The sequence below is a fragment of the Blastococcus litoris genome, from assembly GCF_003075095.1.
In the GTDB taxonomy this organism is placed as follows: Bacteria; Actinomycetota; Actinomycetes; order Mycobacteriales; family Geodermatophilaceae; genus Blastococcus_B; species Blastococcus_B litoris.
Genome location: NZ_QCZF01000011.1, coordinates 55,911 through 111,742 on the forward strand (window position 1 = coordinate 55,911; position 55,832 = coordinate 111,742).

Consider the following 55,832-nt stretch of genomic DNA (forward strand, 5'->3'; position numbering starts at 1 on the left):
CGGCGCGCGGCCCACCGACAAGCTGACCCGCGCGCAGGTCGCCGATCTCCTCGACGGCGTCCGCGACGTGCTGGGGGAGGCGCTGGCCCAGGGCGGGACGTCGTTCGACTCGCTGTACGTGGACGTCAACGGGCAGAGCGGCTACTTCTCCCGCTTCCTCGCCGTGTACGGCCAGGCCGACCGGCCCTGCCCGCGCTGCGGCACGCCGATCCGGCGCGAGTCGTTCATGAACCGGTCCAGCTACAGCTGCCCGACGTGCCAGCCCCGCCCGCGCGCCCGCCGGTCGTGACGCGGCGGGTCGTGGCTCTGGTCTCCGGGCACGTGCAGGGCGTCGGCTACCGCTGGTTCGTGCGCGGCCTGGCGGAGGCCGCCGGCCTGGCCGGCCGCGCGCGCAACCTGGGCGACGGCCGGGTGGAGGTCGTGCTCGAAGGTGACGACGGCGCCGTGGCCGACGTGCTGGCCGCCCTCGACGGGCCGCGCGCGCCGGGCGCCGTGACCGCTGTCGACTCCCGCGACGAGCCCGCGCGAGGTGGGTCGACGTTCACCACAGAGTGACGAACGCGACATCACCCCGACACGGGGAGTAGGCATTCTTCGCGTTGACCTGCGTGACCCGGCCTGTCACCCTGGGGTTACCACACGCTCGCGCCGACCGGTATCCGGGGCGCCGGGCTCACCTCCTCGCTCGGAAAGGCCGTTGCAGTCATGGCCAAGGCCCTGTTCGGTCACGTCGTAGCCCCCTCGGAACTCCGAGTAGCCGAGGAGAACGCCGTCCTGCGGGCCAAGGTGCGCCGGCTGGAGGCCGAGCTCGCCGAGCTGCGCCACCAGCGTGACGCCGCGATCGCCCACGAGCTGCTGTCGATGGCCGGCGAGAACGCCGAGCCCGCGCTCGCCTGACCGAGCGGGCCGAACCCCTCCGTCACACCTGCACCAATACCCCGGAGATCCGGGATCCCGGGCCTTCCCTGGACTAGGGTCCCCGTTCTGTGCACCTCTCCAGCCTGACGCTCAAGGGCTTCAAGTCCTTCGCGTCCGCGACGACGCTCCGGCTGGAGCCCGGCATCACCGCCGTCGTCGGCCCCAACGGGTCGGGCAAGTCCAACGTCGTCGACGCGATCGCCTGGGTCCTGGGCGAGCAGGGCGCGAAGAGCCTGCGCGGCGGCAAGATGGAGGACGTCATCTTCGCCGGCACCGCCGGCCGCCCGGCCCTCGGCCGGGCCGAGGTGACCCTCACGATCGACAACTCCGACGGCGCGCTGCCGATCGAGTACACCGAGGTGTCGATCACCCGCCGCATGTACCGCTCCGGTGAGAGCGAGTACGAGATCAACGGCGACAAGGTCCGGCTGCTCGACGTCCAGGAGCTGCTGAGCGACTCGGGCATCGGCCGCGAGATGCACGTCATCGTCGGCCAGGGCCAGCTCGACGCCGTCCTCTCCGGTCGCCCCGAGGACCGCCGCGCGTTCATCGAGGAGGCCGCCGGCGTCCTCAAGCACCGCAAGCGCAAGGAGAAGGCGCTGCGGAAGCTCGAGGGGATGCAGCACAACCTCGACCGCCTGGCCGACCTCACCGTCGAGCTGCGCCGGCAGCTCAAGCCGCTGGGCCGCCAGGCCGAGGTGGCCCGCCGGGCGGCCGGTGTGCAGGCCGACCTCCGCGACGCCCGCCTCCGGCTGCTCGCCGACGACCTGGTCCAGCTCCGCGACTCCCTCGACAAGGACGTCGCCGACGAGACCGCCGCCCGCGAGCGGCGCGCCGTCGTCGAGCGCGACCTGTCCGTCGTCGCCCGGCGCGAGGCCGAGCTCGAGTCGGACCTGGCCGCCGGCGCTCCGCGGCTGCAGGCCGCGTCGGAGACCTGGTACCGGCTCTCGGCGCTCGGCGAGCGCTTCCGGGGCGTCGCCTCGCTCGCCGCCGAACGCCACCGCCACCTGTCCGCCGCGGCACCCGCCGCGGGCGCCGGGCGCGACCCCGACCAGCTCGACGCCGAGGCCGACCGCGTGGCGGCGACCGAGGCCGAGCTCGCCGCCGGGCTCGAGACCGAGCGCGGCCGGCTGGCCGCCGTCGTCGCGCAGCGCGCCGAGCTCGAGACCGCCCTGGCAGCGGAGGAGCGCGCATGGGTCGCCGCCGCCCGCGCGCTCGCCGACCGTCGCGAGGGGCTGGCCCGCCTCTCCGGCGAGGTCGCCGCCGCGCGCTCCCGCGTGGCGGCCGGCCAGGCCGAGATCGAGCGGCTCGCCCTCGCCGCCGGCGAGGCCGCCGACCGCGCCGAGGTGGCGGCCGAGCGGCTGGCCGAACGCCGCGAGACCGTCGCCGACCAGGAGGACGGCGACGTCGCCCTCGTCACCGCGCACCAGGACGCCGTCGCCGCCCACGCCGAGGCGGCCCGCCTGGTCGCGGAACTGATCGACGCCGAGCGCGCCGCCGAGCGCGACCGCGCCTCGTGGCAGGCCCGCCGTGACGCGCTGGCCCAGGGCCTCACCCCGGTCGACGGGGCCGCCGCCGTCCTGGCTGCCGGGCTGGCCGGTGTGCTCGGCCCGGTGGCCGACCGGCTGACCGTCCGGGCCGGTGACGAGGTCGCGGTGGCCGCCGCGCTGGGCGGGATGGCCGACGCGGTCGTCGTGGCCGGCGTGGCCGAGGCCGCCGCCGCGCTGGCGCACCTCAAGGGCGCCGACGGCGGTCGCGCGGGTCTGCTGGTCACCGGCGGCCTGCCGCCCGTCCCACGCGACGGCTGGCCCGTCCTGCCGGCCGGCGCGCGCTGGGCCCTCGACGCGGTCGGCGCTCCCGACGAGCTGCAGCCCGCCCTCGCCCGTGCGCTCGAGCGGGTCGCGCTGGTCGCCGACCTCGACGCGGCCGTCGCCCTGGTGACCACCCACCCGCGGGTCCGCGCCGTGACCGCCGCCGGCGACCTCGTGGGCGCCGACTGGGCGGTCGGCGGGCAGTCCGACGCACCGGCGAACCTCGTCGTCCGGGCGCGGGTGGAGGAGGCGGAGGCCGAGCTGGCCGCCGCCCTGTCCCGCGCCGCCGAGCTGGCCGACCGGCTGGCCGGGGCCCGGACGGAGGCGCAGGCCCGGTCCGCCGACGTCGACGCCGCCCTCGTGGCGCGGCAGGCGTCGGACCGCTCGCGGTCGGCCGTGGCGGCACAGCTGGCCGAGCTGGGGGCCGCCGCGCGGTCGGCGCAGGCGGAGGCGGAGCGCTCGCTCGCCGCACGCGTCCGCGCCGAGCAGGCCCTGGAGCAGGTGCTGAGCGCGCTGGCCGGCCTCGAGGAGCGGCTGGCCGAGGCAGAGGCGGCACCGGTCGAGGAGGAGCCCTCGACGGAGGCGCGGGACCGGCTGCGCGCGGAGGTGGCGGCGTCGCGGCAGGCCGAGACCGAGGCCCGGCTGGCGGTCCGCACCGCCGAGGAGCGCGCCCGCGCCCTGCACGGGCGGGCCGAGTCGCTGCGCCGGCAGGCGCGGCAGGAGCGCGCGGCGCGGGAACGGGCCGCCGCCGCGCGGATCGCCCGCGAACGCGGGGCGGCCGTGGCGGCCACCGTCCGGCGCGACGCGGACGCCGCCCTCGTCGCGCTCGGTGCTTCGCTGGCCCGGGCGGCGGCCGAGCGGGACGAGCTCGCCGCGTCGCGGGCCGCCGCCGAGGCCGAGCTGCTCGAGGTCCGGGCGCGGGTGCGGGCGGCGACCGCCGATCTCGACCGGCTCACCGACGAGGTGCACCGCGACGAGGTGGCTCGCGCCGAGCAGCGGTACCGCATCGAGGCGCTGGAGGTCCGCGCGGCCGAGGAGTACGGCGTCGACCTGCCGACCCTGGTGGCCGAGTACGGCCCGGCCGCCGACGTCCCGCCGACCCAGGAGCAGGTCGCCGCCGCCGATACAGCGGGCGAGCCGGAGCCCGAGCCGGTGCCCTACGACCGCGGCGTGCAGGAGCGGCGGGCCGCCAAGGCCGAGCGCGACCTGGCCACCCTCGGCAAGGTCAACCCGCTGGCGCTGGAGGAGTTCGCGGCGCTGGAGGAGCGGCACGGCTTCCTCGCCACGCAGCTGGAGGACCTGAAGAACACCCGTCGCGACCTGCTGACCGTCGTCCGCGAGGTCGACGAGCGCATCCACGACGTGTTCGCCACGGCCTACGCCGACGTCGCGCGGGAGTTCGAGACGGTCTTCGCCACGCTGTTCCCCGGCGGTCAGGGCCGGCTGGTGCTCACCGAGCCGGACTCCATGCTCACCACGGGCGTCGAGGTCGAGGCCCGCCCGCCGGGCAAGAAGGTGAAGCGGCTCTCGCTGCTGTCCGGCGGCGAGCGCTCCCTCACCGCGGTCGCCCTGCTGGTGGCGATCTTCCGGGCCCGCCCCTCCCCGTTCTACGTCCTCGACGAGGTCGAGGCCGCCCTCGACGACGTCAACCTGGGCCGGCTGCTCACCCTGGTCGAGCAGCTGCGGTCGACGTCGCAGCTGATCGTCATCACCCACCAGAAGCGGACGATGGAGATCGCCGACGCCCTGTACGGCGTGAGCATGCGCGGCGACGGCATCACCGGCGTGATCAGCCAGCGGCTCCGGGAGCTCGAGAGCGCGTGACGGGGCTCGACGAGCCGGGACGGCGTCGACGGGCCAGAGTGGGGGCGTGGGGATGAACGACGTCCACCCCGCCCGGCGTCCGCTGACGGCGACCGAGCGGGCGCTGCTGGACTCACTGCTCGACCACGACTTCGAGGGGGTCGAGGAGCTGCGCGTCCAGGCGCGGGAGGCGACGGCGTCGACGGGCTGCGAGTGCGGCTGCGTCACGATCGACCTGCACGTGCCCGACGGGGTGCCGGTGTCCACCGCGCCCAGCCCCGCGCCGGTCGAGGGCACCGTCGTCGACGCGGCCGGCGAGCCGATCGGCGGGGTGCTGCTGTTCGTGGCCGACGGGCGGCTGTCAGGCCTCGAGGTGCGCTCCCTCGACGAGCCCCTGGCGACGCTGCCGCCACCGGAGCGGATCGACTGGGAGACCGTGCCGGACCCGTCCGCGGAGCGGACGTCGTGGTGGCGCCGCGTGCGGTCGCGACCGCGGCGGGTCGCGACCTAGACCCCGGAGGTCACCCGCAGGTCGACCATCAGCGGGAGGTGGTCGGAGGCGCCGGCCGCGTCGAGCACCTGCGCCGAGGCCACCGCGACCCCGGGGGAGACCCAGGCCTGGTCGATGCGCCGGTGGGGGGCGTGCGCCGGGTGCGTGTGCCCCTCGTCGCGCTGCCAGAAGCGCCAGCCCGCCTGGTCGTCCCGGTCGGCGGCCAGCTCCCAGGCGTCGGTGAAGCGCTCGCGGAGCGGGGCGAGCTCGGGGGCGTCGGGCCGCGTGTTGAAGTCCCCGACCAGGACGCCGGCGGCCATGTCCTCGGTGTGCAGGCCGGCCAGCGCCGCCACCTGCTCGGCCCGTTCCTGCGGCGACCGCGTGGTCAGGTGCGTCGCGGTGACCCACAGCGTGCCGCCGTCCAGCTCGAGCATCGTGCGCAGCGCGATGCGCGGCTCACCGCCGCCGGGCAGCGGGTGCACGTCGCTGACCAGGATCGGCAGGCGGGAGAGCAGTGCGTTGCCGTACTGCCGCCGCGGCTGGTCGCCGGGGCGCGGTTCGTCGATGGCCGGGCCCCAGGCCAGCTGCATGTCCAGCGCGCGCGAGAGCAGCAGCGCCTGGTCGACGTCCTCGCTGCGGTCGCCGAAGTGACGGTCGACCTCCTGGAGGCAGATGACGTCGGCCTCGACCGAGGCCAGCACCTTGGCCAGGCGCGGCAGGTCGTGCCGGGCGTCCCCGCCGACCCCGTGGTGGGTGTTGAAGGTGACCAGCCGCACCGGGATGGGCGGCTGGTCGGGACCAGGGGCCGGCCGCACGCCGTCGTCACCCGTCATGTCCCCACCCTGTCAGGCGTCGGCCAGCGGCATGTCGAGGACCTCCCGCAGGTCGGGCCGGCCGAGCTCGGTGACCGACAGCAGGAAGCGGGCCGAGCGGCCGTGGAGCACCAGCTCGCCGATCTGGTTGCCGAAGAACGGCCCCGCCTGCTTCTCCCACAGGAGCCGGCTGGGCGTCGCGCGCGCGACGCGGGCGAGGGACTCGGTCAGCCGGCGCGCCCACCGGCTCCAGCCGATGCGGAACCCGACGCGGATCGGGTGCGGCGCCTGGTTGTGCAGCGGCGAGACCGTCAGCTGGTGCACGCGCGAGGTCAGGTCGTCCGGCCGGACCAGCTCCGCGGCGTAGGCGTGGTGGACGTCGCCGGAGAGGACCAGCGCGGTGGCCGGAGCCCGCCCGTGGTCGCCGCGCGCCACCGACGCGAGGGCCCGCCCGAGCCGCTCGAAGGAGTTCCCGAACGCCGCCCAGTGCTCGAGGTCGGCAGCCTGGCGCAGCTTCTCCGCGAGGCGCCCCCGCCAGCGGCCCTCGTGCCGCACGTTGAGCGTCTCGTTCCAGCGCTCCAGGGAGTGGATCGCGTGGGGGAGCAGCCATGGCAGCGACGTGCCGATGATCAGGTGCTCGACACCCTCGTCGACCGCGCGGCGCATCGCCGCCTCGATCCAGTCGAACTCGTCGTCGTCGACCATCTTGCGGTCCTGCTCGTCGAGCACCCGGCCGGCCCGGCTGTCGATCATGACCAGCCGCGCGTCGCCCCAGTGGCGGACGTAGCTCCACCGGATGGACGCCGGCTCGGCGTCGGCCCGCTCGGCCATCTCGCGGAGCATCGGTTCGGCGTCATCGGTGCCTTCGGCCATCCCCTGGATCGCCTGCCAGGTCTTGTTGTCGGCCAGCTCCTGCGGGCTCAGGTTGCCCAGGTGCTGGTAGACCCAGTAGCTGACCAGCCCGCCGCTGATCCGGCCGGCCCACCACGCCTGGCCGGTCACCTCGCGCCGCCAGGCGGCCGAGGTGTTCCAGTCGTCGATCATCTCGTGGTCGTCGAAGATCATCGACGACGGCACGGTGGACAGCAGCCACCGCACCTGCGGGTCGCTCCAGGACTCGGCGTAGAGCCGCGTGTACTCCTCGAAGTCGGCCACCTGCTCGTCGGGGGCCGACGGCGGGGGCGTCCCGTCGCGGCCGCGGCGCAGGTCCAGCCACGACTTCGTGTGCGTGGTCAGCTCGTCGGCGTACACCTGGTCGCCGAGCAGCACCAGCGCGTCGGGCCACTCCTCCTCCGGCTGCGCCGCGATCCGCGCCGCGTACGAGTCGAGGGCGTCCGGGGGGATCTGCTCGTCCATGCCCACGGTGCTCGGGGTGGCGTACCGGCACGAGCCGAAGGCGATCCGGAAGGCGCCGTCGCGGCCGGGCGTCCGGATCCGGCTGGCCGGGAACGTCGAGCTCGCCGATGGCCAGACCAGGACGCCGTCCAGGCGCACCTCGTACGGGGTCGTGCTGCCCGGCTGCAGGTCCTCCACGACCACGAGCGCGTAGTGGTGGCCACCGACGCAGAACGTCCGCGCGGTGCGCCCCAGCACGTCCACCGTGCACGGCCGGTCGGTCTCCACCCAGACGGTGGCCGAGACCGGGTCGACGTGCCGCAGCAGCGGGCCCAGCAGGAGGACCGGGTCCGGGGAGTGGGGGAGGGGCATCGGCACAGCCTCCACCACGAACCTGTGTCCCGCCTGCATCCCTGCTGCGAGCTGGGAGACTCGGGCCATGGAATTCGTCCTGATCGCCATCGCGATCCTCGTGGTCGCGCTCATCGCCGGGGTCGGCCTGCTGGTCGGCCGGGGTCGGCGCACCACGCGCCTGGACGACGACGCGGCGGCCGGGACGACGCTCACCCGGCCGCGGCCGCCGCAGCCCTCGCCCGCGGCGCCGCCGGTCGACCAGCCCGACGCCGTGCAGCCGGAGGCGCCGCCGGTCGAGCTGCCGCCCGCCGAGCCGGAGCCGGGCCTGGTCTTCGAGACGCCGCCGCCGTCGGCCGGCCGCCTGGTGCGGCTGAGGTCCCGGCTGGCCCGCTCGCAGTCGTCCCTCGGCCGCGGCCTGCTCACCGTCCTCGCCCGCGAGAAGCTGACCGAGGACGACTGGGAGGAGGTCGAGGAGACCCTCCTGGCCGCGGACGTGGGCATCGCCGCCACCACGCAGATCGTCGAGCGGCTGCGCACCCAGTCGATGGTGCTGGCCACCGCCTCGCCCGCGGAGCTGCGCGAGCTGCTGGTGCGCGAGCTGACCGGCGTCCTCGGGCCCGAGATGGACCGGACGCTCGGCACCAGCCGCCACGAGGGCCGGCCGGGCGTCGTCCTCGTCGTGGGAGTCAACGGGGCGGGCAAGACGACGACGGTCGGCAAGATCGCCCGCGTGCTGGTCGGCGACGGCAAGAGCGTCGTCCTCGGCGCGGCCGACACCTTCCGCGCGGCCGCCGCGGACCAGCTGGAGACCTGGGGCGAGCGCGTCGGCGTGCTGACCGTCCGCGGTCGCGAGGGCGGGGACCCGGCGTCGGTGGCGTTCGAGGCCGTCCGCACCGGCGTGGAGGGCGAGGTGGACGCCGTCCTGGTCGACACCGCCGGGCGGCTGCACACGAAGTCCGGCCTCATGGACGAGCTCGGCAAGGTCAAGCGCGTGGTCGAGAAGCAGTCACCGGTCACCGAGGTGCTGCTGGTGCTCGACGCCACGACGGGTCAGAACGGCGTCGTCCAGGCGCGCGTGTTCACCGAGGCGGTCACCGTCACCGGCATCGTCCTCACCAAGCTCGACGGAACGGCCAAGGGCGGCATCGTCGTCCGGGTGCAGCAGGAGCTGGGCATCCCGGTGAAGCTGATCGGCCTGGGGGAGGGGCCCGACGACCTGGCGCCCTTCGAGCCGCGCGCGTTCGCGGAGGGTCTGGTGGGTGGGGCCGACTGACCGGTCGTGGGGCCGCGGGGCACCGCCGCCCTCCTGCCGGCATCGTCACCAGGCGCGGTAGCGAGCCGGGGGCTCAGCTCTCGGCCGGCGCCGTCCAGCGCTCCTCGATGCGGCCGAAGCGCCACACCGCCAGCGCGAGGGCCCAGGCCAGCACGAACAGCCCGACGATGGCGAAGCCGACGTAGCCGAGATCCAGCGATGCCACCCACGCCAGCGGGCCTGAGTCGATGCCCAGCCGCTCGACGAGCAGGCCGGCGAGCACCAGCACCCCGATGACCAGCGCGACGGTCACCGACAGGAGGGTGACGGCGAGGTTGTAGAACACCTTGCGGATCGGCTTGAGGAACGCCCAGCCGTACGCCCGGGTCATCAGCACGCCGTCCGCGGTGTCGAACAGGCTCATCCCGGCGGCGAAGAGCACCGGGAGCACGAGGATGGCGTACCAGGGCAGGACGAAGGCAGCCGATCCCGCGGCGAGCACGAGCAGGGCCACCTGGGTCGCCGTGTCGAAGCCGAGCCCCATCAGCAGGCCGACCGGGTAGAGGTGCCACGGCTTGTCCACGCGCCGGACCACCCGCCCGAGCAGCCGGGTGAGGAAGCCGCGGTTGTGCAGGTGCCGCTCGAGTTCGGCCTCGTCGAAGGCGCCGCTGCGCATCCGGCGGAAGACCTTGACGATCCCGACGGCGGCCCCGAGGTTCATCAGGCCGATGACGAGCAGGAACGTGCCGGCGACCAGGGTCCCGACCAGCCCCAGCGTCTGGCCCACCTCGTTGTCCTCGTTCTGGACGACACCCGCCACGCCGCGGACGCCGGCCACCAGGAGCAGGCTCGCGGCGAAGACGACCGACGAGTGGCCGAGCGAGAACCAGAAGCCGGTGCTCACCGACGACCGCCCCTCGCCCACGAGCTTGCGCGTCGTGTTGTCGATCGACGCGATGTGGTCGGCGTCGAACGCGTGCCTGACGCCGAGCATGTACGCCGTCAGCCCCACGCCCACGCCGAGCACGCCGGTGCTGCCGAGCTGGTAGTCCTGCGGGGCGACGGCGAAGACCAGCACGCCCCACCCCACGACGTGCAGCAGGAGGACGAAGCCGGCCATCCCCGCGATCGACCGGCGCTCCTCCCGGCTGAAGCACGTGGACGAGGCCGACGGGCGCTCGAGCGGGGCCACCGCGCTGCGTGAGGTCACCGGACGACCCTACTGCGAACAGTTCGCAACAAGCGCGCCGGGCGGTGGGCCCGACGTGGCCGCCACCACCGGCTGGGACGCGCGCAACGTGGACGCAACGCGAGCCGGGGACACGCGCGCCGGAGTTCACCGTCCCGAAACAAGGCGACGTCGGCCCCGGAAACACGGCGACGGCACGGTGAACGCGACCAGTTCCCCGCTCGTTACGGCCGCCCGGCCGACGACCCACTCAGGAGGTTGCCGTGGTCAACACCGGCGACACCGCCTGGATCCTCACCAGCGCGGCGCTCGTGCTGCTGATGACCCCAGGCCTCGCGCTCTTCTACGGCGGCATGGTCCGCGCGAAGAGCGTGCTGAACATGATGATGATGAGCTTCGGCGCCCTGGCGCTGATCAGCGTGCTGTGGGTCCTCTACGGCTACTCCGTGGCCTTCGGCGACGACGTCGGCGCGGGCCTGCTGGGCGACCCGGGTGAGTTCTTCGGCCTCAAGGGCCTGATGGAGGACACCACCAGCGACGCCGGCGGCCTGCCGACCATGGCCTTCGTCGGTTTCCAGGCGGTCTTCGCGATCATCACGGTCGCGCTGATCTCCGGCGCCATCGCCGACCGCGCCAAGTTCGGCGCCTGGATGGTCTTCGCCGGTGTCTGGGCGACGATCGTCTACTTCCCGGTCGCGCACTGGGTCTTCGACTTCACCCTCACCGACGACGAGGGCACCGTCACGCACACCGGCGGCTGGATCGCCAACAACCTGGCGGCGATCGACTTCGCCGGTGGCACCGCGGTGCACATCAACGCCGGTGCGGCGGGCCTGGCCCTCGCGCTCGTCCTCGGCAAGCGCCGCGGCTTCGGCCGCGAGGCCATGCGGCCGCACAACCTGCCGCTGGTCATGATCGGCGCCGGCCTGCTGTGGTTCGGCTGGTTCGGCTTCAACGCCGGCTCCGCGCTGGCCGCCAACAACACCGCGTCGGTGGCCTGGGTGAACACGCTGGCCGCGACGGCCGCCGCCACGCTCGGCTGGCTGCTGGTGGAGAAGATCCGCGACGGCCACTCGACCTCGCTCGGCGCCGCGTCCGGTGTCGTCGCCGGTCTGGTCGCCATCACCCCGGCCTGTTCAGCGGTCTCGCCGGTCGGCGCGATCATCCTCGGCGTGATCGCCGGCGCGCTCTGCGCCCTGGCCGTCGGCCTGAAGTACAAGCTGGGCTACGACGACTCGCTCGACGTCGTCGGCGTCCACCTCGTCGGTGGCCTGTGGGGCACCATCGCCATCGGCTTCCTGGCCGACCCCGACGCCCCTGCCGGTGTGGAGAGCCTGCTCTTCGGCGGCAGCGCCGACCAGCTCTGGCGGCAGGTCGTCGGTGCGGTCGCCGTCCTGGCGTTCTCCTTCATCCTTACGCTGGTGATCGGCATCGCCATCCAGAAGACGATGGGCTTCCGCATCACCGAGGAGGACGAGGTCACCGGCATCGACAACGTCGTCCACGCGGAGTCGGGCTACGACTTCGCCTCACTGGGCAGCAGCGGCTCCACCGCCCCACTGGCCGGCCAGGCTCGCGCCGAGGCCCGCAACACCGAGAGGACCCTGGCATGAAGCTCGTCACCGCCATCGTCAAGCCGTTCAAGCTCGACGACGTCAAGAACGCCCTCGAGCTGATCGGCATCCAGGGCCTGACCGTCAGCGAGGTCCAGGGCTTCGGCCGCCAGCGGGGCCACACCGAGGTCTACCGCGGTGCGGAGTACCAGGTGGACTTCGTCCCGAAGGTCCGCATCGAGGTCGTCGTCAGCGAGCTCGACGCCGCCCGGGTGGTCGACGCGGTCGTCGAGGCCGCCTCGACCGGCCAGATCGGCGACGGCAAGGTGTGGGTGACGACGATCGACGAGATCGTCCGGGTCCGCACCGGCGAGCGCGGCGACGACGCGCTCTGAGCAGCTGAGCACTCCGTCGGCCGGGGTGGTGGGTCACCCCACCGCCCCGGCCGACGCTCTTCCCACGACGGCGCAGTTCTGCGAGGAGGACGACGTGCTGGACCCGTCGGCACTGCCCGGGCTGAGCCGGCCCGAGCGCGTCCGGACCGTCGACGCGTGGCTCGGTGACCTGCTCGCCGACGCGGTCGGGGGCACGCCCCCGCCGAGGCAGCGCCGGGGCGGCCCGCCCCCGCTGACCGGCACCGACGGCGTGGCCCTCGTCGCCGTCGGCAGTCTCGGCCGGCGCGAGCTGCCACCGCACGGCGACCTCGACCTGGTCCTCGTCCACGACGGCCGGCCGGAGATCGCCGCCGTCGCCGACGCCCTGTGGTACCCGGTCTGGGACGCCGGCCTGCGCCTGGACCACTCGGTGCGCTCGGTGCCCGAGGCCGTGTCGGTCGCCTCCACCGACGTCAAGGCGGGGCTGGGGCTGCTCGACGCCCGGCTGGTCGCCGGCGACGCCGAACTCGCCGCCCGGCTGCGCACCGCCACCCTGGCCAGCTGGCGCCAGGCGGCGTCCAGGCTGCTGCCGCAGCTGCGCGACCTGCGGCGCGACCGGGCCCGCCAGCTCGGTGAGCTCGCCTTCCTCCTCGAGCCCGACCTCAAGGAGGCCTACGGCGGTCTGCGGGAGGGGCAGGTGCTGCGCGCCGTCGCCGCGGCGCAGCTCGGGGACGAGCCGGGGGAGGAGCTGGAGCAGGCGTACGGCTTCCTCCTCGACGTCCGTGACGAGCTGCGCCGTCGCACCGGGCGGCCGAGCGACGTCCTCGTGCGCCAGGAGCAGCGGCCGGTGGCGGCCGCTCTCGGTCTGGCCGACGAGGACGCGCTGCTGCGCGAGGTGAGCCTGGCCGGTCGTCGGCTGGCGTTCGTCGTGGACGAGACCTGGCGGCGCGTCGAGGCCGCGCTGGTCCGCCGCCCCCGGGGGCGCTACCGCCGCGTGCGCCGGGAACCGCTCGCCGAGGGCGTCGTCCGCCAGGGCGACGAGGTGGTCCTCGCGCAGGGCGCCAGGCCCGCCGCCGACCCCGGCCTCCTGCTGCGCGCCGCCGCGGCGGCCGCACGGGCCGACCTCCTGCTGTCGCCCTACACGCTCAAGGTGCTGGCCGTGCACACGCCGCCGGTGCCCGAGCCCTGGCCGGCCGAGGTCCGCTGGTCCTTCCTCCGCCTGCTGGCCAGCGGGCGGTCCGCCGTCCCGGTGCTGGAGCAGCTCGACCAGGAGGGACTCCTCACCCGGCTGATCCCCGAGTGGGACCGGGTCCGCTCCTTGCCGCAGCGCCACCCGTGGCACCGGTTCACCGTGGACCGGCACCTGATCGAGGCCGCGGCGGCCGCGTCCGAGCTCACCCGGGACGTCGACCGTCCCGACCTGCTGCTCGTCGCCGCACTGCTCCACGACATCGGCAAGGGGTGGCCCGGCGACCACAGCGAGGTCGGGGAACCCATCGCCGCGGGGATCGCCGCCCGGATGGGCTTCGGCGAGGCGGACGCCGGCACCGTGGCCACCCTGGTCCGGCACCACCTGCTGCTGCCGGCCACGGCGACCCGCCGCGACATCGACGACCCCGCCACCATCGACCGGGTCGCCGCGACGATCGGCTCCGATCCCGCCGTCCTCCAGCTCCTGCACGCGCTGGCCCAGGCCGACGGCGCGGCGACCAGTGCCTCGGCGTGGTCGCCGTGGAAGGCGCACCTCGTCGCTGCCCTGGTCGCGCGCGTCCAGGCCAAGCTCGGGGGCGCCCCCGCGGCCCCGCAGCCGGTGCTGACCCCGACGGAGCCGCAGGTCACCGCCCCCGCCCTCGACGGAGCGGTGGGCGCGGTGACGGTGGGGATCGAGGACGTCGCCGACGGCCAGCAGGTGACCATCGGCGCTCCCGACCGTCCCGGGCTGCTCAGCACGTGCGCGGGCGTGCTCGCGCTCAACCAGCTCGACGTCCGCGCCGCGAAGATGACCGTCGAGGACGGCTACGGGACGGGCGTGTTCGCCGTCCGCCCGCGGTTCGGCCGCGCGCCGGTGCCGGAGATCCTGGCCGACGCCGTGCGGGCCGCCCTGGAGGGGACGCTGCCGCTGGCCGACCGGCTGCGGCAGCGGGAGGCCGACTACCGCCAGGACGGGGGCCGGACCGCGCCGCCTCGCATCTCCTGGCACAACGGCGAGGCGAGCGGGGCCGCGACCGGCATCGTGGAGGTGCGGGCGGCCGACCGCGCGGGCCTGCTGTACCGGCTGACCGCAGCCATCACGGGGGAGGGGCTGGACGTGACGTCGGCGCTCATCGAGACCCTCGGCGCGGACGCGGTCGACTGCTTCTACGTCTGCAACCCGTCGGGTTCCCCGGTCGAGCCGGAGCAGCGCCGAAGGGTGGACGACGCCCTCGAGGCGGCGACGCTCGGTGCCGCGGCGGACCCCGTCGGCACAGCCGACACGCCGGGTCGCCTGCGCTGAACCGTCGGTAGGGCGTGCGAACGTCGGGGAACCGGGACGGAACGGTCCCGCGCCCGAGTGCCGTAGCCGAGAGGAGCCCCGTGGACACCCGACTCTGGCCCTGCACCCCGTGCGGGGAGATCACCGTGTTCGTCCAGCCGCCCTGCGCCGACGGTCACACCGACGACGGCGGCGAGTGCCCCGAGTGGGCCTGCGCCGACTGCGGCGCGGCCGTGGTCATGGGCGAGCCGGCCGTGGCGGCCGACGTCGTGCGCGCCCGCATCGCCGCGTAGCACCACTCGATACCCTGGGGTCAGGTGGTGCGGGTCTCCCGCGCCCGTGACTTCTCCTGAGGACGTGCTGTGTTCGAGACCCTCTCCGACCGCCTGGACAAGGTCTTCACCGGCCTGCGTGGCAAGGGCCGGCTCACCGACGCCGACATCGACGCCACCGCGCGCGAGATCCGCATCGCGCTGCTGGAGGCCGACGTCGCGCTGCCCGCCGTCCGGGCGTTCATCGACGCGGTCAAGGAGCGGGCGCGCGGCGCCGACGTCTCGCAGGCGCTGAACCCTGCGCAGCAGTTCATCAAGATCGTCAACGAGGAGCTCATCGGCATCCTCGGTGGTGAGACCCGGCGCATCCGGCTGGCCAAGCAGTCGCCGACGGTGATCATGCTCGCCGGTCTGCAGGGTGCCGGTAAGACGACCCTCGCCGGGAAGCTGGGCCGCTGGCTCAAGGAGCAGGGGCACACCCCGCTGCTGGTCGCCGCCGACCTCCAGCGCCCCAACGCGGTCAACCAGCTGTCGATCGTGGCCGGGCAGGCGGGCGTCGACGTCTACGCGCCCGAGCCGGGCAACGGCGTCGGCGACCCGATCCGCGTGGCTGCGGACTCCATCGAGCACGCCCGCCGGACCATGCACGACGTCGTGGTGGTCGACACCGCCGGCCGCCTCGGCATCGACGAGGAGCTGATGCGGCAGGCCGCCGGTATCCGCGACGTCGTCCAGCCCGACGAGACGCTGTTCGTCGTCGACGCCATGATCGGTCAGGACGCCGTCACCACGGCCGAGGCCTTCCGCGACGGCGTGGGCTTCACCGGCGTCGTCCTCACCAAGCTCGACGGCGACGCCCGCGGTGGTGCCGCCCTGTCGGTGCGGTACGTGACCGGGCAGCCGATCATGTTCGCCTCCACCGGCGAGAAGCTCACCGACTTCGACGTCTTCCACCCCGAGCGGATGGCCTCGCGCATCCTCGGGATGGGCGACGTGCTCACCCTCATCGAGCAGGCCGAGAAGACCTTCGACGCCGAGCAGGCCGAGCGCATGGCCGGCAAGCTCGCCTCCCGCGAGGGCTTCACGCTCGAGGACTTCCTCGAGCAGATGATGGCCATCCGCAAGATGGGCCCCATCGCCAACCTGCTCGGCATGCTGCCCGGAGCGGGCGCGATGAAGGAGCAGATCAAGAACATCGACGACCGCGACCTCGACCGGACGGCGGCGATCATCCGCTCGATGACGCCGGAGGAGCGGGTCAACTCCAAGATCATCAATGCGTCGCGCCGGGTGCGGATCGCCAACGGCTCCGGTGTCAGCGTCACCGACGTGAACCAGCTGCTGGAGCGGTTCGCCCAGGCCCAGAAGATGATGGGCCAGATGGCCGGCAGCATGGGCCTGCCGGGCATGGGCCCGATGTCGAAGAAGCAGCGCGGGCGCCAGATGCAGGCGCAGTCGAAGAAGGGCAAGAAGGGCAAGGGCGGCAAGGCCCGGGGCGGTCCCGCCCGCCGGCCCGCGGGTGCCCCCGGACTCCCGCCCGGTGCCGGCTTCCCGGGCGGCGGCCTGCCCGGCGGGATGCCGCAGCTCCCGCCCGGTATGGGGCAGGGTCTGCCGGACCTCACCAAGCTGAACTTCGACCAGTTCAAGGACGGCCGGCCCGGGCAGTGACCTCCTCCTTCCACCTGGCCGGCGTGGTCCTCCCCGAGGGGGAGCACCGCGACGTCTGGGTGCGCGAGGGGCGGTTCACCTTCGAGCGGGTGCCCGGCGCCGAGACGATCAGCCCCGGGGGCTGGCTGCTGCCGGGTCTGGTGGACGCGCACTGCCACGTCGGGATCGGCATGGGCGGTGCGCACGTGACCGACCTCGACGGCCTCCGCGAGCAGGCGCTCGCCGAGCGCGCGGCCGGGGTGCTGGCGCTGCGCGACTGCGGCTCGCCGGTCGACACCCGCGCCCTGGACGACGAGCCCGACCTGCCGCGGATCATCCGCGCCGGCCGGCACATCGCCCGCACGCGCCGCTACATCCCCGAGCTGGGGGTCGAGCTCGAGCCCGAGGACCTGCCGGCTGAGGTGCGCGTGCAGGCCGGCCGCGGCGACGGCTGGGTGAAGCTGGTCGGCGACTGGATCGACCGCGGCGTCGGCGACCTGGCCCCGGAGTGGCCCCGCGACGTGCTGGAGGCCGCGATCGCGGCGGCCCACGAGGCGGGCGCCCGGGTCACGGCGCACACCTTCGGCACCGACGCGCTGCCCGACCTCGTCGGCGCCGGCATCGACTGCATCGAGCACGGGACCGGGCTCACCGAGGACCTGATCGGCGAGATGGCCGCGCGGGGGACCGCCGTCGTCCCGACCCTGGTCAACGTCGAGAACTTCCCCGGGTTCGCGGCGGCGGGGGAGAAGAAGTTCCCTGCCTACGCCAGCACGATGCGGCGGCTGTACGCGAACTCGGGCGCCGTCGTCCGGGCGGCGTTCGAGGCGGGTGTGCCGGTGTTCGCCGGCACCGACGCAGGTGGCGGCATCGAGCACGGCCGCATCGCCGACGAGGTCCGGGCGCTGAACGAGGCGGGCCTGCCCCTGGAGGCGGCCCTGGCCGCGGCGTCGTGGTCCGCGCGGTCGTGGCTGGGCCTGCCGTGCATCGAGGAGGGGGCGCCGGCCGACCTGGTGGTGTTCGACGCCGACCCGCGGGCCGACCTCGACGCGCTCGCCCGCCCCGGCCTCACCCTGCTGCGGGGGCGCGTCGTCGGCTGATCACTGGTTGGCTGGGGTCATGGTCGCGCCGATACCGGAGCCGGATCCGTTGATCGACCCGGACGAGCCGGTGCCCGACGACCCGGGTGAGCTCATGCCCGACACCCCGGACACGCTGCCGCCCCCGCCGATCGAGCCGACGCCCGACGATCCCGGTGGCGACCCGGGCGGGGTGCCCGAGCCGGCCTGAGCCGGTCCGCGGCAGCTAGGCGGGCGGCCCGAGCACCATCGTGACGGAAGTCCCGGCGTCCGAGGCGTCGACCACGAGCCGGCCGCCGGAGCCCTCGGCGGTCCGCCGGGCGATGTCGAGGCCGAGTCCGGTGGAACCGGCGTCGCTGCGCCCGCGCTCGACGGCGTCGGTGCGCATCCCGGGCCCCGTGTCCGCGATGACGACGCGCGCCCCGCCGTCGGCATCCGGGCGGACCGCCACCGACAGCGCGGTGCCGTCGGGGGTGTGGGCGAAGACGTTGCCGAGCAGGGCGTCCACCGCGGCGGCCAGGTCGGCCGCCGGGACACGGACCGCCGCCGGGGCGACGGGGAGGTCGACGTCGAGCGGGCGCCCTTCCTCCTCGGCGAGCACGGACCAGAACCGCACCCGCTCGCCGACGACGGCGGTGGCGTCGCAGCCGGCCCCCAGCCCCTCGCGGACGCTGCGCCGCGCCTCGGAGATGACCTCGTCGATGCCGCGGCTGACGGCGTCCACGTCGTCGAGCAGCCGCTCGCGCTCCGCCGCGGGCAAGGCCTCCACGTCGAGCCGGAGCGCGGTCAGCGGCGTCCGCAGCCGGTGGGCCAGGTCGGCCGCCCCTTCGCGCTCGGCGTCCAGCAGCTCGCCGATCCGCTCCGCGAGCCGGTTGACCGCCACCGCCACGGAGCGCACCTCACCGGGGCCGGACGGGACGGCGCGGGCGGAGAGGTCGCCGGCACCGAGCCGGTCCGCGGTCTCCGCGAGGTCGGTGACCGGGCGGGTCATCGTCCGGGCCAGCCGGTCCGCGACGACGAGCGCGAGGCCCAGCAGGACCAGGCCCAACGCCGCCAGAACCAGCCAGGTGCCCGACACCCCGGCGCGCAGCATCCCGGCGGGCACGAACACCTCGACCAGGGTGGCGCCGTCGGGCCGGGTCACCGGCTGGAGCAGCAGGACGCCGTCGTCGGACTCGATCTCCGAGGCGCCGGAGGACGCCGGCACGTCCCGTCGCGCAGGATCACCGAGCCACGTCCCGTCCGTCCACCGCACGGCGGCCCGGAGACCGTCCGCCGTGCCGATGAGGTTGGCCGCCACCTGCTCGCGGGAGTCGAGGCCGACGGACGGCGTCAGGAACTGCACCTGCGCCTGGCCGGCGTCCAGCGCCCGGGCCTCCGCGACCCGGGCGACGAGCGAGGCGGCCGGCAGGAGGAAGGCGAGCAGGACGATCGACGTGGTCGCCGCCACCAGCAGCGTGATCTGCCGTCTCACGGCTCGGGCTCGGCCAGGCGGACGCCCACGCCACGCACGGTGTGCAGCAGCCGGGGCGCCGTCGCGGACTCGCCCAGCTTGCGGCGCAGCCACGAGAGGTGGACGTCGACGGTCTTGTCCGAGCCCCCGTAGGGCAGCTGCCAGACCTCGGTGAGCAACTCGCGCTTGGAGACCACCGTGCCGACGCGGGCGGCGAGGTGGGCGAGCAGGTCGAACTCCTTGGGGGACAGCTCGACCGTCGCCCCGGCGAGGGTCACCCGCCGGGTGCGGGGGTCGATCGTCAGGTCCGCCACGGTCACCGGTGAGGAGGCGGCGTCAGCGCCGGCCGAGGCCCGCCGCAGCACCGCCCGGATGCGGGCCTCGAGCTGGCCGGCCGCGAACGGCTTCACGACGTAGTCGTCGGCGCCCGCGTCGAGAGCCTGCACGACGCTCTCGTCGTCGTCCCGGGCGGTGGCGACGATGACCGGCACGGCGGAGACGGCCCGGAGCATCCGGAGCAGCTCGCGGCCGTCCAGGTCGGGCAGGCCCAGGTCGAGGACGACGAGATCGGGGCGCTCGTCGACGGCCTGGCGCAGACCGGCCAGGGCGGTCGCCGCCGAGCTCACGGCGTGCCCGCGATCACGGAGCGCGCGGATCAGCGCCGAACGGATCCGTTCGTCGTCCTCGACCACGAGCAGCTGGGCCACGGCGCGACGCTAACGCCGCCGCAGCCCGGTTCCGAGCGCGGCGACCCGATCGGGCGGCATCCAGGCACCGCCTTGACCTGGCCTTGGGGCGGCCTTAACCCTGCTCGCAGGAGGGTCTGCCGCATGAAGCGAACCATCGTGCTCGGAGCCGCGTGGACCGCGTCCGCGGCGGCAGCTGTCGGCCTGGGTTTCCTGGCCGTGTCCCTGGTCGACGCCTCGGCGTCCCCGGGAACCATCCCCGCGGCGGCGACGACCTCGCCCACGGTGTCCACCGCCGGTCCGTCGGCCGGGGACGTCCCGTTCTCCGCCCCGGCCGCCACCGGCCAGTTCGACACCGCCGGAGGCACGGTGTTCGCCGACTGCACGACGGGCGTGCCGGTCCTGGCCGGCGTGCCTGCCGCCGGCTGGCTCGTCGACGACTCGAACGACCCGGGTGAGCTGGAGTTCGATGCCGGCGACCAGCGGGTGGAGGTGCACGTGACCTGCGTCGGCGGCGCCCCGGTGTTCGCCCTCGACGACTCCTCGCACTCCGGGTCGCACCCGTCGTCGCCGTCCTCGACGTCCGGCCGCGACGACTCGGGCCACCACGGCTCGGGTGACGACTCCTCCGGCCGGGACGACTCCTCCGGCCGGGACGGCGGCGGGCACGGCTCCGACGACGGCCCCGGCGACGACTCCTCGGGCCGTGGTGGCGGCGGGCACGGCTCCGACGACTGAGACGGGCTCCCGGGCCCGGCGGGAGAAACGGCTCGCCGGGCCTGGGAGACTTCTCCCGTGCTGTTGCGGATGTCGACCCTGTTCCTGCGGACCCTGCGCGACGACCCGGCCGACGCCGAGGTCCCCAGCCACCGCCTGCTGGCCCGCGGTGGGTACATCCGCCGGGCCGCCCCCGGTGGGTTCACCTGGCTGCCGCTGGGCTTCCGCGTCTTCCGCAACGTCGAGCGGATCGTCCGCGAGGAGATGGACGCGATGGGCGCGCAGGAGGTGCACTTCCCCGCGCTGCTGCCGCGCGAGCCCTACGAGGCGACCAACCGCTGGACCGAGTACGGCCCCAACCTCTTCCGGCTCCAGGACCGGCGCGGGAACGACTTCCTGCTCGGCCCCACGCACGAGGAGATGTTCACGCTCCTGGTCAAGGACCTCTACGGCTCCTACAAGGACCTGCCGGTCTCGCTGTACCAGATCCAGACCAAGTACCGGGACGAGGCGCGGCCCCGCGCCGGCCTGTTCCGCGGCCGCGAGTTCACGATGAAGGACAGCTACTCCTTCGACGTCGACGACGCCGGCCTGGACCGCTCCTACGCCGCGCACCGCGCCGCCTACATCAAGATCTTCGACCGGCTCGGGCTCGACTACGTGATCGTGTCGGCGATGTCGGGGGCGATGGGCGGCTCGAAGAGCGAGGAGTTCCTGCACCCGACGTCGATCGGCGAGGACACCTTCGTCCGCTCGCCCGGTGGCTACGCGGCGAACGTCGAGGCCGTGTCCACCGTCGTCCCCGAGCCGGTCCCGTTCGACGGGTTGCCCGAGGCGCACGTCGAGGACACGCCCGACACCCCCACCATCGAGACGCTGGTCGCCGTCGCGCAGGAGATGTTCCCCGACGCGGGCTACACCGCGGCCGCCACGCTGAAGAACGTCGTCGTCACGCTGGTGCACCCCGACGGCTCGCGGGAGCCCCTGGTCATCGGCCTGCCCGGGGACCGCGAGGTCGACGCCAAGCGGCTGGAGGCGCAGGTCGCCCCGGCCGAGGTGGAGGCGTTCACCGACTTCGCCGGCAACCCGGCGCTGGTGAAGGGCTACATCGGCCCCCAGGTGCTCGGTGCCGAGAGCGAGTCGAAGATCCGCTACCTGGTCGACCCCCGCGTCGTGCCCGGCACCCGCTGGATCACCGGGGCCAACGAGCCCGGCAAGCACGTCTTCGACCTCGTTGCCGGCCGCGACTTCACCTGGGACGGCGTCATCGAGGCCGCCGAGGTGCTGGCCGGGGACCCCGCTCCCGACGGCTCCGGCCCCCTCGAGCTGGCCCGCGGCGTGGAGATGGGCCACATCTTCCAGCTGGGTCGCAAGTACGCCGAGGCGCTCGACCTCAAGGTCCTCGACGAGAACGGCAAGCTGGTCACGGTCACCATGGGGTCGTACGGCATCGGCGTCTCGCGCGCCGTGGCGGCGATCGCCGAGTCGACGCACGACGAGCTGGGCCTGGTCTGGCCCCGCTCCGTGGCTCCCGCGGACGTGCACCTCGTCGCCACGGGCAAGGACGCCGCCGTGTTCGAGGCCGCGGAGGCGCTGGCCGCCGAGCTGGTCGGCGCCGGCCTCACCGTCCTGTTCGACGACCGGCCCAAGGTCTCGCCCGGCGTGAAGTTCAAGGACGCCGAGCTGCTCGGGATGCCGACGATCGTCACGGTGGGGCGCGGCCTCGCCGAGGGGGTCATCGAGATCCGCGACCGGAGGTCCGGGGAGCGCGAGGAGGTGCCGGTCGCCGAGGCCGGCGCCCGCGTGCTGGCCGCCGTCCGCGGCTGACCGGTCCGGCCTCCCCGGAGACGGGCAGGTCGCGTGGTCCACTGCCGCCGTGCCGAACGACATCGATTCCCAGCTGCAGTCGACCGCCCAGCTGGTCGAGGTGAACCTCGGCTACGGCGACCAGGTGCACCGGCCCCGCCGGCTCGACCACCTGGCCGGCTTCCGGTCGCGGTCGGCCGCGCTCGCCGCCGCCGGTGAGCTCCAGGCGCTGGGCTACGAGATCGACGGCGTGCAGCGCCGCTGGTTCACCGTCTGGCTGGCGTTCGGCAAGGAGACGCCGGTCGACCACGGGACCGCCGAGGCGTTCACCCGCGAGGTCGTGGGCGTCGTCGACCGCTCCGGCGGCACCTACGACGGCTGGAGCGGGTTCCTCGTCACCGAGGACGCCTGACCGGCAGCACGTCAGGACCGCTCGACCACCAGCTCGACCTCGTAGCCATCGGCGTCCTCGAAGTAGCCCGCCATGTGGTCCGGCCCGCCCGCGAAGGGGTGCCGGTCGGCGAACATCAGCGCCCAGCCGTGGGCCGGCCCCTCCTCCACGATGACGTGGAGGTCGTCGGGGGAGCCGACCCGGAACGCGAGGTGGTTCAGCCCGGGGGAGCGGCGCTCGTGCCCGTCCCCGACGAGGGCGGGCGACTGCTCGACGACGACGTAGGTCCCCTCGGCGCCCCAGCGCCAGGAGCGGCCGTGCGCCCACGACTGGTACGGCTCGGCGCCGAGGCGGGTGAGCAGCCACCCCCACGAGCGCTCGGCGCGGGCGAGATCGGGCACCCACAGCTCGATGTGGTGCAGCGGACTCATCCTGGCCACGGTGCTCCTCCTGCGATCTGGCATCATGGTCGGTCGAACACGGCGGTGGCGGCCCTCTCACCGCTCCCGGTCGTGTCCATCGCTCCGCCCCCGGCGTAACCCCACACGTCGCCCGGGCGAGCAACCACACAGCGTTCGAGGAGTACACCACCCACCGTGGCCACCAAGATCAAGCTCATGCGCCTGGGCAAGATGCGCGCGCCGTACTACCGCATCGTCGTCGCCGACGCCCGGACCAAGCGTGACGGCCGCTCGATCGAGACGATCGGCAAGTACCACCCGAAGGAGGACCCCTCCTTCATCGAGGTCGACTCCGAGCGGGCGCAGTACTGGCTCGGCGTCGGCGCCCAGCCGACCGAGGCCGTCGCCGCCATCCTCCGGGTGACCGGCGACTGGCAGAAGTTCAAGGGCGAGCCGGCCCCCGCGCCGATGAAGGTCGCCGAGCCCAAGCCGGACAAGAAGGCCCTCTACGAGGCCGCCGTCCGCGCCGGCATGGACGAGCCGACCACCGAGGCGACCACCGCCAAGAAGAAGGCCGCCCCGAAGAAGGCCGCCGCCACCGAGGAGCCGGCCGAGGCCGTCGCCGAGGCTGCCGGTGCCGCGGGCGAGGGCGCCGCTGCCGGCGGCCCGTCCGAGACGCCTGCCGAGTAAGACGTGCTCGAAGACGCGCTCGAGCACCTGGTCAAGGGCATCGTCGACCACCCCGAAGAGGTGACCGTCGACCTGCTCACCAACCGCCGTGGCAAGACCCTCGAGATCCGGGTGCACCCCGACGACCTCGGCAAGGTCATCGGCCGCGGCGGGCGCACCGCCAAGGCGCTGCGCCAGGTGATGACCGGCGTCGGCGGGCGAGGCCTGCGGGTCGACGTCGTCGACACCGACGGGCGCTGAGCACACCTCCCTTGCCGGAGACCCCGCACGACACCGACACCGTGGTGGTCGGCCGCATCGGCCGGCCCCACGGTGTCCGTGGTCTGGCGACCGTCGAGGTGCGCACCGACGACCCCGACCACCGCTTCGCCCCGGGCGCGGTGCTGCTCACCGACCCCGCGCGCCGCGGTCCGCTGACGGTGGTCGACAAGCGCTGGCACAGCGGCACGCTGCTGCTGCAGGTCGCCGCGCCCTCCGGCGAGGTCTACGGCACCCGCGAGGACGTCGACGCGCTGCGCAACACCCTCCTGCTCGTCCCGGTCGCGGACCTGCCGGAGATCGAGGAGCCGGACTCCTACTACGACCACCAGCTGGTCGGCCTGACCGCGACGCTCCCCGACGGCTCCGTCGTCGGCGAGGTCACCGCCGTGCGCCACGAGGCCCAGGACCTGCTGGTCCTCCGCCGGCCCGAGGGCGGCGAGGCCCTGATCCCGTTCGTCTCGGCGATCGTGCCCACCGTGGACCTCGCGGGCGGCGTCGTCGTCGTGGACCCGCCCGAGGGGCTCCTGGAGCTGTGACGTTCCGGGTCGACGTCGTCACGATCTTCCCCGAGTACCTGGCCCCGCTGGGCCAGTCCCTGCTCGGCAAGGCCGCCGAGCGCGGCCTGGTGACCGTCGGCGTGCACGACCTGCGGCAGTGGACCGACGACGTGCACCGCACCGTGGACGACGCCCCGTACGGCGGCGGCCCCGGCATGGTCATGAAGCCCGAGCCCTGGGCGCTCGCGCTCGAGGCCGTCCGCCCGCCCGGCACCCGCCTGGTCGTCCCCACGCCGGCCGGCCGTCCCTTCACCCAGACCATGGCCGCCGAGTGGGCGACCGAGCCCGGGCTGGTCTTCGCCTGCGGCCGCTACGAGGGCATCGACCAGCGGGTCGCCGACTGGGCCGCCGAGGCCGGGCCGGTCTCCGAGGTCTCCATCGGCGACTACGTGCTGGCCGGTGGCGAGTCCGCCGTCCTCGTGATGGTCGAGGCCGTCACCCGCCTGATCCCGGGCGTGGTCGGCAACCGGGAGTCGGTCGAGTTCGACTCGCACGCCGACGGCCTGCTCGAGGGGCCGTCCTACACCCGCCCGGCGGACTGGCGCGGCCACGAGGTGCCGCCGGTGCTGCTGAGCGGCGACCACGCGGCGATCGCCCGCTGGCGGCGTGCGCAGTCGCTGCGCCGCACCGCGGCCCGCCGTCCCGACCTGCTGGCCGCGCTGCCGGAGGACGCCCTCGGCGACGCCGACCGGGCGGCCCTGGAGTCGTGACCCGGCCGTGGGTCCGGCCGACGGCGCGCGTCGTCGTCCTGGACCCGTCCGGCCGCGTGCTGCTGCTCGGCGCCCGGCTCACCGACCCGGCCGTGCCGCCCGGCGACGTCCTGTTCTGGTACACGCCCGGCGGAGGAGTGGAGGACGGCGAGGGCCTCCGGCAGGCCGCCGTCCGCGAGCTGGCCGAGGAGATCGGGCTGGACGTCGCACCGGGTGCGCTCGAAGGGCCGGTGTGGCTGCGCCGGCACGTCGGTCCCTTCGCCGGGGCCGAGATCGACTCGCGGGAGACGTTCTTCGTGCTGCGGGACGTCGTCCACGAGGTGGCGCCCCGCGGCCTGACGGAACTGGAGCTGCTCGGTGACGAGCCGCACCGCTGGTGGACCGTCCACGAGATCGCGGCGAGCGGCGAGAGCTTCGCCCCGAGCGACCTCGCCGACGCGCTGCGGACGGTGCTCGAGGGACCCTGGACAGGGCCGCCGCGCATCGTCGCGTGAAGATGTGGCACAGTAGAGAGCTGCTGCAGGCCGTCGGCGAGCGCTGACGGTGGCTCCTCACGGGAGCGCAGCCACCCCGGAACGGACGGCCGGCGCACGCTGCTGTCCGACCGCATCGAGCCGCTAGAACTGAGGACTGCCGAGATGAACACCCTGGACGCACTCGACGCCGATTCGTTGCGCGCCGACATCCCCGACTTCCGCCCCGGGGACACCGTGAAGGTGCACGTGCGGGTCGTCGAGGGCAACCGCTCGCGCATCCAGGTCTTCCAGGGCGTCATCATCCGCCGCCAGGGCGGTGGCATCCGCGAGACCTTCACCGTGCGCAAGGTGAGCTTCGGCGTGGGCGTCGAGCGCACCTTCCCGGTGCACACCCCGGTCGTCGAGAAGATCGAGGTCGTCACCCGCGGTGACGTGCGTCGCGCCAAGCTGTACTACCTCCGCGAGCTGCGCGGCAAGGCCGCCAAGATCAAGGAGAAGCGCGAGACCGTCGCTCGCTGAGCGTCGATGCGCTGACACGCCTGACGGCCGGTCATGACCGGCTGTGGTCGCGGCGGGTCTCCTGGGCCGTAGGCTGCTCCCGATGAGCAGCGACCGGCCCGGGGGGCCCGCCGACGTCGTTCCGGGCGATGACGGTGAGGACGTCCCCACCGCCACCAGGTCCGGCGGCGGCTTCCTGCGACGGGGCCGCCGCGACAAGACCGCGAAGAAGGGCTCGCTGCTGCGCGAGCTGCCGGTCCTGCTGCTGATCGCCTTCGTGCTCGCCGTCGTCGTCAAGACGTTCTTCGTGCAGGCGTTCTTCATCCCCTCGGGGTCGATGGAGCAGACCCTGCACGGCTGCACCGGGTGCACCGGTGACCGCGTGCTGGTCAACAAGATCCCGTACTGGTTCGGCGAACCCGAGCCCGGCGACATCGTCGTCTTCAAGGGCCCCGACACCTGGACGCCCGAGGTGGACGTCGCCGAGCCGACCAACTGGTTCTCCGGCGCCATGCTGTGGCTGGGGCGCACGGTCGGCGTCGCGCCGCCCAGCGAGGACGACTTCGTCAAGCGGGTGATCGCCACCGAGGGCCAGACGGTCCAGTGCTGCGACGCCGAGGGCCGGATCACGGTCGACGGCGAACCCCTCGACGAGCCCTACATCTTCGAGAACACCCCCGTCCAGGACCGCGCGTTCGGCCCGGTGACCGTGCCCGAAGGCCGGCTCTGGGTGATGGGCGACCACCGCTCGGCCTCGGCCGACTCGCGGTCGCACGTCAGCGACCGTTACGGCGGCACGATCGGGGTCGACGACGTCATCGGCAAGGCCTCGGTCATCGTCTGGCCGATCAGCCGCTTCGGCCTGCTCGACGACCCGGACATCCAGGAGCAGCAGGCAGCCGCCGCGGACCCCTCGGGCGTGACGGAGTCCCGGGTGACGTCGTCGGCGGTGGCCCCGTGGGCGATCGGGCTGACCGGCGCCCTGCCGATCACGGCCTGGCTGCGGCAGCGGCGTTCCTCCGCCGACTGATCCCGTCCCACCCCGACCGTGCCGCTGACCAGCACGGTCGCCCTCGCACGCCGCCGTCCGGGCTATTCCGCTGTTACGCGTGGGACGACGGAGCCGCGCATTCGAGCATTCGAAAAATTGTCGAGAAAGTATTCAAGTAACCGTTTCACCCTTCCGATGGAGACATTGCAAGTTCCCGGAGTCGAAACGGAGTCAGTTGTGTCTGCACCTATGGCGAGCAATGCCCGCGGGGTCACCCGCGTGCTCCTCCTCGCCGACGCGCCCGTCCTGCGTCGCGGTCTGGTCAGCATGATCAACGAGACGGCCGGCATGCAGTCGGTGGGTACGCCCGGCGAACTGCGTCGCGCCCTCACGCTGGTCGAGTCGGCCCGCCCGGACGCCGTCGTCGTCGAGCTCGGCTCCGGCCGCGCCGCGACCCTCAACGCCTGCCGCGACCTGCGGCGCCGCTTCCCCCGCGTGGCGATCGTCGCCCTCGCCACCTCCGAGGACCCCTCGGTCGTGAACGAGGCGCTCGCCGCCGGTGTCCGCGGCTACCTCATGATCAACACCTCGCCGACCCTGCTCGGCTGGGCGATCCTGGCCGCTCGCGCCGGCCGGACCGTGGTCGACCCGCAGATCCGCCGGGTCGAGCCGTCGGCCGTGCCCGCCGCCAAGCCCTTCACGCCGGAGGTGCCGCTCACCCGGCGCGAGTCCGACGTGCTGGACGAGCTGCTGCTGGGCCAGTCCAACCGGCAGATCGGCCGCAACCTGTTCATCAGCGAGGACACCGTCAAGTCCCACGTCAAGGCCATCCTGCGCAAGCTGGGTGCCCGCGACCGGGCCCACGCGGTCTCCCTCGTGCTGTCCAACCGCCAGCCCGGCTGCACCTGCGGCGCCCACGGCCACGCGGCTGCCGCGGCGTCGGACGCCGAGCTCGCCGAGATCTGATCTCGGGCACTTCTCCGGCTGGACGGGCCGGCCCCCTCGGGGGTCGGCCCGTTCTGCCGTTCCGGGCCGGTGTCGGTCGCGTCGTCGTCGCCGGGCCGTCGTAGTGTCGGACGGCGATGGCGCTGCGAACCACCCACCCGAGGTCGAGCCCGGCCGTGCGGTCGAGGCGGACGATCGCCGACGAGGACCGACCCGACTCGCTCTGGGACATGGAGCGCTCCCTGCGCCGGCGTGGCTTCGAGGTCGTCGCCGGTGCGGACGAGGCCGGTCGGGGCGCCTGCGCGGGTCCGCTGGTGGCCGCCGCGTGCGTCCTGCCGTCGGGACGCCGCGGCCGCGTGCCCGGGCTGGCGGACTCGAAGCTGCTCACCGCGGCCGCGCGCGAGCGGGTGTACGACGAGGTCGTCGCCCGGGCCCTGACCTGGTCGGTGGTCGTCATCCCGGTCGGGGAGCTGGACGAGCGGGGCATGCACGTCACCAACATCGAGGCGCTGCGCCGCGCGGTCAGCACGCTGGACCCCTCGCCGGACTACGTGCTCACCGACGGTTTCCCGGTGCCGGGGCTGACCCGTCCGGGCCTCGCCGTGTGGAAGGGGGACCGGGTCGCAGCGTGCGTCGCGGCGGCGTCGGTCCTGGCCAAGGTCACCCGCGACCGGATGATGCTCGAGCTGCACGAGAAGTGGCCGGAGTACGACTTCGCGGGCCACAAGGGCTACATCACCGACGTGCACAGCGCCGCCCTGGAGCGGCACGGGCCGTGTCCCGAGCACCGCATGCGCTTCGTGAACGTGCGCTCGGCACGCGACGCGTACGCCGCGCGGAGCCTCCAGGTAACCGCCGAGGTCGCCATGGTCGATGATGGCGTCATGAGCCCAGTGCCCGGAGACGTTCGATGAGCACAGAGGACCTCGAGAAGTACGAGACCGAGATGGAGCTGCAGCTCTATCGCGAGTACCGGGACATCGTCCGGCAGTTCACCTACGTGGTGGAGACCGAGCGCCGCTTCTACCTGGCCAACTCCGTCGACCTCCAGGTTCGCGAGGCCGGGGGGGAGGTCTACTTCGAGCTGAAGCTCTCCGACGCCTGGGTCTGGGACATGTACCGGCCGGCGCGCTTCGTCCGGAACGTGCGGGTGCTGACGTTCAAGGACGTGAACGTCGAGGAGCTCGACAAGCCCGACCTCGAGCTGCCCGACAACCCGCGGATGCCGTAGCCGCGTCCACAGGACCGAGGGCTCTCCACAGATCTCCCCGGGAACCCCCCGGACCGGCGTCCCCGGGTGACCGTTCTCCGGTGCCCACACGCAACGAGCTCGGATCCCACGGCGAGTCCCTCGCCGCCGCCTACCTGACGTCCGCCGGCCTGCGGGTGCTGGACCGCAACTGGCGCTGCCGCGAGGGCGAGCTCGACATCGTCGCGCGGGACGGCGACGCGCTCGTCTTCTGCGAGGTGAAGACCCGTCGCGGGCTGGGCTTCGGCGATCCGGTCGAGGCCGTGACGCCGGTGAAGCAGCGCCGGCTGCGCACCCTGGCGCAGCGCTGGCTGGCCGCGCACGACGAGCACGCGCCGGAGCTGCGGTTCGACGTGGTCGGCGTCCTGGTCCGCCCCTCCCGGCCGGCACTGGTCACGCACCTGCGGGCGGCGTTCCTGTGACGCTCGCCCGCACGTGGTCGGTGGGCCTGGCCGGCGTGCACGGCGCGATGGTCGAGGTCGAGGTGGACATGGCCAACGGGGTGCCGCACGTGGCCCTCGTCGGTCTCCCGGACGCGGTGGTGCGGCAGTCGGTGGACCGGGTGCGCGCCGCCGTCGCCAACGCCGGGGCGAGCTTCCCGCAGCGGCGGATCACGATCGGCCTGTCGCCCGCGTCCATGCCGAAGCAGGGGAGCGGCTTCGACCTGGCGCTGGCCGCGGCGGTCCTCGCGGCCTCGGGAACGGTCCCCACGGAATCGGTCGACCGGCTGGTGCTGCTGGGCGAGCTCGGGCTCGACGGGTCGGTCCGGGCCATCCGCGGTGTGCTCCCCGCCGTCCTGGCCGCGGCCCGTGCCGGTCACCCGCAGGTGGTCGTGCCGAAGGCGAACGCCGACGAGGCCGCGCTGGTGGAGGGGGTCGAGGTGCTCGCCGCCGCGTCGCTGACCCAGGTCCTCGCCCACCTGGCCGGACGGACGCGGCTGGCCGCCCACGCACGGGGGCCGGTGCCGGACCCGCCGCTCCCACCCGACCTGGGGGACGTCGTGGGCCAGGCGACGGGGCGCCGCGCCGTCGAGGTCGCCGCGGCCGGTGGTCACCACCTGTTCCTTGCCGGACCGCCGGGCGCGGGGAAGACGATGCTCGCGGAGCGGCTGCCGGGGCTGCTGCCGCCGCTGGACGAGCAGGCGGCACTCGAGGTCACGGCGATCCACTCGGTCGCGGGCACGTTGCCCGCCGGGGCGCCGCTGGTCACCCGGCCGACGTTCGAGGCGCCCCACCACTCCGCGTCGATGGCCTCGCTGATCGGTGGTGGTTCCGGGCAGATCCGCCCGGGGGCGGTGTGCCGGGCGCACCGCGGCGTCCTGTTCCTCGACGAGGCGCCGGAGTTCCCCCGGGCGGTGCTCGACACCCTGCGCCAGCCCCTGGAGCGCGGGCAGATCACCATCCACCGGGCAGCCGGGTCCGCGACCTTCCCCTGCCGCGCCCAGCTCGTTCTGGCCGCCAACCCGTGCCCGTGCGCCAGCGCGGCGGGCGACACGGCGTGCACCTGCAGCCCGCTGGAGCGCCGCCGCTACGGTTCCCGGCTCTCCGGGCCGCTGCTGGACCGCATCGACCTGCGGGTCGATCTCCCGCCGGTCACCCGGGCGGCGTGGCTGGACGCGGTGGCGGAGCCGGAGACGACGGCGCAGGTGGCCCGCCGGGTGGCAGTCGCGAGGGAGGCCGCGGCGGAGCGGCTGGCCGGGGCGGGGATCGCGGTGAACAGCCAGATCCCGGGCCGGCTGCTGCGGGAGCGCTGGACCGTGCCGCGCCCCTCCCTGCGGCTGGCCGAGCGGGCCCTGGAACGAGGGGCGCTGTCGGTGCGCGGCTTCGACCGGGTGCTCCGCGTCGCATGGACGCTGGCCGACCTCGCCGGCCGCACGATCCCCGGACCTGACGAGGTCGCCGAGGCCCTCGGCATGCGCCTGCAGCGGGCAGCGGCGTGAACCTCGACGAGGATCTCGAGGAGGCGGCTCCGGATCCTGGAGGACCACCCCTGCGCAGGGCCCGGGCCTGGCTCAGCCGGGCGGTCGAGCCCGGGACCATCGACTTCTGGCGGTACGTCGAGGACGTCGGGCCGGTCGAGGCGGTCCGGCGCCTGCGCTCGGGCCGGGCGCCGGAGCGCATCCGCGCCCTGGTGGGCGCTCGCGCCGACGAGGACGCAACTCTCGCCGACTTCGCACGCGCCGAGCGGTGCGGCGCACGGCTGGTCATCCCCGAGGACGACGAATGGCCGGCGCTACCGCTGCACGCGCTGACCGTCGCGGTCAGCGAGGAGCCGGAGAAGCCGGAGCACCAGTCCGACCGCACGAAGGCGCTGGTGCCGCCGCTGGGGCTCTGGGTGCGCGGGACCCATCGGCTCGACGAGCTGGTCGACCGCTCGGTGGCCGTCGTCGGTGCCCGGGCGGCCACCGCGTACGGCGAGCACGTCGCCGCCGAGCTGGGCCACCAGCTGGGCGAACGGGGGTGGACCGTCGTGTCCGGCGGCGCCCTCGGGATCGACGGAGCGGCCCACCGGGGTGCGCTCGCCGCCGAGGCGCCGACGCTCGCCGTTCTCTCCTGCGGCGTCGACCGGCCCTACCCTGCCGCCCACGGTGCGCTGTTCCACCGCATCGTCGACAACGGGCTGCTGGTGAGCGAGTGGGCGCCGGGCTGCGCGCCCCTCCGGCACCGCTTCCTGGTCCGCAATCGGCTGATCGCCGCCCTGACGCGGGGGACCGTCGTGGTGGAGGCCGCCGCCCGTTCCGGTGCGCAGGCGACGGCGCGCCGGGCGCAGGAGCTGGGGCGGCAGGTCATGGTGGTGCCCGGACCGGTGACCAGCGCGATGTCGGTCGGCTGCCACGAACTCCTGCGCGACGCGGAGCTGCAGGCGGTGCTGGTGACCTCGGCCGCCCACGTGATCGAGGCGGTGGGACGCCTCGGTGACGACCTGGCGCCGCAGGTGCAGGGCCCTTCCTCGCCGCGGGACGGGCTCTCGGACGTCGCCGTACGGGTGCTGGACGCGTGCCCCGTGCGCACGGGCGTGAGCCCCGAGCGGCTGGCGGCCGTCGCCGGCTGCGACGTCGTCGCCGTGCTGCGGGTGCTGCCCGCGCTCGAGCTCGCCGACCTCGTGGAGTGGACGGGCACCGGGTGGCGGATGGCCCCGCGACCGGCGCCGGGGTGACAGGCTCCCGACGTGCCCACACCCCGGGAGACGGCGGAGGCATTCTCCCGCCACCGGTTCCGCGACGCCTATGCCGCGCTGGCACCCGATGTCCGCTGGACACGGGTCGGCGAGGGGGTGGTCATCGGCCGGCAGGAGGTCGTGGACGCGTGCGAGTCCACGTTGGGGGCGTTGACCTCCACGACCACCCGATTCACCCGCTTCGTCCTCGTCGCGGACGCCGGAGGTGCAGCCGCCGCCGTCGACGTCGTCGCCCGCTACGTGGACGCCGACGGTGCCACGAGCGAGGTGTCCTCCTGCGACATCTACGAGTTCAGCGACGGGCTCCTCACGACGATCACCTCCTACGCCGTCGAACTGGACCAGACCGGGCCCTGACTCCCCGTTGCGCGGGCCCGGCGCGGCGCCTTGACGGGCAGGGAGCGCCGTCGGACCGTCGGCGGGTGGGATCGGGGACTGCGGACGTGCGAGCGGCCCTGCCGGCACCTCTCGCCGCGGCGCTGGAGGGCTACGAGGACCACCTGCGCACGCAGCGCGACGTCTCCGCGCACACCGTCCGCGGCTACGTCGCCGACGCCGTCGCGCTGCTCGACCACCTGGCGCGCCGCGGCGGTGGCCAGGTGCACGACCTGGACCTCTCCACCGTGCGCAGCTGGCTGGCGCAGGGCCGCACCCGCGGCCACAGCCGCGCCACCATCGCGCGGCACGCGGCCTCGGCCCGGTCGTTCACCGCCTGGCTCCGCCGTGCCGGGCTCACCCCGGAGGACGTCGGCCTGCGCCTCGTCAGCCCGAAGGCGCACCGCACGCTGCCCGGCGTCCTGGCGCCCGAGCAGGCGAAGGCGGTCCTGGAGTCGAAGGCCGGCGCGGACGAACCGGTCGGCCTCCGGGACGCCCTCGTGCTCGAGCTGCTGTACGCCAGCGGCATCCGGGTCAGCGAGCTCGTCGGCCTCGACGTCGACGACGTGGACCGCGGGCGCCGGCTGCTGCGGGTGCTCGGCAAGGGGAGCAAGGAGCGCAGCGTCCCCTTCGGCGTCCCGGCCGAGCGGGCGCTGGACGCGTGGCTGACCCGCGGCCGGCCGGCGCTGGCCACCCCGCACTCCGGGCCGGCTCTGCTGCTGGGGGCCCGCGGACGCCGGCTCGACCCCCGGGAGGTGCGCCGGACCGTGCACGCCGCGGTCGCGGGCACCGAGGGCGCCCCCGACATCGGCCCCCACGGGTTGCGGCACTCCGCGGCCACGCACGTGCTGGAGGGCGGCGCCGACCTGCGGTCGGTACAGGAACTGCTCGGCCACGCTAGCCTCGCGACAACCCAGATCTACACGCACGTGACGGTCGAACGGCTCCGTGCGGTCCACGCGCAAGCGCATCCCCGGGCTTGAGACGGCGCGCCCGTTGCCGATACGAAACGGCAGGGGCCACCGACGGGGTAGGACCGCAGGGGGAGGAACGACCATCAGCACCGAGGAGCGCGACCGTGCCTGAGGCCACCATCCACCGGCTCGACGAGTACGACGACGAGTCCCAGGAGGACACGGACGCGATGCTGGCCCAGCTGTGGGCCGACTACGTCGCCGGCCGCGAGCCCGAGCTGCGCGACCGGCTGATCCTGCACTACGCCCCCCTGGTCAAGTACGTCGCCGGCCGGGTCGGCAGCGGTCTGCCCGCGCACGTGGAGCAGGCCGACCTCGTCTCCTACGGCACGTTCGGGCTCATCGACGCGATCACCCGCTTCGAGCCCACCCGCGAGGTCAAGTTCGAGAGCTACGCGATGGCCCGCATCCGCGGCGCGATCATCGACGAGCTGCGCAACACCGACTGGATCCCGCGGTCGGTCCGAATGAAGGCCCGCCAGTTCGAGCGCACCGTCGCCGAGCTCGAGGCCCGTCTGCACCGGACGCCGACCGACGAAGAGGTCGCCGACGAGATGGACATGGACGTCGAGGAGATCCGCAAGTTCCTCGGCCAGCTGTCCCTGGTCAACGTGGTCGCGCTCGACGAGCTGCTCACCGACGACGACGGCGGTGGCGCCCCCAGCCTCGGCGACACGCTGCAGGACTCCAGCGCCCTCGACCCACAGGCGATGGCCGAGCACGGCGAGGCCCGCCAGCTCCTCGCCCGCGCCGTCGAGCAGCTGCCCGATCGCGAGAAGGTCGTGGTCAGCCTCTACTACTTCGAAGGCCTCACCCTCGCCGACATCGGGCGCGTCCTCGGCGTCACCGAGAGCCGCATCTGCCAGCTGCACACCAAGGCCGTGCTGCACCTGCGCACGAAGCTCGCCGACATCGCCTGACCGCCGTGTACGTCCCGCGGTCCAACGCCATGGACGACGGCGACGAGATCCGCCGGCTCGTGAGCGCGGTCGGCTCGGCGCAGCTGGTCACCGTCGCCGACGACGGCTTCCCGGCGGCAACCCTGCTGCCGGTGGTCTGGGACGGCGCCCGGCTCGTCATGCACATGGCGCGGGCCAACCCGCACTGGCGGTCGATCGGCGACGGGGCGCCGGCCCTTGCCGTGGTGAGCGGGCCGGAGGCCTACGTCTCGGCCGCCTGGTACCCGTCCAAGACCGAGCACGGGCGGGTCGTGCCCACCTGGAACTACTCGGCGGTGCACCTCACCGGCCGCGCGACGGTCACCCACGACCCGGACTGGCTGCTCGACGCCGTCACCCGGCTGACGGACGCGCACGAGCAGCGCCGAGACCGGCCCTGGCGGGTGGACGACGCGCCGGCGCGGTACGTCGAGAAGCAGCTCGCGGCCATCGTCGGCATCGAGGTCGCGATTGAGCGCGTCGAGGGCAAGGCGAAGCTCAGCCAGAACAGGGACGACGCGGACTTCGCCGGTGTGATCGCGGGCCTCCGGCGGGAGGGCGCCGGCCGGGAGCACCAGGTGGCCGACGCGATGGCCGTCCTGCGGCCTCAGGACGAGGGCACCCGCCGGCCCAGCTCGTAGGCCGCGGTGCCGTCCGCGAGCAGCTCCACCGTCTGGGCGCCGGGGCGGTCCAGGCTCAGGACGAGGTCGGCCACCGAGCAGTTGAGCACGCGGGACACCGCACCGTCCGGGCTCGCGTAGTCCCACTCGGCGAAGGCGTCCCGAGGGGCCGAGACCGTTGCGCCGACGACGACCCCGCGCGGCCCGGGGACGAGCACCGAGCACCGGTCGTCCGAGGCCTCGACACGGACACGGCGCCGGAGCCCGCCGAGCACGTACCGGTGCCCGCCGATGCTCAGGGCGCCGTTGGCCACCCAGGGCGACGTCAGCGGACCCAGACGCACCCGGCCGATGGCGACGTCGAGCCAGGTGTCCCGCCACGTGCCCGCGAAGCCGAGGCCCGAGAGCCAGATCCACTCCTCGGCGTGCTCCTCGCCCCAGTTGTGACCGACCATGCCGACCCAGCCGGAGACGTCGATGCGCCGCCCGTCCACCGCCACCTCGCCGTCGACCAGCGCCGAGGGGCTCGGGGACAGCAGCTTCGTCCGCGGGTGGCGCGAGGAGTACATCCAGTCGCGCGGCAGGTGGCGCAGCGGCGCCTCGGCGGAGGAGTGGCGCAGCGACCACGAGACGCGCCGCCCGTCGGCGGCGGCCGCTCCGACGACGTGCGCGGGCCCGAAGACGCTCTCGCCGAGCCGGATCCACGCGCCCTCGTCCGTCGCCGGCTCGGGCACGTCGACCCGCACCGCCCAGGGGCGGGGCGCCGTTTTGTCGAACAGCGTGAACCAGAGCTGGCCGCTGGGAGGCCCGTCCGGCGGCACGAGGACCGTGTACCGGATCCAGAGCCCGCGCGGCTCCTCCCGGTCGACCGCGCGCAGGTAGTAGCTCTCGTAGTGCCCGCGGCCCGCCGGCAGGAGCGGCCAGCGGGGAGCCGTGTCGTCCGGAACGACCATGGCGGGAGGGTAGTGGCGGCCGCGGAACGGCGAAGGCGTCGCCGGCGGACCGACCGGGCGGCAGCAGACGGACGCGCGGTGGGCGCAGCAGCGCCAGGGGGTCCAGGTAGATCTCGCCGCGACGCAGACCCCAGTGCAGGCATGCCGGGACCGGGCACCCGTCGTGGCCGGTCCGCAGCGTGCCGACGGGGGAGCCGCGGGCCACCTGCTGCCCCGCGGCCACGGACGCGTCCACCGGCTCGTACGTCGTCCGCAGGCCGCCCGCGTGGTCGATGCTCACCACCGGACGGCCGGCGACCATGCCGGCGAACACGACGACCCCGTCGCCCGCCGCCAGCACCCGGCCGGACGGCGTCCCCTGCAGGTCGACGCCGCGGTGCCCGGCCGCGTACGGGTGCGGCAGCCGGTCGAACGGGCGCGTCACCGTCACGGGGCCGTCGAGCGGTGGGCCCCAGAGGGTCCCGGGTCGCGCCGGGGGAGGCGACAGGACGGGCTCGGCCGAGGCGGACGCCGGCAGCAGGACGAGGACGGCCAGCAGCAGCGGCAGGAGGCGGGGGCGCACAGGAGGACCGTCGTCCGCGGAGCAGCCGGACGGGCCGCGCGGGCCGGAGCTGTGGACGGCCGGTCCCGCTGGGGAAAGGGCCCCGGATCCTCGCGTATGCTGTCCGGTGCGGCCCGTTCCGACGGGTCGACTTCGCGCGTCCTCTTCCCGCCGTATCAGGCGGGGCAGTCGCCACCTCGGTCCCGACGGGCAACCGCCGGGGGTGTGGCGCGGCCGGACGCCAGGGCGGTGCACCACCCGGTGCGCAGCGACAACCGAGAAGCGCGGCCACCGGCCGCGTGCGAACGAGAGAGGCTGCAATGGCAGTCGTCAGCATGAAGCAGCTGCTCGACAGCGGCGTGCACTTCGGTCACCAGACCCGCCGCTGGAACCCGAAGATGAAGCGGTTCATCTTCACCGAGCGCAACGGCATCTACATCATCGACCTGCAGCAGACGCTGGGGTACATCGACAACGCCTACGAGTTCGTCAAGCAGACGGTCGCCCACGGCGGCTCGATCCTGTTCGTCGGCACCAAGCGCCAGGCGCAGGAGGTCGTCGCCGAGCAGGCCACGCGCGTGGGCATGCCCTACGTCAACCAGCGCTGGCTGGGCGGCATGCTCACCAACTTCCAGACCGTGCACAAGCGCCTCCAGCGCCTCAAGGAGCTCGAGGACCTCGAGCAGACCGGCGCCCTGGTCAGCCTCTCCAAGAAGGAGCAGCTGGTCCTCAGCCGCGAGAAGGGCAAGCTGGAGCGCAGCCTCGGCGGTATCCGCGACATGCAGAAGGTGCCCAGCGCCATCTGGATCGTGGACACCAAGAAGGAGCACATCGCCGTCGGTGAGGCCCGCAAGCTGAACATCCCGGTGGTGGCGATCCTCGACACCAACTGCGACCCCGACGAGGTCGACTACAAGATCCCGGGCAACGACGACGCGATCCGCAGCATCACGGTGCTGACCCGGGTCATCGCCGACGCCGTCGCCGAGGGCCTCATGGCCCGCTCGGCCTCGCAGGCGAACGCCGGCCGCGAGGACGGCGCCGAGCCGGCCATCGGTGGCGGCGAGCCGCTGGCCGACTGGGAGCGCGAGCTCCTGACCGGTGGGGACGCCGCCGCGGCCCCGCTGCCGGAGACGCCGGCCCAGCCGGCCGAGGTCACCGCGAACGAGGTCGCCCCGGTCGAGGGCGTGCCCGCCACCGGCGACACCAGCACCGGCACCCAGGGCGCCGAAAACGGCTGATGCTCCGGCGCCGTCCTCCTGAGGGGGACGGCGCCGCGGCACGCCCGCACACACCCGGACCACAGAGGGAAGAGACATGGCTGACTTCACCGCCGCCGACGTCAAGCGTCTCCGCGACGCCACCGGCGCCGGCATGATGGACTGCAAGAAGGCGCTCACCGAGGCCGACGGCGACTTCGACAAGGCCGTCGAGCTCCTGCGCGTCAAGGGCGCCAAGGACGTCGGCAAGCGCCTCGAGCGCTCCACGACCAACGGCATCGTCGTCAGCAAGGACGGCGCGCTGCTGGAGCTCGACTGCGAGACCGACTTCGTCGCCAAGAACGCCGACTTCATCGCGCTGGCCGAGCGCCTGCTCGAGATCGGCCTGAAGAACCAGGCCACCGACGCCGAGTCCCTGCTGGGCAGCGACGTCGACGGTCAGACCGTCGCCGCGCTGGTCGAGGGCGAGTCCGCCCGCATCGGCGAGAAGCTGGTCCTCAGCCGGTTCGCCGCGTTCGAGGGCAGCACCGCCACCTACCTGCACAAGCGGGCCACCGACCTGCCCCCGGCCATCGGCGTCGCGGTGCAGTACTCCGGCGGTTCCGAGGACGCCGCGCGCAGCCTGGCGATGCACATCGCCGCCGCCCGCCCGCGCTTCCTCACCCGCGACGAGGTCCCGGCCGAGGCCGTCGAGACCGAGCGCCGGGTCGCCGAGCAGACCGCGAAGGAGGAGGGCAAGCCGGAGCAGGCGATCAGCAAGATCGTCGAGGGCCGGGTCAACGCCTTCTACAAGGACTTCGTCCTGCTCGAGCAGCCGTCGATCACCGAGCCCAAGCGCACGGTCAAGCAGATCGTCGACGAGGCCGGCCTGACCGTGGAGCGGTTCGCCCGCTTCGAGGTCGGCCAGGCCTGACAGGTCGCTGAACGGCCCCGCCCCCTGATCCGGGAGCGGGGCCGTTCGCATGTGCGGCAGGATCAACCAACCGACTGTCGAACGAGGGATGACGCGTTGACCGACACCACACCTCCGCTGTCCGCCCCCACCGCCTTCCAGCCCGCCGATGGCAGCGGCTACCAGCGGGTGCTGCTGAAGCTCTCCGGTGAGACCTTCGGCGGCGGCAAGGTCGGCGTCGACGCCGACATCGTGCGCGGCATCGCCGAGCAGCTGGCGGAGGTCGTCGCCAAGGGCACCCAGGTCGCGGTGGTCATGGGTGGGGGCAACTTCTTCCGGGGTGCGGAGCTGTCCCAGGCCGGCATGGACCGCACCAAGGCCGACTACATGGGCATGCTCGGCACGGTCATGAACTGCCTGGCCCTCCAGGACTTCTGCGAGAAGGCAGGTCTGGAGACCCGCGTCCAGTCCGCGATCACCATGGGCCAGGTCGCCGAGCCCTACATCCCGCGCAAGGCCATCCGGCACCTGGAGAAGGGCCGGCTGGTGATCTTCGGTGCCGGCGCCGGCATGCCGTACTTCTCGACCGACACGGTCGCGGCCCAGCGGGCGCTGGAGATCGAGTGCCAGGTCCTGCTCATGGGCAAGAACGGGGTCGACGGCGTCTACGACGACGACCCCCGGACCAACCCCGATGCCGTGATGTACGACGACCTCGACTACGCCACGGTGCTGGCCAAGCAGCTCAAGGTCGCCGACGCCACCGCGATCAGCCTGTGCATGGACAACCAGATGCCGATCGTCGTGTTCAACCTGCTGCGTGACGGCAACATCGCGCGGGCGACCGCAGGTGAGAAGATCGGCACGCTGATCAGCCAGCCCGCCTGAGCCGACCGGCACGAAGACGAGAACGACGGCGGACCGACGCCGCCGCCGATGGAGGGAAGACCCGTGATCGACGACACCCTGCTCGATGCCGAGGAGCGGATGGACAAGGCCCTGTCGGTCGCCCGCGAGGACCTCGGCTCGGTGCGCACCGGCCGCGCTGCCCCGTCGATGTTCAACAAGATCGCGGTCGACTACTACGGCGCCTACACCCCGGTGCCGCAGATGGCGTCCATCACCGTGCCCGAGGCTCGGATGGCCGTCATCAAGCCCTACGACATGAGCCAGCTGCAGGCGATCGAGCGGGCCATCCGGGACAGCGACCTCGGCGTCAACCCCACCAACGACGGCCAGATCCTGCGAGTGGTCTTCCCGCAGCTCACCGAGGAGCGCCGCCGCGACCTGGTGAAGCAGGCCCGCGCCAAGGGCGAGGACGCCAAGATCGCCATCCGGAACATCCGCCGCCGGGCGAAGGACGAGCTCGACCGCATCGCCAAGGACGGCGAGGCCGGTGAGGACGAGGTGCGCCGCGCGGAGAAGGAGCTCGACCACCTCACCGAGCAGCACGTCGCGCACGTCGACGAGGCGATGAAGAACAAGGAAGCCGAGCTGCTCGAGGTCTGATCAGCGCCGGCCCGTCGAGCTCATGACACCGCCCTCCGCCGCCGACCGTCCCGGGACCTCCGGGCCGGGCACCGAGCCGTTCGCGCGACACGGCGCCCGCGGTCAGCGGACGTCGGACACCCTCGGCCGCACGGGCCCGTCGTGGCCCGCGCGCTCGTCGTGGGGGGATCCCGAAGACGGCGACACGGGCCCGGTGCCGATCGTCGGCGACCGGCCGGCCCCACCGGCGCGGCCTGCCGACACCGCTCCGGAGACCGACCAGCTGCCCACCGCCGACGGGGCAGCCGTGGACGAGCCGCCGGACGAGGAGGTGCTCCCGGTGACCGAGCGCCCCGTGGGGGGCCGCGCCGGCCGTGACCTGCGGGCCGCGATCGGCGTCGGTGTCAGCCTGGTCGCGCTGATCCTGGCGTCGCTGTTCATCTGGCGGCCGGCCTTCCTCGCCGTCCTCGTCGCCGCCATCCTGGTCGCGGTCTGGGAGCTGACCACGGCGCTGGGCGCCGGCCGGTTCCACCCGCCACGGGTCCCCCTGCTGGTCGGGGCGCTGCTGATGGAGGGGCTCGCCTGGACGAGGGGCCCGACCGGGCTCGTCGTCGGGTTCCTGCTCACCGCCCTGGCGGTCGTGCTCTGGCGGCTCGGCCACGGCCCGGCCGGCTACCTCGCCGACGCCTCGTCCGGGGTCCTCGTCGCGCTGTACGTGCCGCTGCTGGCCGGCTTCGCCGTCCTGCTGCTGGTCCCCGATGACGGGGCCTGGCGGGTCATCGCCTTCATCGCCACCGTGATCGCGAGCGACGTCGGCGGCTACGCGGCCGGCGTCCTCGTCGGCAAGCACCCGATGGCGCCGAGCATCAGCCCGAAGAAGTCGTGGGAGGGCTTCGCCGGCTCCGTCGTCGCCTGCATGCTCGTCGCCAGCGCGTTCGTCGTCCTCGGCCTGGACGCGCCGTGGTGGGGCGGGCTCGTGTTCGGCGCCGCCCTGGCGGTGTCGGCCACGGTGGGCGACCTCGGGGAGTCGCTGATCAAGCGCGACCTGGGCATCAAGGACATGGGCAACCTGCTGCCCGGCCACGGCGGGATCATGGACCGCCTCGACTCGCTGCTGCCCTCGGCGGCGGTGGCCTACCTGCTCCTGTCGGTCCTCGCCCCGGTCTAGGGCTCACGCCGGGCGGTGGAGGCTCCACGTGGTGCCCACCGGTGCGAAGCCGCGCCGGGCGTACCAGTGCCGCGGCCAGTCCTGCGCGTCGGCCTCCAGCACCACCAGGTCGCAGCCGGCGTCGACGGCGAGCGCGAGGGCCTTCGCCAGGACGGCGTCCCCGTGGCCGCGCCCCCGGGCCGCGGGGTCGGTCATCACCGATTCGACCGCCGCGGTCGCCCCGTCGACCCGCAGCTGGGCGGCGGCCACGACCCGGCCGTCCTCCCGGACCACCACGTCGCTCACGGCCAGCACCCGGTCGTTGAGCTCCTCGCGTCCGACGAGCTGGGCGACCACCGCGTCCAGCCGCGGGCCCAGGCCGGCCAGGTCGCGCCGCCACGACCTGTCCCACAGCTCGTGCACCTCGCTCTGCGGGACCACCTCGGCCCGCGCGGCGCCGGGGAGCGATGCGGGTCGCCGTGCCATCAGCAGCAGCTCCTCGACCTCCCACCCGCGCCGTCCCAGCTCCGCAGCCACGTCGTCCGCGCCCGGCCAGAGCAGGCTCGCCGTGCGGCTCGGCCAGCCGGCGTTGCCGGCGACCTCGTCGGCGGCGGCCTCGATGGCGTCGGCGTCCACCGGGGAGGTGAGCACCAGCCGATTGTTGTCGCGCGAGTGGGCGACGTCCGGGTCGAGGACGGCGACCCCGCCGGGGACGTCACCCACGCCGACCGCGCGCCGCACCGGCAGCGACGCGTAGAACGACAGGGTCCGCCCCGGGACGTCGTCCGGTGCGGGGAGGACGGGCGCGACCGGCGGCCGGTAGGGGACGACGGCGACCACGGAGCTGGTCGGGAGGGGCCCGTAGAGGTGGGGGAACAGCGCGCCGTCCGGAGCTGCCGGCACACCGGGCTCGATCCGCACCTCGTCGGTCAGCCGGGCGGGGTCGACGACCAGCAGCAGCAGGTCGCGACGGCCCGGGAAGAGCGCCCGCGCCGGCACGTGCACCTGCTCGGGCGCCGAGAGGTGCACGAAACCGCGGGCGTCGAGGGAGGGCGGGCGCACCGCCCCGGAGGCCAGCGCGGCGCGCCAGTGCGCCGGCTCGACGAGGTGGACGAACAGGGTGCGGCCTCCGGTCAGGACAGCGGCGGGTCGGTGTCGATCCCGCGCGCCTCCAGCGCGGCCTCGATCGCGTGGCACACCGTACGGACCACCGCGACGCGCGCCCACCGCTTGTCGTCGCCGGCGATCACGTGCCACGGGCCGGCGGGGTGGTCGGTGCGCTCGAGCATGTCCTCGACGGCGGCTTCGTACGCGGGCCGCTTCTCGCGGTTGCGCCAGTCCTCGTCGGTCAGCTTCCAGGCGCGGTACGGATCGTCCCGCCGCGACTCGAACCGGCGCAGCTGCTCCTCGGGGGACAGGTGCATCCAGAACTTCACGATGATCGTGCCCTCGGCCGCCAAGGTGGTCTCGAGGTCCACGATCTCGGCATAGGCCCGCTGCCAGGCATCGTCGGCGGCGAAGCCCTCGACCCGCTCGACGAGGACCCGGCCGTACCAGGTGCGGTCGAGGACGGCCATGCCTCCCCAGCCGGGCAGCACCGGCCAGAACCGCCACAGGAAGTGGTGCCGCTTCTCGTCGGAGCTGGGCGCGGCGAACTGCGCGACCCGCACGTGCCGCGAGTCGAGCTCCTCCACGAGCCGCTGGATCGCCCCGCCCTTCCCGGAGGCGTCCCAGCCCTCGAACAGCACCAGCAGGGGCGGGCCGAGCTCGCCCGGGCCGATCTGGCCGCCGAGCAGCAGCCGCAGGTGGACCAGGCGCTCCTGCGCGGCCTTCAGCTCGGCCTTGCCCTCCTTCTTGGACAGGCTCAGCGAGAGGTCGACGTCGTCGAGGCGGCTCATGGCCGCCAGCCTGGCGGCGGGGCGGCCCGACCGCAGCCCGGAGCGCCGGTCACCCGGACCCCACGAGGCCGCACTCGTGCGCGAGCACGATCGCCTGCGGCCGGTCGCGCAGGTCCAGCTTCGCCAGGATGTGCCGCACGTGGCTCTTCACCGTCGCCAGGGAGATGAACAGCTCCGCGGCGATCTCGGGGTTGGAGCGCCCGGCGCCCATCAGCGCCAGGACGTCGCGTTCGCGCTCGCTCAGCGTGCCGAGGCGATCAGCGGTGGGCGCAGGTGGCCGGCGGACGTAGGCGGCGACCAGCCGCGCGACCACGGTGGGCGCGAGCGGCATCTCGCCGGCGGCCGCCGCCTCGACGGCCGCGACCAGCCGCTCGCCCCCGGCGTCCTTGAGCAGGTAGCCGGTGGCCCCGGCCTCCAGCGCGCGGTAGGTCAGCTCCTCGCCCTCGAAGGTGGTCAGCACCAGCACCCGGGTCCGGCTGCCGGACGCGACGATCCGCCGGGTCGCCTCGACGCCGTCCAGCTCCGGCATGCGGATGTCCACCAGCGCGACGTCGGGGGCGGTGTCGAGGACCAGCCGGACCCCCTCCGCCCCGTCCGCTGCCTCGCCCAGGACCTGGACCCCGGCCAGCTCGAGGATGAGCCGGAGGCCGTCGCGGATCAGCTGCTGGTCGTCGACCAGCACCACGGAGGTCATCGGGCTGCCGGGACGTCGACCGGGAGCCGGGCGCGCAGCCCGAAGCCGCCGTCGGACCGCGGTCCGGCGTCGAGCTCGCCGCCGAGGAGCCGCACCCGCTCCCGCATCCCGACCAGTCCGAAGCCCGATCCCGGGGAGCCGGCCGCGGTGCCGGCGTCGTTGACCACCTCGACCACCACGGCGGGGCCGTCGCCGTCGACGCACACCCGTACCGGCGAGCCCGGCGCGTGGCGCGAGGCGTTGGTGAGCGCCTCCTGCACCAGCCGGTAGCCGGCGAGCCCGACGCTGGCGTGCAGTGGCCGGGACGGCGGCCGGAAGGTGAGCTCGACCGGTCCGCCGGCGGCGCGGTGCTGCTCGACGAGGGCCGGGACGTCGGCCAGACCCGGCTGCGGCCGCAGCGCGCCGTCGCCGTCGTCGCGCAGCAGGCCGACGGCGCGGCGCATCTCGGTCAGCGCCTCGGCGGCCGACCGCCGGATGGCGGCGATCGGCGCGGCGGCCCGGTCGGGCGCCTTGGTCAGGGCCGCCGCGGCGGCGTCGGCCTGGAGCGCGATGACCGTCACCTCGTGCCCGAGGACGTCGTGCAGCTCCCGGGCGATGCGGGCCCGCTCCTCGGCGACGGCGGTGCGCTCGGCCAGCGCGCGCTCGCGCAGCAGCTGGCCGGTGAGCTCCCGCAGCCGCCGGTTCTGCTCGCGCTGGTGGGCGACCAGCCGCCCCGCGGCCGCGGGGCCGACCACCACGAGAGCCGCGCCGATGGCGGCGGTCGGGTGCTCCGGCCCCAGCAGGGTCAGGGCCACCCCGGCGACGAGTCCGACGGTGCAGACGCCGAGGATCCGCCACGTCCCCGTGGCGTAGGCGCCCACCGAGTAGAAGAGCAGCCCGGCGATGACGTAGCCGAGGAGCAGGAAGCCGTCCGCCGTCGGGATCGTCCAGACCGCCGTCATCACGAGAGCCGCGGTCGAGGGGAGGACCCGCCGCCACGCCAGGGGTGCGGTCGAGCCCACGGCGACCAGCGCCGACACCACCGGGGAGGCGATGGGGGCGACCGCGACCTGCACCAGCGAGAGGGCGCAGAGGACGGCGGCCAGGACGACGTCGGACCGCGGCGGCAGGACCGGACGGGGCTGCGACGGGGCCACGGAGCCGAAGGGTAGGGCGGCCGGGGCCCGGTGGCATCAGCCCTGGGGCTGAGCGGACAAGCCGCCTCCGGATCGATGCGGGCGGGGGGCGCCGGTTCCTAGCGTTCCCGGCGCCGAACCACCCCTCGTCCAGGAGAACGCCATGCCCACCACCACCGCACCCGCTCCCGTCGCCACCCCCTCCCGCGCCCGCGGCGCCCTGCTCCAGGGCACGCGGCTCCTGCTCGGAGCCTTCGGCGCCCTCAAGCTCGGCGGCACCGCCTACTTCCTCTTCTTCGCCACCGCCGAGCAGGGCGGGGACCCCGAGGGGCTGGGCGACTGGTCCGTCGGCGTGTGGTCGACCGTCCTCGCGGTCGCCTTCCTCGTCGCCGCCGTCCGGCTGGGCCGGGACGAGCGCGTCGTCCCGCTGCTCTGGGGCGTGCTGGCCCTCGACGTGGTGTTCAGCGCGGTGAAGCTGACCGTCTACGACGAGCCGGAGGCGGTGCTCTTCATGGCCGTCGACGTCGTGGTCATCGGGCTGCTGGCGCTCCTCCGCCGGCGTGCTGCCTGATCCACGCGTGCATGGCGATGCCCGCCGCGACACCGGCGTTGATCGACCGGGTCGAGCCGAACTGGGCGATGGAGAGCACGCCGTCGGCCGCGTCGCGGGCCTCGTCGGAGAGCCCGGTGCCCTCCTGCCCGAAGAGCAGGACGCACGCCCGAGGGAGCTCGGCCGTCTCCAGCGGCCGGGCTCCCGGCAGGTTGTCGACCGCCAGCAGCGGCAGGCCGGCCTCCCGTGCCCAGGCGACGAGCGCGCCCACGTCGGGGTGGTGGCGGACGTGCTGGTACCGGTCGGTGACCATCGCCCCCCGGCGGTTCCAGCGCTTCCTGCCCACGACGTGCACCGCCTCGGCGAGGAATGCGTTGGCGGTCCGGACCACGGTGCCGATGTTCAGGTCGTGCCGCCAGTTCTCGATGGCGACGTGGAAGGGGTGCCGGCGGCGGTCGAGGTCGGCGACGATCGCCTCGACGGTCCAGTAGCGGTACGCGTCGACCACGTTGCGGCGGTCGCCGTGCGCCAGGAGCTCGGGGTCGTAGCGCGGGTCGGCCGGCCACGGCCCCTCCCACGGGCCGACGCCGACGACGTCGAGCGGGGCCTCCGGCGGGGTGAGGTCTGTCTCGCGCTCGGCCATCCGGGCCACGCTAGTGGGACGATGGGCGGCGCCATGACTGCCCTTCCGCTCGTCTTCGACGCCCCGCGCCGCGGGATGCCCCCGCGCCACCTCGCCGACCTGTCGCCCGAGGAGGCCCGCACGGCGGTCACCGAACTCGGCCAGCCGGCGTTCCGGGCCGATCAGCTGGCCCGCCACTTCTTCCGCGGGGTGACCGACCCGGCGCAGATGACCGACCTGCCCGCCGCCTCCCGCGAGGCGCTGACCGAGGCGCTCCTGCCGGGACTGCTGACCGTCGTCCGCCACCAGACGGCCGACAACGGGCGCACCCGCAAGACGCTGTGGCGGCTGCACGACGGTGCCCTCGTCGAGAGCGTCCTCATGCGCTACCCCGACCGCGCCACCGTCTGCATCTCCAGCCAGGCCGGCTGCGGGATGGCCTGCCCCTTCTGCGCCACCGGCCAGCAGGGCCTGACCCGCAACCTGTCCGCCGCCGAGATCATCGGCCAGGCGGTGGCCGCGGCGGCCGCGATGGCGAACGGCGAGATCGACGGCGGGCCGGGGCGGCTCTCCAACGTCGTCTTCATGGGCATGGGGGAGCCGCTGGCCAACTACGCCCGGGTGCGCAAGACGCTCGACGCGCTGCTCACGCCTGCCCCGCACGGCCTCGGGCTGTCCCAGCGCTCGGTCACCGTGTCGACCGTGGGACTGGTGCCGGCGATCCGCCGGCTCACCGACGAGGGGCGCAACGTCACCCTCGCGGTGAGCCTGCACGCGCCCGACGACGAGCTGCGCAACACCCTCGTGCCGATCAACACCCGCTGGAAGGTCGCCGAGGTCATCGACGCCGCGGACGCCTACGCGCGCAAGACCGGCCGCCGGTACTCGATCGAGTACGCCCTGATCCGCGACGTGAACGACCAGCCGTTCCGGGCCGACCTGCTGGGGGAGCTGCTGGCCGGGAAGCTGGCGCACGTGAACCTGATCCCGCTCAACCCGACCCCGGGCAGCCCGTGGGACGCCAGCCCCCTGCCCGCGCAGCGCGAGTTCGTCGCCCGGCTGCGCGCCGCCGGTGTGGCGACGACCGTGCGCGACACCCGGGGCCAGGACATCGACGGCGCCTGCGGCCAGCTGGCCGCGGCCGACCGGGTCGAGGGCGTGCCGAGCCTGGCAGTGCCGGTGCCGTCGGTCGAGCCGCCCCTCGAGCTGGGCGCGGAGGGCGACGAGTGAGCTCGGCGCCGGCCGAGGCCGAGGCGCACGAGCACAGCCACGCCGACGTCTCCGGCGGCTGGCTGCGCGCCGCCGTCTTCGGGGCGATGGACGGCCTGGTCACGAACACGGCGCTGGTCGCCGGCGTGGGTGGGGGAGGCGCCGCCCCGCGGGCGATCGTCCTGGCCGGGACGGCGAGCCTGGTGGCCGGCGCGATCTCCATGGCGCTGGGCGAGTACACCTCGGTGAAGACGCAGAACGAGCAGCTCGACCTCGAGGTCGAGAAGGAGCGCCGGGAGCTCGAGCGCAACCCGGAGGGCGAGCTCGCCGAGCTGATCGAGATGCTGCGCGTCCGCGGCGTCGACGACCGCCTGGCCCGGAAGGTCGCCGTCCAGCTGTCCCAGGACCCCGAGACCGCCCTGCGGCTGCACGTCGTCGCGGAGATCGGGCTGAGCCCGGAGGACAAGCCCTCGCCGATGACGGCGGCGGTCTCGTCCTTCTTCACCTTCGGCACCGGTGCGCTGCTGCCCCTGCTGCCCTACCTCTTCGGGGCCTCGCTGCTCTGGGTGGCACTGCTGTGCGGCGGGCTCGGTCTGCTGGCCGCCGGGGCGCTGTCGTCGCGCTTCACCCCGCGGCCGTGGTGGTTCGCCGGCTTGCGGCAGCTGCTGTTCGGTGCGCTGGCCGCGGGCGTGACCTACGCGATCGGCTCGGCGATCGGCGTCGCCGTCACCTGACGGGGTTGCTCAGGGCGCGCAGGACATCCCGGCCGCCGCGACGGCGTCCCGCGTGGCCGCGGTGGGGAACCGGACCAGGGTCCCGCTCACCGGGTCGCCGACGGGCAGGACGGTCGCACCGTCGAGGCGGGCGTCCGCCAGGGTGAGCAGGTCGCGGGCGGAGGTGCCGGAGTCGACGGTCAGCGCCCCGGACAGCGCCCAGGCCAGGCCGTGCAGGCGCACGGGTCGGGTGGCCGACACCGTCACCGCCCGCGCCAGTGCCTCGGCGACCGCCGTCGCGTGCGACGCACGACCGTCCGGGTCGACGTCGGCGGACACCCACCGTCCGTCGACGAGTTCCTGGGGGGAACGCGAGCGCACCAGGGCCAGGGCCGTCGCGCCGTCGACGTGCCGGCGGCCCGCCTCGCGCAGCTCCAGGCCCGCCGCGGGGTCACGGACGGGAGCCGGGACGTCGACGGTCAGACCACCCGCCGCGTCCACGACGGCGGCGAAGCCCGCCAGGTCGATCGCGAGCAGGTGGTCGGCGGCGATGCCCAGCGCGCAGAGGGCGTCGACCGTCGACTGCGGGCCCTCCAGCCAGGTCAGCGCGAGCCGAGCGGCCGCCTGCGGGACCACGAGGTCGCGAGGGACGGAGAAGGCGGTGGTGCTCTCACCGGAACGGTGGACGACGAGGACGACGTCGGCGCGGCTCCCGGGCACCTCGTCGACCGAGCCGAAGTCGGCGACGGACGCGCCCTCGGGCAGCCGGGCGCGGGAGTCCTCGCCCACCAGCACCCAGGTCTCGCCCGGTCCCCGGGGTAGCTCGACGGCCAGCCGGTCGACGCGCCCGGTCACGACGGTGGCGTCGAGGGCCAGGACACCCAGCACCAGGAGCAGTACGCCGACGACGGTCGGCACGGTGGTGCGACGCGACGGACGCCGCCCCGGGGAACCCGGGGCGGCGTCCGCCGTGGAGCTGCTGGGCACGGTCAGGCCTGCGCCGCCCCCTGCGACCGCCGGCGCGCCACGACGAGCGCGCCCGCGCCGGCCAGCACGAGACCCCCACCGAGGACGAGCGGGACCGTCACGTCGGCGCCGGTGCTGGCCAGGCGCGGGCCGGCCTTCGCCACTGTGACCGGGTAGGTGACCGTCGTGCCGTCGGCCCGCGTCACGACCAGGTTGTGCGCACCGGCCGGCGTGCCCGCCGGGACGGTGAAGGCGACGGTGATGGTGCCGCTGGAGTCGGCGGTGAAGGTGCCGAGGTTCTGCGGGGTGGAGTGGAGCACCAGGGTGACGACCTCGTTCGGGAGGTAGCCGGACAGCCGCAGCATGCGCTTCTCGCCGGGAGCCACGCCCTTGTCGTCCGGCGTCAGCGTCGTGCCCGGCGCGACGGTCTGGCAGCCGGAGGCGCACTCGGCCGGGACCGGGACGGTGCCCAGCGTGACGGCGACGAGGGGGTACTTGCTCTGGGTCACGTAGTCGTCGCAGGTGACCTGGAGCCGGAACGTGCCCTGCGGGTGGCCCGCGGAGAACGTCTCCCGGAAGGACCACGTGCCGTCCGGGAGGACGAGCATCCCGTCGCCCATCTCCGGGGTGTCGGGCGAGGTGATCGTGACCCACGGCGCCGTCCCGCCGGGGCCGGCCACGCAGCCGCTGCCGGAGACGGTGAAGTACTCGTTCGCCTGGACGGACGTGTGGGAAACGGTCGGGCGGGGGAGGTCGGCGGCAGCGGCGGCGGGCGCGACGCTCACGGCGCCGGCGACCAGCGCGAGGCCGGCGAGCAGTCCGGTGGTGATCCGGCGGAGGGCGGGGCGGGACATCTGTACTCCGGGAGGCCAGCGGTCCGCAGCCTCGGACCGGTCACCGGATGTGTATCGGAACTCCCCCGTCCATCGACCTCGGAGAGTAGCGACACGCCGACGAAGAGTCGGGATCGTTGTGCCGACTGGTCACCGGACGGAGAAGGCCCGCTCCCCGGAGGGAGCGGGCCTTCTCTCGCGAGGTCTGCGCGCGGTCAGCGGCTGCGCCAGGCGTTCTTCCGGCGCCGCATGTCCCAGATCAGGATCAGCACCATCACCAGCGCGATGCCGACGATCCAGAGGTCCTCCATCCGGCCCTCGTGGTTGCCGAACAGGTAGGTCAGGAGGACGAGGACGGCGATCCAGGCGCCGATGCGCCCCTTGCCGCCCGTCTCGCCGTGCCAGCCCCAGTCCTCGGGGCGCTCGTGCTCGACCGGGTGGTCACCGACGCGGACGACGCCCTCTTCACGACCGGGCTGGTTGACCCGCTGGGTCTCGCTCACGCGCTGCTCCTCGATGGCACTCGTCGACCGGCTCGCCCCGCACGTTCGCGGGCACGGTCATTCTGGCAGGCCCCGGCGCCGGACACCGGGCGAGGTGGCGCGGCGACGGCGCGCCGCGGCCTCGGGAAGGATGCCACCCGTGAGTTCACCCCGTCAGGTCACGCTGCTCGGCTCCACCGGCTCGATCGGCCGGCAGGCCATCGCCGTCGCCGTCCAGAACCCCGACCGGCTGCAGATCACCGGTCTGGCCGCCGGGGGAGGGGACGTCGCCCGGCTCGCCGAGCAGGCGCTGGCCCTCGGCGTGCGCACCGTCGCCGTCGCCCGCGCGACCGCGGCGCAGGACCTCCAGCTGGCCTTCTACGCCGAGGCATCCCGGCGGGGCTGGGCCAAGGGGGAGTACTCGCTGCCCGAGATCCTGGCCGGTCCGCGGGCAGCGGAGGAGCTCGCCGCCCGCCCGGCAGACGTCGTCCTCAACGGGATCACCGGCTCCATCGGCCTCGGGCCCACCCTCTCGGCCCTGCGCGCCGGCCGCACCGTGGCGCTCGCGAACAAGGAGTCGCTCGTCGCCGGAGGCGTGCTCGTCACCGAGGCCGCGGCGCCGGGGCAGCTGGTGCCGGTGGACTCCGAGCACTCGGCGCTGGCCCAGTGCCTCCGGGGCGGTGCGCGCGACGAGGTCGCCCGCCTCGTCCTGACCGCGAGCGGCGGCCCGTTCCGCGGACGCACCGTCGACCAGCTCGCGGACGTCACCGTCGAGCAGGCCCTGGCCCACCCGACGTGGGACATGGGACCCGTCGTCACGATCAACTCCGCGACGCTGGTCAACAAGGGGCTCGAGCTGATCGAGGCGCACCTGCTCTTCGACGTCCCGTACGCCGACATCGACGTCGTGGTGCACCCGCAGTCGATCGTCCACTCGATGGTGACGTTCGCCGACGGCGCGACCATCGCGCAGGCGAGCCCGCCGGACATGCGGCTGCCGATCGCCCTCGCCCTCGCCTGGCCGGACCGGCTGCCCGTCGTCCAGCCGGCGCTGGACTGGTCCACGGCGAGCTCCTGGGAGTTCTTCCCGCTCGACGAGGCCGCCTTCCCCGCCGTCCGCCTGGCGCGAGCCGCCGGCGAGGCCGGCGGGGTCGTCCCGGCGCTCTACAACGCCTCGAACGAGGAGGCCGTGGCCGCCTTCGTGGCGGGTCGCCTGTCGTTCCGGGGCATCGTCGACCTCGTCGCGCGTACCCTCGACGACGCGCCGGACCTCGGCGTCCCCACCTGCGTCGAGGACGTCCTGGCGGCGGAGAAGTGGGCCCGGGAGCACGCCCGGGCGGTCATCGCCGGAGGCTGAACTGAGCGGGATCCTGCTGAGCGTCCTGGGGATCGTCGCCTTCGCGATCGGGCTGCTCTTCTCGATCGGCTTCCACGAGGCCGGGCACTTCTTCTGGGCGCGCAAGTTCGGCATGCGCGTGCCGCAGTTCATGGTCGGCTTCGGCCCGACGATCTTCTCGCGCAGGCGCGGCGAGACGGAGTACGGCATCAAGGCCGTCCCGCTGGGCGGTTACATCCGCATCGTCGGGATGATCCCGCCCGCCGAGGAGGGCGAGAGCAAGCGCGCCACCCGCATGCGCAGCTTCATCGCCGAGGTGCGCGGTCAGGCGCTCAACGACGTCCTGCCGACGGACGGCGACCGGGTCTTCTACAAGAAGCCCTGGTGGCAGCGGGTGGTCGTCATGTTCGCCGGGCCGTTCAACAACCTGGTCCTGGCGGTCCTCTTCTTCACCATCGTGCTCACCGCCTTCGGCGTGCCCGAGCCGTCGACGACCATCGAGCGGGTGCCCGGCTGCGTGCTGCCCGCCGGCGCGCAGAGCGCCGGCGCGGACGACCCCTGCTCGGTGCCGATCACCGCGGCGGGGCAGACCTGCGAGCTCGGTGACGCCGGGTGCGCGCTGCCCGAGCGGAGCCCCGCGGCCAAGGCCGGGCTCCTCCCGGGCGACACGATCGTGGCCATCGACGGCGATCCGGTCCCGCAGGAGACGGAGGTCGGCTGGGACCAGGTGCAGCGGACCATCCAGCAGAGCCCCGGCGAGCCGGTCGTCTTCACCGTCGAGCGCGACGGCGAGGAGCGGGAGCTCACCGTCACCCCGATCGAGAACACCGTGTACGCCTCCGCCGAGGGCACCGAGACCAGGGTCGTGGGCTACGTCGGCATCGGCCCGACGCAGCCCTACGTCCAGCAGTCGGTCACCGCGGTCCCCGGCTTCCTCGGCGACTACGTGGTCGCCTCGGTCGACCGGCTCGTCGAGATCCCGCAGAAGATCCCGGCCCTGTTCCGCGCCGCCTTCCTCGGCGAGGAGCGCGACCCGCAGGGCCCGATCGGAGTCGTCGGGGTGGGCAGGATCTCCGGCGAGATCTTCGCGCTGGAGGACTACACGACCACCGAGAAGATCAGCACGTTCTTCCAGCTGCTGGCCGGCGTGAACCTGGTGCTGTTCCTGTTCAACCTGCTGCCGATCTACCCGCTCGACGGCGGTCACGTGGCCGGGGCGCTCTACGAGAAGGCCCGCTCGACGGTCGCCCGGCTGCGCGGGCGGCCCGACCCCGGCCCGTTCGACATCGCCCGGCTGATGCCGGTCGCCTACGCCGTGGCCGGTGTCTTCCTGGCGCTGTCGGCGCTGCTGTTCGTCGCCGACATCGTCAACCCGATCACCCTGGGCTGAACCGGGCGGGAGGCGACGAGCACCCCGGCGACCACCAGGACGCCGGCGGCCAGCTCGACGGGGTCGAGCACCTCGCCGAAGGCCACCCACGACGCGAGCACGCCGACCACCGGCACGAGCATCGAGAACGGCGCCACGACGTTCGACGGGTGCCGGGACAGCAGCACGTTCCAGATGCTGTATCCGATCAGCGTCGCGACCACGACCACGTAGAGCAGGCCGAGCACCGAGGGCAGCGCGTCGACGGTGAGGACGCCGGCCAGCGACCGGCCGATGCGTCCGGGCCCCTCCACGACCAGCGCGAGGCCCAGCATGGGCAGCGGGGGCACCACGGCGGTCCAGAGCGTGAGGTGCAGCGCGTTAGGGGCCTCGGCCCGCCGGCTGCAGACGTTGCCGATCGCCCAGCCCAGGGCGCCGCACAGGGTCAGGACGACGGGGAGCCACGCCGCCGACTGCGCGCGGTGGACGGCGATGACCGCGAGCCCCGCGACGGCCACCGCGACGCCGGCGAACTGGCGCATCGACAGCTTCTCGTGCAGCCAGATGCCGGCGATCACGACGGTGAACGGGGCCGAGGCCTGGAGGACGAGCGAGGCCAGGCCGCTGGGCATCCCCGCGGCCATGCCGAGGTACAGGAAGGTGAACTGCAGGATCCCGATGCCGACCCCCACGCCGAGCAGCCAGCGAAGCGGCACGCGCGGACGCGGCACGAGCAGCAGGGTCGGCACGGCGACCAGCGCGTAGCGCAGCGCCACCATGAACAGCGGCGGGAAGTGCTCGAGCGCCAGGGCGGTCGCCGGGAAGTTCATTCCCCAGCAGACGGCGACGAGGCAGGCGAGGAGGCGGTCGCGGAGGGGCACGTGCTCGAGCCTCGGGGTCCGTGCGATGAAGGACAAGCACGATCTGACGAACCGACCTTGTAGCGTTGCTTCATGGTCGATCGCGCGTCCGGGCTGTGGGACCGGGTCGACGTCGCGCACCTCGCCGTCCTGCGGGAGGTCGCCGAGCAGGGCTCCGTCAGCGGGGCCGCGCGGGCGGCGGGCATGTCGCCGTCAGCGGTGTCCCAGCAGCTCAAGGTGCTCCAGCGCCGGCTCGGCCTCGTCCTCGTCGAGCGGGTCGGGCGCGGGGTGCGCCTCACCGATGCCGGGCGGGAGCTGGCCGGCATCGCCACGACGGTCTCGACCGCGCTGGCGGCCGCGGCGGCCGAGTGGCAGAGCTACCACGGTGCGGTCCGGGGCACGGTGCGGGTGGCGACGTTCCACTCCGCCGGAGAGCTGCTGGTGCCGGGCCTGCTGGAGCGGATGGCCGCGCACCCGGACGTGGCCGTGGAGACCGTCGACGAGGACGTCTCCCAGGACGACTTCGCCGGGCTGACCGCGGCGTACGACATCGTCATCGCGCACCGGTCCGACGACCTGGTACCGCCCGCACGAGGCGCCGTCTCGGTCCACCCGCTGCTCCGCGAGCCGCTCGACGTCGCGCTGCCGCTGGACCACCCGCTCGCGGGGCGGTCGAGGGTCACGCCGGCCGACGTGATCGACGAGGACTGGATCGCGCCACCGGCCGGGTTCCCCATCGACCGGGTGCTGACCGCCGTCGCGGCGCAGGCGCGGTCCCCGGTCCGCGTGGTGCGCCGCACGACGCACCTGCCGCTGATGGAGAAGCTGGTCGCCCGTGGTCACGGGGTCGCGCTGCTGCCGCGGCACACCACCCGCGAGCGAGCGGAGGGGCGGTTCGCGCTGGTGCCACTCGCCGACCTCCGAGCGGGGCGCGTCATCGAGTCGCTGGCGCGTCCTGACCGGGCCGCGCGCCGGGCCGTCCGGGTGGTGATCGACGCCCTGGTGGCGGAGGCCGCCCCGTACGCAGCGCCGTGAGTCCTCCGGCGCCCGACAGCGCACGTCACAGCCGCGCCACCGGCGCGGATGCCACGGCGGGGGATACTGGGTGTCATGGCGATCCCCGTCGGTCTCGGCATGCCCGCTGCCCCTCCTCCCGTCCTCGCCCCCCGGCGGAAGACCCGCCAGCTGATGGTGGGCGGTGTCGGGGTCGGCAGTGACTTCCCGGTGAGCGTCCAGTCGATGTGCACCACCAAGACGGCGGACATCAACGCGACCCTGCAGCAGATCGCGGAGCTCACCGCGTCCGGCTGCCAGATCGTGCGCGTCGCCGTGCCCGACACCGACGACGCCGAGGCGCTGCCGATCATCGCGAAGAAGTCGCAGATCCCGGTCATCGCCGACATCCACTTCCAGCCGCGGTACGTCTTCGCGGCCATCGACGCCGGGTGCGCCGCCGTCCGCGTGAACCCGGGCAACATCAAGAAGTTCGACGACAAGGTCGGCGAGATCGCCCGCGCCGCCAAGGACGCCGGCATCCCGATCCGGATCGGGGTGAACGCGGGCTCGCTCGACAAGCGGCTGCTCGCCAAGTACGGCAAGGCGACCCCGGAGGCGCTGGTCGAGTCCGCGCTCTGGGAGTGCTCGCTGTTCGAGGAGCACGACTTCCG

Annotated in this window: 61 protein-coding genes and 1 pseudogene (2 of these 62 cut by a window edge); 45 read left to right on the forward strand and 17 right to left on the reverse strand. The window is 74.2% G+C overall.

Annotated features, from left to right (window positions below; translation table 11 throughout):
- The 5 genes from mutM to DCS98_RS19840 form a co-directional block, all read left to right on the forward strand.
- Positions 1 to 289, forward strand: partial view of a bifunctional DNA-formamidopyrimidine glycosylase/DNA-(apurinic or apyrimidinic site) lyase gene (gene mutM / locus DCS98_RS19820; protein ID WP_116453121.1) — the end only. Its footprint begins 587 nt before the window's first position; 289 of the gene's 876 nt are visible here — the last part of the coding sequence; the start codon falls outside the window, past its left edge; it ends in the stop codon at positions 287 to 289.
- A gap of 11 nt (positions 290 to 300) precedes the next feature.
- Positions 301 to 555, forward strand: a complete 255-nt coding sequence (locus DCS98_RS19825) for an acylphosphatase (protein WP_241038468.1) — start codon at positions 301 to 303, stop codon at positions 553 to 555.
- Positions 556 to 705: 150 nt separating this feature from the next.
- The gene (locus tag DCS98_RS19830) at positions 706 to 897 is read left to right on the forward strand and encodes a hypothetical protein (protein ID WP_116453123.1); all 192 of its coding nucleotides are present in this window, start codon (positions 706 to 708) and stop codon (positions 895 to 897) included.
- Between the two features lie 89 nt (positions 898 to 986).
- On the forward strand, positions 987 to 4,553 hold the full coding sequence (gene smc / locus DCS98_RS19835; RefSeq protein ID WP_116453124.1) for a chromosome segregation protein SMC: 3,567 nt from the start codon (positions 987 to 989) through the stop codon (positions 4,551 to 4,553).
- A 46-nt stretch (positions 4,554 to 4,599) separates the two neighbouring features.
- Positions 4,600 to 5,043: a hypothetical protein gene (locus tag DCS98_RS19840; protein WP_206340360.1), complete on the forward strand. Its 444-nt coding sequence runs from the start codon at positions 4,600 to 4,602 to the stop codon at positions 5,041 to 5,043.
- Here DCS98_RS19840 and DCS98_RS19845 read toward each other — a convergent pair.
- Entirely contained in the window at positions 5,040 to 5,855 is an 816-nt protein-coding gene (locus tag DCS98_RS19845) for an endonuclease/exonuclease/phosphatase family protein (RefSeq protein WP_116453125.1), read from the reverse strand. The two genes, DCS98_RS19840 and DCS98_RS19845, sit on opposite strands and share 4 nt — an antisense overlap.
- Before the next feature lie 12 nt (positions 5,856 to 5,867).
- Positions 5,868 to 7,541, reverse strand: coding sequence for an alkaline phosphatase D family protein (locus DCS98_RS19850; RefSeq protein WP_116453227.1), 1,674 nt, complete (start codon positions 7,539 to 7,541; stop codon positions 5,868 to 5,870).
- 67 nt (positions 7,542 to 7,608) lie between these two features.
- Between DCS98_RS19850 and ftsY the strand changes: the two genes are divergently transcribed.
- Entirely contained in the window at positions 7,609 to 8,796 is a 1,188-nt protein-coding gene (gene ftsY / locus DCS98_RS19855) for a signal recognition particle-docking protein FtsY (protein ID WP_116453126.1), read from the forward strand.
- Positions 8,797 to 8,869: 73 nt separating this feature from the next.
- Here ftsY and nicT read toward each other — a convergent pair whose 3' ends face one another.
- Complete coding sequence (gene nicT, locus DCS98_RS19860) at positions 8,870 to 9,985, reverse strand: Nickel transporter NicT (protein WP_241038470.1); 1,116 nt, start codon at positions 9,983 to 9,985, stop codon at positions 8,870 to 8,872.
- Positions 9,986 to 10,227: 242 nt separating this feature from the next.
- Between nicT and DCS98_RS19865 the strand changes: the two genes are divergently transcribed.
- The 7 genes from DCS98_RS19865 (at position 10,228) to DCS98_RS23155 (ending at position 17,573) form a co-directional block, all read left to right on the forward strand.
- Positions 10,228 to 11,577, forward strand: a complete 1,350-nt coding sequence (locus DCS98_RS19865) for an ammonium transporter (RefSeq protein ID WP_116453127.1) — start codon at positions 10,228 to 10,230, stop codon at positions 11,575 to 11,577.
- Positions 11,574 to 11,912 (forward strand): P-II family nitrogen regulator, encoded by a 339-nt coding sequence (locus DCS98_RS19870; RefSeq protein ID WP_116453128.1) that lies wholly within the window; start codon positions 11,574 to 11,576, stop codon positions 11,910 to 11,912. The genes DCS98_RS19865 and DCS98_RS19870 overlap by 4 nt, the downstream gene beginning before the upstream one ends.
- 28 nt (positions 11,913 to 11,940) lie before the next feature.
- A complete protein-coding gene (locus DCS98_RS19875) occupies positions 11,941 to 14,385 on the forward strand; it encodes a [protein-PII] uridylyltransferase (protein ID WP_241038472.1) in 2,445 nt (814 codons plus the stop codon).
- Between the two features lie 80 nt (positions 14,386 to 14,465).
- Complete coding sequence (locus DCS98_RS19880) at positions 14,466 to 14,657, forward strand: hypothetical protein (protein ID WP_116453129.1); 192 nt, start codon at positions 14,466 to 14,468, stop codon at positions 14,655 to 14,657.
- Between the two features lie 69 nt (positions 14,658 to 14,726).
- On the forward strand, positions 14,727 to 16,304 hold the full coding sequence (gene ffh, locus DCS98_RS19885; RefSeq protein WP_116453130.1) for a signal recognition particle protein: 1,578 nt from the start codon (positions 14,727 to 14,729) through the stop codon (positions 16,302 to 16,304).
- Positions 16,301 to 17,383, forward strand: a complete 1,083-nt coding sequence (locus DCS98_RS19890; RefSeq protein ID WP_116453131.1) for an amidohydrolase family protein — start codon at positions 16,301 to 16,303, stop codon at positions 17,381 to 17,383. The genes ffh and DCS98_RS19890 overlap by 4 nt, the downstream gene beginning before the upstream one ends.
- A gap of 19 nt (positions 17,384 to 17,402) precedes the next feature.
- Positions 17,403 to 17,573 (forward strand): hypothetical protein, encoded by a 171-nt coding sequence (locus DCS98_RS23155; protein ID WP_164704672.1) that lies wholly within the window; start codon positions 17,403 to 17,405, stop codon positions 17,571 to 17,573.
- Between the two features lie 15 nt (positions 17,574 to 17,588).
- Here the strand turns inward: DCS98_RS23155 and DCS98_RS19895 are convergent, their stop codons facing one another.
- Positions 17,589 to 18,836 (reverse strand): sensor histidine kinase, encoded by a 1,248-nt coding sequence (locus DCS98_RS19895; RefSeq protein WP_116453132.1) that lies wholly within the window; start codon positions 18,834 to 18,836, stop codon positions 17,589 to 17,591.
- Positions 18,833 to 19,522, reverse strand: coding sequence for a response regulator transcription factor (locus DCS98_RS19900; RefSeq protein WP_116453133.1), 690 nt, complete (start codon positions 19,520 to 19,522; stop codon positions 18,833 to 18,835). The genes DCS98_RS19895 and DCS98_RS19900 overlap by 4 nt, the downstream gene beginning before the upstream one ends.
- 123 nt (positions 19,523 to 19,645) lie before the next feature.
- Here DCS98_RS19900 and DCS98_RS19905 point away from each other — a divergent pair, with 123 nt between their 5' ends.
- From DCS98_RS19905 to DCS98_RS19915, 3 genes are read left to right on the forward strand one after another with little or no spacing between them, the layout of a single operon-like run.
- Entirely contained in the window at positions 19,646 to 20,239 is a 594-nt protein-coding gene (locus DCS98_RS19905; RefSeq protein ID WP_116453134.1) for a hypothetical protein, read from the forward strand.
- Between the two features lie 57 nt (positions 20,240 to 20,296).
- Positions 20,297 to 22,045: a proline--tRNA ligase gene (locus DCS98_RS19910; protein WP_116453135.1), complete on the forward strand. Its 1,749-nt coding sequence runs from the start codon at positions 20,297 to 20,299 to the stop codon at positions 22,043 to 22,045.
- A 49-nt stretch (positions 22,046 to 22,094) separates the two neighbouring features.
- Positions 22,095 to 22,436 (forward strand): ribonuclease E inhibitor RraB, encoded by a 342-nt coding sequence (locus tag DCS98_RS19915; protein WP_116453136.1) that lies wholly within the window; start codon positions 22,095 to 22,097, stop codon positions 22,434 to 22,436.
- Between the two features lie 11 nt (positions 22,437 to 22,447).
- On the opposite strand, the gene DCS98_RS19920 is transcribed toward DCS98_RS19915, so the two are convergent.
- On the reverse strand, positions 22,448 to 22,846 hold the full coding sequence (locus DCS98_RS19920) for a VOC family protein (RefSeq protein WP_116453137.1): 399 nt from the start codon (positions 22,844 to 22,846) through the stop codon (positions 22,448 to 22,450).
- Positions 22,847 to 23,011: 165 nt separating this feature from the next.
- Here DCS98_RS19920 and rpsP point away from each other — a divergent pair, with 165 nt between their 5' ends.
- The 17 genes from rpsP to DCS98_RS20005 all read left to right on the forward strand — a co-directional run bounded on the left by rpsP (position 23,012) and on the right by DCS98_RS20005 (position 35,298).
- Positions 23,012 to 23,506: a 30S ribosomal protein S16 gene (gene rpsP / locus DCS98_RS19925; RefSeq protein ID WP_116453138.1), complete on the forward strand. Its 495-nt coding sequence runs from the start codon at positions 23,012 to 23,014 to the stop codon at positions 23,504 to 23,506.
- 3 nt (positions 23,507 to 23,509) lie between these two features.
- Complete coding sequence (locus DCS98_RS19930; RefSeq protein WP_116453139.1) at positions 23,510 to 23,746, forward strand: RNA-binding protein; 237 nt, start codon at positions 23,510 to 23,512, stop codon at positions 23,744 to 23,746.
- 11 nt (positions 23,747 to 23,757) lie between these two features.
- Complete coding sequence (gene rimM, locus DCS98_RS19935; RefSeq protein WP_116453140.1) at positions 23,758 to 24,303, forward strand: ribosome maturation factor RimM; 546 nt, start codon at positions 23,758 to 23,760, stop codon at positions 24,301 to 24,303.
- Positions 24,300 to 25,034, forward strand: a complete 735-nt coding sequence (gene trmD, locus DCS98_RS19940; RefSeq protein WP_116453141.1) for a tRNA (guanosine(37)-N1)-methyltransferase TrmD — start codon at positions 24,300 to 24,302, stop codon at positions 25,032 to 25,034. The genes rimM and trmD overlap by 4 nt, the downstream gene beginning before the upstream one ends.
- Positions 25,031 to 25,528: an NUDIX hydrolase gene (locus DCS98_RS19945; protein ID WP_116453142.1), complete on the forward strand. Its 498-nt coding sequence runs from the start codon at positions 25,031 to 25,033 to the stop codon at positions 25,526 to 25,528. Before trmD ends, DCS98_RS19945 begins: the two co-directional genes overlap by 4 nt.
- Before the next feature lie 144 nt (positions 25,529 to 25,672).
- Positions 25,673 to 26,029, forward strand: coding sequence for a 50S ribosomal protein L19 (gene rplS / locus DCS98_RS19950; protein WP_116453143.1), 357 nt, complete (start codon positions 25,673 to 25,675; stop codon positions 26,027 to 26,029).
- 82 nt (positions 26,030 to 26,111) lie between these two features.
- A complete protein-coding gene (lepB, locus tag DCS98_RS19955; RefSeq protein ID WP_116453232.1) occupies positions 26,112 to 27,038 on the forward strand; it encodes a signal peptidase I in 927 nt (308 codons plus the stop codon).
- A 210-nt stretch (positions 27,039 to 27,248) separates the two neighbouring features.
- Positions 27,249 to 27,965 carry a LuxR C-terminal-related transcriptional regulator gene (locus DCS98_RS19960; protein WP_116453144.1) on the forward strand — a complete coding sequence of 239 codons (717 nt, stop codon included), beginning with the start codon at positions 27,249 to 27,251 and terminating at the stop codon, positions 27,963 to 27,965.
- 116 nt (positions 27,966 to 28,081) lie between these two features.
- Positions 28,082 to 28,858, forward strand: a complete 777-nt coding sequence (locus DCS98_RS19965; protein WP_116453145.1) for a ribonuclease HII — start codon at positions 28,082 to 28,084, stop codon at positions 28,856 to 28,858.
- A complete protein-coding gene (locus DCS98_RS19970) occupies positions 28,855 to 29,175 on the forward strand; it encodes a DUF2469 domain-containing protein (protein WP_116453146.1) in 321 nt (106 codons plus the stop codon). The genes DCS98_RS19965 and DCS98_RS19970 overlap by 4 nt, the downstream gene beginning before the upstream one ends.
- 80 nt (positions 29,176 to 29,255) lie before the next feature.
- A complete protein-coding gene (locus DCS98_RS19975; RefSeq protein ID WP_116453147.1) occupies positions 29,256 to 29,615 on the forward strand; it encodes a YraN family protein in 360 nt (119 codons plus the stop codon).
- A complete protein-coding gene (locus tag DCS98_RS19980) occupies positions 29,612 to 31,132 on the forward strand; it encodes a YifB family Mg chelatase-like AAA ATPase (RefSeq protein WP_116453148.1) in 1,521 nt (506 codons plus the stop codon). Before DCS98_RS19975 ends, DCS98_RS19980 begins: the two co-directional genes overlap by 4 nt.
- Complete coding sequence (gene dprA, locus DCS98_RS19985; protein WP_116453149.1) at positions 31,129 to 32,349, forward strand: DNA-processing protein DprA; 1,221 nt, start codon at positions 31,129 to 31,131, stop codon at positions 32,347 to 32,349. The genes DCS98_RS19980 and dprA overlap by 4 nt, the downstream gene beginning before the upstream one ends.
- A 12-nt stretch (positions 32,350 to 32,361) precedes the next feature.
- Positions 32,362 to 32,727 carry a nuclear transport factor 2 family protein gene (locus DCS98_RS19990; RefSeq protein WP_116453150.1) on the forward strand — a complete coding sequence of 122 codons (366 nt, stop codon included), beginning with the start codon at positions 32,362 to 32,364 and terminating at the stop codon, positions 32,725 to 32,727.
- Between the two features lie 86 nt (positions 32,728 to 32,813).
- On the forward strand, positions 32,814 to 33,728 hold the full coding sequence (locus tag DCS98_RS19995; protein ID WP_277394629.1) for a tyrosine recombinase XerC: 915 nt from the start codon (positions 32,814 to 32,816) through the stop codon (positions 33,726 to 33,728).
- Between the two features lie 95 nt (positions 33,729 to 33,823).
- Complete coding sequence (gene whiG / locus DCS98_RS20000) at positions 33,824 to 34,639, forward strand: RNA polymerase sigma factor WhiG (RefSeq protein WP_116453152.1); 816 nt, start codon at positions 33,824 to 33,826, stop codon at positions 34,637 to 34,639.
- 5 nt (positions 34,640 to 34,644) lie between these two features.
- Entirely contained in the window at positions 34,645 to 35,298 is a 654-nt protein-coding gene (locus tag DCS98_RS20005) for an FMN-binding negative transcriptional regulator (protein ID WP_116453153.1), read from the forward strand.
- Here the strand turns inward: DCS98_RS20005 and DCS98_RS20010 are convergent.
- Complete coding sequence (locus DCS98_RS20010; RefSeq protein WP_116453154.1) at positions 35,265 to 36,230, reverse strand: hypothetical protein; 966 nt, start codon at positions 36,228 to 36,230, stop codon at positions 35,265 to 35,267. The two genes, DCS98_RS20005 and DCS98_RS20010, sit on opposite strands and share 34 nt — an antisense overlap.
- A 109-nt stretch (positions 36,231 to 36,339) precedes the next feature.
- A pseudogene (locus DCS98_RS24035) lies at positions 36,340 to 37,029 on the reverse strand (murein hydrolase activator EnvC family protein); the annotation flags it as partial.
- Positions 37,030 to 37,091: 62 nt separating this feature from the next.
- On the opposite strand from DCS98_RS24035, the gene rpsB reads away from it, so the two are divergent.
- From rpsB to DCS98_RS20040, 5 genes are all read left to right on the forward strand, one after another.
- Positions 37,092 to 38,012 carry a 30S ribosomal protein S2 gene (gene rpsB / locus DCS98_RS20020; RefSeq protein ID WP_116453155.1) on the forward strand — a complete coding sequence of 307 codons (921 nt, stop codon included), beginning with the start codon at positions 37,092 to 37,094 and terminating at the stop codon, positions 38,010 to 38,012.
- Between the two features lie 76 nt (positions 38,013 to 38,088).
- Positions 38,089 to 38,904 carry a translation elongation factor Ts gene (gene tsf / locus DCS98_RS20025; RefSeq protein WP_116453156.1) on the forward strand — a complete coding sequence of 272 codons (816 nt, stop codon included), beginning with the start codon at positions 38,089 to 38,091 and terminating at the stop codon, positions 38,902 to 38,904.
- A 96-nt stretch (positions 38,905 to 39,000) separates the two neighbouring features.
- Complete coding sequence (pyrH, locus tag DCS98_RS20030; RefSeq protein WP_116453157.1) at positions 39,001 to 39,771, forward strand: UMP kinase; 771 nt, start codon at positions 39,001 to 39,003, stop codon at positions 39,769 to 39,771.
- A gap of 63 nt (positions 39,772 to 39,834) precedes the next feature.
- The gene (frr, locus tag DCS98_RS20035) at positions 39,835 to 40,392 is read left to right on the forward strand and encodes a ribosome recycling factor (protein ID WP_116453158.1); all 558 of its coding nucleotides are present in this window, start codon (positions 39,835 to 39,837) and stop codon (positions 40,390 to 40,392) included.
- A gap of 22 nt (positions 40,393 to 40,414) precedes the next feature.
- Entirely contained in the window at positions 40,415 to 41,539 is a 1,125-nt protein-coding gene (locus DCS98_RS20040; RefSeq protein WP_116453159.1) for a phosphatidate cytidylyltransferase, read from the forward strand.
- 3 nt (positions 41,540 to 41,542) lie between these two features.
- Here DCS98_RS20040 and DCS98_RS20045 read toward each other — a convergent pair whose 3' ends face one another.
- Genes DCS98_RS20045 through DCS98_RS20060 form a run of 4 tightly spaced genes read right to left on the reverse strand, consistent with a single transcriptional unit; the run spans position 41,543 to position 45,246 of the window.
- Entirely contained in the window at positions 41,543 to 42,655 is a 1,113-nt protein-coding gene (locus tag DCS98_RS20045; protein ID WP_116453234.1) for a GNAT family N-acetyltransferase, read from the reverse strand.
- A complete protein-coding gene (locus tag DCS98_RS20050; RefSeq protein WP_116453160.1) occupies positions 42,652 to 43,416 on the reverse strand; it encodes a polyphosphate kinase 2 family protein in 765 nt (254 codons plus the stop codon). Before DCS98_RS20050 ends, DCS98_RS20045 begins: the two co-directional genes overlap by 4 nt.
- Positions 43,417 to 43,465: 49 nt before the next feature.
- The gene (locus tag DCS98_RS20055) at positions 43,466 to 44,110 is read right to left on the reverse strand and encodes a response regulator (protein ID WP_116453161.1); all 645 of its coding nucleotides are present in this window, start codon (positions 44,108 to 44,110) and stop codon (positions 43,466 to 43,468) included.
- On the reverse strand, positions 44,107 to 45,246 hold the full coding sequence (locus DCS98_RS20060; RefSeq protein WP_116453162.1) for a sensor histidine kinase: 1,140 nt from the start codon (positions 45,244 to 45,246) through the stop codon (positions 44,107 to 44,109). Before DCS98_RS20060 ends, DCS98_RS20055 begins: the two co-directional genes overlap by 4 nt.
- A 142-nt stretch (positions 45,247 to 45,388) precedes the next feature.
- Here DCS98_RS20060 and DCS98_RS20065 point away from each other — a divergent pair, with 142 nt between their 5' ends.
- The gene (locus tag DCS98_RS20065; RefSeq protein ID WP_116453163.1) at positions 45,389 to 45,796 is read left to right on the forward strand and encodes a hypothetical protein; all 408 of its coding nucleotides are present in this window, start codon (positions 45,389 to 45,391) and stop codon (positions 45,794 to 45,796) included.
- Here the strand turns inward: DCS98_RS20065 and DCS98_RS20070 are convergent.
- Entirely contained in the window at positions 45,756 to 46,418 is a 663-nt protein-coding gene (locus DCS98_RS20070; protein ID WP_116453236.1) for a TrmH family RNA methyltransferase, read from the reverse strand. The genes DCS98_RS20065 and DCS98_RS20070 overlap by 41 nt on opposite strands.
- A 33-nt stretch (positions 46,419 to 46,451) precedes the next feature.
- Here DCS98_RS20070 and rlmN point away from each other — a divergent pair, with 33 nt between their 5' ends.
- Entirely contained in the window at positions 46,452 to 47,627 is a 1,176-nt protein-coding gene (gene rlmN, locus DCS98_RS20075; RefSeq protein WP_116453164.1) for a dual-specificity RNA methyltransferase RlmN, read from the forward strand.
- Positions 47,624 to 48,340 (forward strand): VIT1/CCC1 transporter family protein, encoded by a 717-nt coding sequence (locus DCS98_RS20080; RefSeq protein WP_116453170.1) that lies wholly within the window; start codon positions 47,624 to 47,626, stop codon positions 48,338 to 48,340. The genes rlmN and DCS98_RS20080 overlap by 4 nt, the downstream gene beginning before the upstream one ends.
- A 9-nt stretch (positions 48,341 to 48,349) precedes the next feature.
- On the opposite strand, the gene DCS98_RS20085 is transcribed toward DCS98_RS20080, so the two are convergent.
- The 3 genes from DCS98_RS20085 to DCS98_RS20095 all read right to left on the reverse strand — a co-directional run bounded on the left by DCS98_RS20085 (position 48,350) and on the right by DCS98_RS20095 (position 50,621).
- A complete protein-coding gene (locus DCS98_RS20085; protein ID WP_241038476.1) occupies positions 48,350 to 49,237 on the reverse strand; it encodes an LCP family protein in 888 nt (295 codons plus the stop codon).
- A 71-nt stretch (positions 49,238 to 49,308) separates the two neighbouring features.
- Entirely contained in the window at positions 49,309 to 50,139 is an 831-nt protein-coding gene (locus tag DCS98_RS20090) for an LPXTG cell wall anchor domain-containing protein (protein ID WP_116453173.1), read from the reverse strand.
- A 194-nt stretch (positions 50,140 to 50,333) separates the two neighbouring features.
- Positions 50,334 to 50,621, reverse strand: a complete 288-nt coding sequence (locus tag DCS98_RS20095; RefSeq protein ID WP_241038478.1) for a DUF2631 domain-containing protein — start codon at positions 50,619 to 50,621, stop codon at positions 50,334 to 50,336.
- A gap of 130 nt (positions 50,622 to 50,751) precedes the next feature.
- Between DCS98_RS20095 and dxr the strand changes: the two genes are divergently transcribed.
- Together dxr and DCS98_RS20105 are read left to right on the forward strand one after the other, a co-directional pair.
- Positions 50,752 to 51,957 (forward strand): 1-deoxy-D-xylulose-5-phosphate reductoisomerase, encoded by a 1,206-nt coding sequence (gene dxr, locus DCS98_RS20100; RefSeq protein ID WP_241038480.1) that lies wholly within the window; start codon positions 50,752 to 50,754, stop codon positions 51,955 to 51,957.
- A gap of 46 nt (positions 51,958 to 52,003) precedes the next feature.
- Entirely contained in the window at positions 52,004 to 53,326 is a 1,323-nt protein-coding gene (locus DCS98_RS20105; protein WP_277394630.1) for a M50 family metallopeptidase, read from the forward strand.
- Here DCS98_RS20105 and DCS98_RS20110 read toward each other — a convergent pair.
- On the reverse strand, positions 53,245 to 54,186 hold the full coding sequence (locus tag DCS98_RS20110; RefSeq protein ID WP_116453238.1) for an EamA family transporter: 942 nt from the start codon (positions 54,184 to 54,186) through the stop codon (positions 53,245 to 53,247). The two genes, DCS98_RS20105 and DCS98_RS20110, sit on opposite strands and share 82 nt — an antisense overlap.
- Positions 54,187 to 54,258: 72 nt before the next feature.
- On the opposite strand from DCS98_RS20110, the gene DCS98_RS20115 reads away from it, so the two are divergent.
- Positions 54,259 to 55,200, forward strand: coding sequence for a LysR family transcriptional regulator (locus DCS98_RS20115; protein WP_116453180.1), 942 nt, complete (start codon positions 54,259 to 54,261; stop codon positions 55,198 to 55,200).
- Positions 55,201 to 55,275: 75 nt separating this feature from the next.
- On the forward strand, positions 55,276 to 55,832 hold the 5' portion of the coding sequence (ispG, locus tag DCS98_RS20120) for a flavodoxin-dependent (E)-4-hydroxy-3-methylbut-2-enyl-diphosphate synthase (protein ID WP_116453182.1). Its footprint extends 604 nt past the window's final position; 557 of the gene's 1,161 nt are visible here — the first part of the coding sequence; its start codon is at positions 55,276 to 55,278; its stop codon lies beyond the right edge, outside the window.

Bases quoted from the DNA above. Each gene is read 5' to 3' on its own strand.
- DCS98_RS19830 (WP_116453123.1), top strand. From the start codon at position 706: ATGGCCAAGGCCCTGTTCGGTCACGTCGTAGCCCCCTCGGAACTCCGA.
- DCS98_RS19845 (WP_116453125.1), bottom strand. From the start codon at position 5,855: ATGACGGGTGACGACGGCGTGCGGCCGGCCCCTGGTCCCGACCAGCCG.
- DCS98_RS19850 (WP_116453227.1), bottom strand. From the start codon at position 7,541: ATGCCCCTCCCCCACTCCCCGGACCCGGTCCTCCTGCTGGGCCCGCTG.
- ftsY (WP_116453126.1), top strand. From the start codon at position 7,609: ATGGAATTCGTCCTGATCGCCATCGCGATCCTCGTGGTCGCGCTCATC.
- DCS98_RS19870 (WP_116453128.1), top strand. From the start codon at position 11,574: ATGAAGCTCGTCACCGCCATCGTCAAGCCGTTCAAGCTCGACGACGTC.
- DCS98_RS23155 (WP_164704672.1), top strand. From the start codon at position 17,403: ATGGTCGCGCCGATACCGGAGCCGGATCCGTTGATCGACCCGGACGAG.
- DCS98_RS19905 (WP_116453134.1), top strand. From the start codon at position 19,646: ATGAAGCGAACCATCGTGCTCGGAGCCGCGTGGACCGCGTCCGCGGCG.
- DCS98_RS19920 (WP_116453137.1), bottom strand. From the start codon at position 22,846: ATGAGTCCGCTGCACCACATCGAGCTGTGGGTGCCCGATCTCGCCCGC.
- rplS (WP_116453143.1), top strand. From the start codon at position 25,673: ATGAACACCCTGGACGCACTCGACGCCGATTCGTTGCGCGCCGACATC.
- lepB (WP_116453232.1), top strand. From the start codon at position 26,112: ATGAGCAGCGACCGGCCCGGGGGGCCCGCCGACGTCGTTCCGGGCGAT.
- DCS98_RS19960 (WP_116453144.1), top strand. From the start codon at position 27,249: ATGGCGAGCAATGCCCGCGGGGTCACCCGCGTGCTCCTCCTCGCCGAC.
- DCS98_RS19965 (WP_116453145.1), top strand. From the start codon at position 28,082: ATGGCGCTGCGAACCACCCACCCGAGGTCGAGCCCGGCCGTGCGGTCG.
- DCS98_RS19970 (WP_116453146.1), top strand. From the start codon at position 28,855: ATGAGCACAGAGGACCTCGAGAAGTACGAGACCGAGATGGAGCTGCAG.
- DCS98_RS20010 (WP_116453154.1), bottom strand. From the start codon at position 36,230: ATGGTCGTTCCGGACGACACGGCTCCCCGCTGGCCGCTCCTGCCGGCG.
- rpsB (WP_116453155.1), top strand. From the start codon at position 37,092: ATGGCAGTCGTCAGCATGAAGCAGCTGCTCGACAGCGGCGTGCACTTC.
- tsf (WP_116453156.1), top strand. From the start codon at position 38,089: ATGGCTGACTTCACCGCCGCCGACGTCAAGCGTCTCCGCGACGCCACC.
- DCS98_RS20040 (WP_116453159.1), top strand. From the start codon at position 40,415: ATGACACCGCCCTCCGCCGCCGACCGTCCCGGGACCTCCGGGCCGGGC.
- DCS98_RS20050 (WP_116453160.1), bottom strand. From the start codon at position 43,416: ATGAGCCGCCTCGACGACGTCGACCTCTCGCTGAGCCTGTCCAAGAAG.
- DCS98_RS20055 (WP_116453161.1), bottom strand. From the start codon at position 44,110: ATGACCTCCGTGGTGCTGGTCGACGACCAGCAGCTGATCCGCGACGGC.
- DCS98_RS20065 (WP_116453163.1), top strand. From the start codon at position 45,389: ATGCCCACCACCACCGCACCCGCTCCCGTCGCCACCCCCTCCCGCGCC.
- DCS98_RS20070 (WP_116453236.1), bottom strand. From the start codon at position 46,418: ATGGCCGAGCGCGAGACAGACCTCACCCCGCCGGAGGCCCCGCTCGAC.
- rlmN (WP_116453164.1), top strand. From the start codon at position 46,452: ATGACTGCCCTTCCGCTCGTCTTCGACGCCCCGCGCCGCGGGATGCCC.
- DCS98_RS20090 (WP_116453173.1), bottom strand. From the start codon at position 50,139: ATGTCCCGCCCCGCCCTCCGCCGGATCACCACCGGACTGCTCGCCGGC.
- dxr (WP_241038480.1), top strand. From the start codon at position 50,752: ATGCCACCCGTGAGTTCACCCCGTCAGGTCACGCTGCTCGGCTCCACC.
- DCS98_RS20115 (WP_116453180.1), top strand. From the start codon at position 54,259: ATGGTCGATCGCGCGTCCGGGCTGTGGGACCGGGTCGACGTCGCGCAC.